This is a genomic window from Sporosarcina sp. QA0331 (assembly GCF_055808055.1).
Genome location: NZ_CM147850.1, coordinates 2900001 through 2957671, shown reverse-complemented (window position 1 = coordinate 2957671; position 57671 = coordinate 2900001). Strand labels below are relative to the sequence as shown.

Annotated in this window: 55 protein-coding genes and 1 riboswitch (2 of these 56 cut by a window edge); of the genes, 32 read left to right on the top strand and 23 right to left on the bottom strand. The window is 43.6% G+C overall.

The genetic code is table 11. The features are described from left to right. Positions 1–56, top strand: the 3' end of a protein-coding gene (locus AC0L13_RS15070; RefSeq protein ID WP_473640968.1) for a response regulator. The gene continues 547 nt to the left of window position 1, outside the view; only the last 56 of its 603 coding nucleotides appear in the window; its start codon lies off the left edge, out of view; it ends in the stop codon at positions 54–56. Between the two features lie 201 nt (positions 57–257). On the opposite strand, the gene AC0L13_RS15065 is transcribed toward AC0L13_RS15070, so the two are convergent. Both AC0L13_RS15065 and AC0L13_RS15060 read right to left on the bottom strand, forming a co-directional pair. Continuing rightward, on the bottom strand, positions 258–4736 hold the full coding sequence (locus tag AC0L13_RS15065) for a S8 family serine peptidase (RefSeq protein WP_473640967.1): 4479 nt from the start codon (positions 4734–4736) through the stop codon (positions 258–260). 520 nt (positions 4737–5256) lie between these two features. Continuing rightward, a complete protein-coding gene (locus AC0L13_RS15060) occupies positions 5257–5460 on the bottom strand; it encodes a hypothetical protein (RefSeq protein WP_473640965.1) in 204 nt (67 codons plus the stop codon). Between the two features lie 422 nt (positions 5461–5882). Between AC0L13_RS15060 and AC0L13_RS15055 the strand changes: the two genes are divergently transcribed. The 3 genes from AC0L13_RS15055 (at position 5883) to AC0L13_RS15045 (ending at position 9102) form a co-directional block, all read left to right on the top strand. After that, on the top strand, positions 5883–6677 hold the full coding sequence (locus tag AC0L13_RS15055) for a 3D domain-containing protein (RefSeq protein WP_473647038.1): 795 nt from the start codon (positions 5883–5885) through the stop codon (positions 6675–6677). 108 nt (positions 6678–6785) lie between these two features. After that, the gene (locus AC0L13_RS15050) at positions 6786–7631 is read left to right on the top strand and encodes an STAS domain-containing protein (protein WP_473647036.1); all 846 of its coding nucleotides are present in this window, start codon (positions 6786–6788) and stop codon (positions 7629–7631) included. 143 nt (positions 7632–7774) lie between these two features. Next, positions 7775–9102, top strand: a protein-coding gene (locus AC0L13_RS15045; RefSeq protein ID WP_473640963.1) for an IS3 family transposase whose coding sequence is annotated in 2 segments (ribosomal slippage) — positions 7775–8153 and positions 8153–9102 — 1329 coding nt in all. Because the reading frame shifts where the segments join, the coding sequence is not laid out codon by codon here. A gap of 77 nt (positions 9103–9179) precedes the next feature. Here AC0L13_RS15045 and AC0L13_RS15040 read toward each other — a convergent pair. From AC0L13_RS15040 to AC0L13_RS15030, 3 genes are all read right to left on the bottom strand, one after another. Next, entirely contained in the window at positions 9180–9923 is a 744-nt protein-coding gene (locus AC0L13_RS15040) for an arylamine N-acetyltransferase family protein (RefSeq protein ID WP_473640961.1), read from the bottom strand. A gap of 126 nt (positions 9924–10049) precedes the next feature. Continuing rightward, a complete protein-coding gene (locus AC0L13_RS15035) occupies positions 10050–11294 on the bottom strand; it encodes a metal-dependent hydrolase family protein (protein ID WP_473640959.1) in 1245 nt (414 codons plus the stop codon). Between the two features lie 16 nt (positions 11295–11310). After that, positions 11311–12480, bottom strand: a complete 1170-nt coding sequence (locus AC0L13_RS15030; protein ID WP_473640957.1) for a hypothetical protein — start codon at positions 12478–12480, stop codon at positions 11311–11313. 301 nt (positions 12481–12781) lie between these two features. Here AC0L13_RS15030 and AC0L13_RS15025 point away from each other — a divergent pair, with 301 nt between their 5' ends. From AC0L13_RS15025 to AC0L13_RS15000, 6 genes are all read left to right on the top strand, one after another. Continuing rightward, entirely contained in the window at positions 12782–13615 is an 834-nt protein-coding gene (locus tag AC0L13_RS15025) for a glycerophosphodiester phosphodiesterase (protein ID WP_473640955.1), read from the top strand. A gap of 202 nt (positions 13616–13817) precedes the next feature. Continuing rightward, complete coding sequence (locus tag AC0L13_RS15020; RefSeq protein ID WP_473640953.1) at positions 13818–14513, top strand: RluA family pseudouridine synthase; 696 nt, start codon at positions 13818–13820, stop codon at positions 14511–14513. Positions 14514–14600: 87 nt separating this feature from the next. Further along, positions 14601–15818, top strand: a complete 1218-nt coding sequence (locus tag AC0L13_RS15015) for a carboxylate--amine ligase (RefSeq protein WP_473640951.1) — start codon at positions 14601–14603, stop codon at positions 15816–15818. Positions 15819–15931: 113 nt separating this feature from the next. Continuing rightward, the gene (locus AC0L13_RS15010) at positions 15932–16084 is read left to right on the top strand and encodes a Fur-regulated basic protein FbpA (RefSeq protein ID WP_473640949.1); all 153 of its coding nucleotides are present in this window, start codon (positions 15932–15934) and stop codon (positions 16082–16084) included. 19 nt (positions 16085–16103) lie between these two features. Further along, entirely contained in the window at positions 16104–17552 is a 1449-nt protein-coding gene (locus AC0L13_RS15005; RefSeq protein ID WP_473640947.1) for an amidase family protein, read from the top strand. A gap of 64 nt (positions 17553–17616) precedes the next feature. Then, positions 17617–18774, top strand: coding sequence for a DEAD/DEAH box helicase (locus tag AC0L13_RS15000; protein WP_473640945.1), 1158 nt, complete (start codon positions 17617–17619; stop codon positions 18772–18774). A 46-nt stretch (positions 18775–18820) separates the two neighbouring features. Here AC0L13_RS15000 and map read toward each other — a convergent pair whose 3' ends face one another. Then, positions 18821–19570 (bottom strand): type I methionyl aminopeptidase, encoded by a 750-nt coding sequence (map, locus tag AC0L13_RS14995; protein ID WP_473640943.1) that lies wholly within the window; start codon positions 19568–19570, stop codon positions 18821–18823. Between the two features lie 80 nt (positions 19571–19650). Next, positions 19651–19992 (bottom strand): magnetosome magnetite crystal formation protein family, encoded by a 342-nt coding sequence (locus AC0L13_RS14990; protein ID WP_473640941.1) that lies wholly within the window; start codon positions 19990–19992, stop codon positions 19651–19653. Between the two features lie 92 nt (positions 19993–20084). Next, a riboswitch (TPP riboswitch) is annotated at positions 20085–20186 on the top strand. Between the two features lie 185 nt (positions 20187–20371). Here AC0L13_RS14990 and thiT point away from each other — a divergent pair. Then, positions 20372–20929 carry an energy-coupled thiamine transporter ThiT gene (thiT, locus tag AC0L13_RS14985; protein WP_473640939.1) on the top strand — a complete coding sequence of 186 codons (558 nt, stop codon included), beginning with the start codon at positions 20372–20374 and terminating at the stop codon, positions 20927–20929. A gap of 443 nt (positions 20930–21372) precedes the next feature. Here the strand turns inward: thiT and AC0L13_RS14980 are convergent, their stop codons facing one another. After that, the gene (locus AC0L13_RS14980) at positions 21373–22098 is read right to left on the bottom strand and encodes a tryptophan-rich sensory protein (RefSeq protein ID WP_473640937.1); all 726 of its coding nucleotides are present in this window, start codon (positions 22096–22098) and stop codon (positions 21373–21375) included. A gap of 161 nt (positions 22099–22259) precedes the next feature. Here AC0L13_RS14980 and AC0L13_RS14975 point away from each other — a divergent pair, with 161 nt between their 5' ends. Further along, positions 22260–24065 carry a M3 family oligoendopeptidase gene (locus AC0L13_RS14975; RefSeq protein ID WP_473640935.1) on the top strand — a complete coding sequence of 602 codons (1806 nt, stop codon included), beginning with the start codon at positions 22260–22262 and terminating at the stop codon, positions 24063–24065. Positions 24066–24072: 7 nt separating this feature from the next. Next, on the top strand, positions 24073–24618 hold the full coding sequence (locus AC0L13_RS14970) for a GNAT family N-acetyltransferase (RefSeq protein WP_473640933.1): 546 nt from the start codon (positions 24073–24075) through the stop codon (positions 24616–24618). A 224-nt stretch (positions 24619–24842) separates the two neighbouring features. On the opposite strand, the gene AC0L13_RS14965 is transcribed toward AC0L13_RS14970, so the two are convergent. The 3 genes from AC0L13_RS14965 to AC0L13_RS14955 form a co-directional block, all read right to left on the bottom strand. Next, on the bottom strand, positions 24843–25418 hold the full coding sequence (locus AC0L13_RS14965; protein WP_473640931.1) for a beta-class carbonic anhydrase: 576 nt from the start codon (positions 25416–25418) through the stop codon (positions 24843–24845). A gap of 142 nt (positions 25419–25560) precedes the next feature. Then, entirely contained in the window at positions 25561–25698 is a 138-nt protein-coding gene (locus AC0L13_RS14960) for a hypothetical protein (protein WP_473640929.1), read from the bottom strand. A gap of 103 nt (positions 25699–25801) precedes the next feature. Beyond that, on the bottom strand, positions 25802–27034 hold the full coding sequence (locus AC0L13_RS14955) for an aminopeptidase (RefSeq protein ID WP_473640926.1): 1233 nt from the start codon (positions 27032–27034) through the stop codon (positions 25802–25804). A 292-nt stretch (positions 27035–27326) separates the two neighbouring features. On the opposite strand from AC0L13_RS14955, the gene motA reads away from it, so the two are divergent. Next, complete coding sequence (motA, locus tag AC0L13_RS14950; RefSeq protein ID WP_473640924.1) at positions 27327–28145, top strand: flagellar motor stator protein MotA; 819 nt, start codon at positions 27327–27329, stop codon at positions 28143–28145. Next, positions 28129–28887, top strand: a complete 759-nt coding sequence (gene motB, locus AC0L13_RS14945; RefSeq protein WP_473640922.1) for a flagellar motor protein MotB — start codon at positions 28129–28131, stop codon at positions 28885–28887. Before motA ends, motB begins: the two co-directional genes overlap by 17 nt. A 64-nt stretch (positions 28888–28951) precedes the next feature. On the opposite strand, the gene AC0L13_RS14940 is transcribed toward motB, so the two are convergent. Next, entirely contained in the window at positions 28952–29173 is a 222-nt protein-coding gene (locus AC0L13_RS14940; protein WP_473640920.1) for a DUF1128 domain-containing protein, read from the bottom strand. A 42-nt stretch (positions 29174–29215) separates the two neighbouring features. Next, positions 29216–30604 (bottom strand): alanine/glycine:cation symporter family protein, encoded by a 1389-nt coding sequence (locus AC0L13_RS14935; protein ID WP_473640918.1) that lies wholly within the window; start codon positions 30602–30604, stop codon positions 29216–29218. A gap of 257 nt (positions 30605–30861) precedes the next feature. On the opposite strand from AC0L13_RS14935, the gene AC0L13_RS14930 reads away from it, so the two are divergent. After that, positions 30862–31239 (top strand): YtxH domain-containing protein, encoded by a 378-nt coding sequence (locus tag AC0L13_RS14930; RefSeq protein ID WP_473640916.1) that lies wholly within the window; start codon positions 30862–30864, stop codon positions 31237–31239. A 23-nt stretch (positions 31240–31262) separates the two neighbouring features. Further along, positions 31263–32249, top strand: coding sequence for a YihY/virulence factor BrkB family protein (locus AC0L13_RS14925; protein ID WP_473640914.1), 987 nt, complete (start codon positions 31263–31265; stop codon positions 32247–32249). Between the two features lie 188 nt (positions 32250–32437). On the opposite strand, the gene AC0L13_RS14920 is transcribed toward AC0L13_RS14925, so the two are convergent. The 4 genes from AC0L13_RS14920 to AC0L13_RS14905 all read right to left on the bottom strand — a co-directional run bounded on the left by AC0L13_RS14920 (position 32438) and on the right by AC0L13_RS14905 (position 37027). Next, on the bottom strand, positions 32438–34342 hold the full coding sequence (locus AC0L13_RS14920) for a heavy metal translocating P-type ATPase (RefSeq protein WP_473640911.1): 1905 nt from the start codon (positions 34340–34342) through the stop codon (positions 32438–32440). A gap of 236 nt (positions 34343–34578) precedes the next feature. Continuing rightward, a complete protein-coding gene (locus tag AC0L13_RS14915; RefSeq protein WP_473640908.1) occupies positions 34579–36114 on the bottom strand; it encodes a fumarate hydratase in 1536 nt (511 codons plus the stop codon). Beyond that, positions 36095–36310 (bottom strand): SE1561 family protein, encoded by a 216-nt coding sequence (locus tag AC0L13_RS14910; protein WP_473640906.1) that lies wholly within the window; start codon positions 36308–36310, stop codon positions 36095–36097. The genes AC0L13_RS14915 and AC0L13_RS14910 overlap by 20 nt, the downstream gene beginning before the upstream one ends. Positions 36311–36640: 330 nt before the next feature. Continuing rightward, the gene (locus AC0L13_RS14905; RefSeq protein ID WP_473640904.1) at positions 36641–37027 is read right to left on the bottom strand and encodes an OsmC family protein; all 387 of its coding nucleotides are present in this window, start codon (positions 37025–37027) and stop codon (positions 36641–36643) included. A gap of 131 nt (positions 37028–37158) precedes the next feature. Between AC0L13_RS14905 and AC0L13_RS14900 the strand changes: the two genes are divergently transcribed. Beyond that, on the top strand, positions 37159–38337 hold the full coding sequence (locus AC0L13_RS14900) for an MFS transporter (RefSeq protein ID WP_473640902.1): 1179 nt from the start codon (positions 37159–37161) through the stop codon (positions 38335–38337). 14 nt (positions 38338–38351) lie between these two features. Here the strand turns inward: AC0L13_RS14900 and AC0L13_RS14895 are convergent, their stop codons facing one another. After that, positions 38352–39155 carry a polysaccharide deacetylase family protein gene (locus AC0L13_RS14895; protein ID WP_473640900.1) on the bottom strand — a complete coding sequence of 268 codons (804 nt, stop codon included), beginning with the start codon at positions 39153–39155 and terminating at the stop codon, positions 38352–38354. 56 nt (positions 39156–39211) lie between these two features. Then, positions 39212–40108 carry a TIGR01777 family oxidoreductase gene (locus tag AC0L13_RS14890; RefSeq protein ID WP_473640898.1) on the bottom strand — a complete coding sequence of 299 codons (897 nt, stop codon included), beginning with the start codon at positions 40106–40108 and terminating at the stop codon, positions 39212–39214. Positions 40109–40588: 480 nt separating this feature from the next. On the opposite strand from AC0L13_RS14890, the gene recX reads away from it, so the two are divergent. Together recX and AC0L13_RS14880 are read left to right on the top strand one after the other, a co-directional pair. Then, positions 40589–41401 carry a recombination regulator RecX gene (recX, locus tag AC0L13_RS14885; protein ID WP_473640896.1) on the top strand — a complete coding sequence of 271 codons (813 nt, stop codon included), beginning with the start codon at positions 40589–40591 and terminating at the stop codon, positions 41399–41401. Further along, the gene (locus AC0L13_RS14880; protein WP_473640894.1) at positions 41391–41720 is read left to right on the top strand and encodes a YfhH family protein; all 330 of its coding nucleotides are present in this window, start codon (positions 41391–41393) and stop codon (positions 41718–41720) included. The genes recX and AC0L13_RS14880 overlap by 11 nt, the downstream gene beginning before the upstream one ends. A 229-nt stretch (positions 41721–41949) precedes the next feature. Here AC0L13_RS14880 and AC0L13_RS14875 read toward each other — a convergent pair whose 3' ends face one another. After that, a complete protein-coding gene (locus tag AC0L13_RS14875) occupies positions 41950–42933 on the bottom strand; it encodes a metal-dependent hydrolase (protein ID WP_473640892.1) in 984 nt (327 codons plus the stop codon). 107 nt (positions 42934–43040) lie between these two features. Between AC0L13_RS14875 and mutY the strand changes: the two genes are divergently transcribed. The 9 genes from mutY (at position 43041) to nikC (ending at position 52698) form a co-directional block, all read left to right on the top strand. Continuing rightward, positions 43041–44102, top strand: a complete 1062-nt coding sequence (gene mutY / locus AC0L13_RS14870; protein WP_473640890.1) for an A/G-specific adenine glycosylase — start codon at positions 43041–43043, stop codon at positions 44100–44102. Positions 44103–44163: 61 nt separating this feature from the next. Further along, entirely contained in the window at positions 44164–44370 is a 207-nt protein-coding gene (locus AC0L13_RS14865) for a gamma-type small acid-soluble spore protein (RefSeq protein ID WP_440502010.1), read from the top strand. A 140-nt stretch (positions 44371–44510) separates the two neighbouring features. Beyond that, positions 44511–45056: a nucleoside tri-diphosphate phosphatase gene (gene ntdP / locus AC0L13_RS14860; protein WP_440502012.1), complete on the top strand. Its 546-nt coding sequence runs from the start codon at positions 44511–44513 to the stop codon at positions 45054–45056. Between the two features lie 59 nt (positions 45057–45115). Continuing rightward, entirely contained in the window at positions 45116–46861 is a 1746-nt protein-coding gene (locus AC0L13_RS14855) for an ABC transporter ATP-binding protein (protein ID WP_473640887.1), read from the top strand. A 216-nt stretch (positions 46862–47077) separates the two neighbouring features. Further along, complete coding sequence (locus tag AC0L13_RS14850; protein WP_473640885.1) at positions 47078–48100, top strand: ABC transporter ATP-binding protein; 1023 nt, start codon at positions 47078–47080, stop codon at positions 48098–48100. Beyond that, positions 48072–49085, top strand: coding sequence for an ABC transporter ATP-binding protein (locus AC0L13_RS14845; RefSeq protein ID WP_473640882.1), 1014 nt, complete (start codon positions 48072–48074; stop codon positions 49083–49085). The genes AC0L13_RS14850 and AC0L13_RS14845 overlap by 29 nt, the downstream gene beginning before the upstream one ends. After that, positions 49082–50665, top strand: a complete 1584-nt coding sequence (locus tag AC0L13_RS14840) for an ABC transporter substrate-binding protein (protein ID WP_473640879.1) — start codon at positions 49082–49084, stop codon at positions 50663–50665. The genes AC0L13_RS14845 and AC0L13_RS14840 overlap by 4 nt, the downstream gene beginning before the upstream one ends. A 114-nt stretch (positions 50666–50779) precedes the next feature. Further along, on the top strand, positions 50780–51784 hold the full coding sequence (locus AC0L13_RS14835) for an ABC transporter permease (protein WP_473640877.1): 1005 nt from the start codon (positions 50780–50782) through the stop codon (positions 51782–51784). 17 nt (positions 51785–51801) lie between these two features. Further along, complete coding sequence (gene nikC / locus AC0L13_RS14830; RefSeq protein WP_440502020.1) at positions 51802–52698, top strand: nickel transporter permease; 897 nt, start codon at positions 51802–51804, stop codon at positions 52696–52698. Between the two features lie 48 nt (positions 52699–52746). On the opposite strand, the gene AC0L13_RS14825 is transcribed toward nikC, so the two are convergent. Both AC0L13_RS14825 and AC0L13_RS14820 read right to left on the bottom strand, forming a co-directional pair. Next, positions 52747–53829 carry an FUSC family protein gene (locus AC0L13_RS14825; RefSeq protein WP_473640873.1) on the bottom strand — a complete coding sequence of 361 codons (1083 nt, stop codon included), beginning with the start codon at positions 53827–53829 and terminating at the stop codon, positions 52747–52749. Between the two features lie 76 nt (positions 53830–53905). After that, positions 53906–55210, bottom strand: coding sequence for a glutamate-1-semialdehyde 2,1-aminomutase (locus AC0L13_RS14820; RefSeq protein WP_473640870.1), 1305 nt, complete (start codon positions 55208–55210; stop codon positions 53906–53908). Positions 55211–55450: 240 nt separating this feature from the next. Between AC0L13_RS14820 and bcp the strand changes: the two genes are divergently transcribed. The 3 genes from bcp (at position 55451) to perR (ending at position 57445) form a co-directional block, all read left to right on the top strand. Continuing rightward, positions 55451–55930 (top strand): thioredoxin-dependent thiol peroxidase, encoded by a 480-nt coding sequence (gene bcp, locus AC0L13_RS14815; protein ID WP_473640868.1) that lies wholly within the window; start codon positions 55451–55453, stop codon positions 55928–55930. Between the two features lie 12 nt (positions 55931–55942). Next, positions 55943–56887: a D-2-hydroxyacid dehydrogenase gene (locus AC0L13_RS14810; protein ID WP_473640866.1), complete on the top strand. Its 945-nt coding sequence runs from the start codon at positions 55943–55945 to the stop codon at positions 56885–56887. A gap of 114 nt (positions 56888–57001) precedes the next feature. Further along, positions 57002–57445: a peroxide-responsive transcriptional repressor PerR gene (gene perR, locus AC0L13_RS14805; protein WP_473640863.1), complete on the top strand. Its 444-nt coding sequence runs from the start codon at positions 57002–57004 to the stop codon at positions 57443–57445. A gap of 40 nt (positions 57446–57485) precedes the next feature. Here perR and AC0L13_RS14800 read toward each other — a convergent pair whose 3' ends face one another. Continuing rightward, positions 57486–57671: the 3' end of a YgzB family protein gene (locus AC0L13_RS14800; protein ID WP_473640861.1), read on the bottom strand. The gene runs 186 nt beyond the window's last position; 186 of the gene's 372 nt are visible here — the last part of the coding sequence; the start codon falls outside the window, past its right edge; it ends in the stop codon at positions 57486–57488.

The window sequence follows — 57671 nt, the reverse complement described above, 5'->3', positions numbered from 1 at the left end:
AAGCAAAAAACAAAGTGGAGGCCATATCGATCTGTCGTGAAAAAGGATGGATTTGAATTTGATGAAATAGGTAAAACGTCATGAAATGGTGATAACTATCAGTATTCGATAGATAACTTTCTTTATTCAATAGATAAGGATAGTTATTCAATAGATAAAATACCATATTCAATAGATAACTTCAGACATTCAATAGATAATAAAAAACGGGCTGTGGCTTTCATCGAGAATCCGATGATGAGCCACGCCCGTTTTACTTATTCGGCCTGTTCAGCCGATTCTTCTGCTTCAATGCTTTCTTGAACTGCTCCTTCATCGTTGCCTTCAGTCTGCTCGACTTCACTCGTTTGACCGATATTGATGAACAGTTTTCCGTCTGCGAGTTTTCTTCTTTCATTTCCAAAATCATCGACGACTTTCACTTCGACGCGTGCTCCGTCAGCTGTTACGCCTAATGGAACAGTCCAGTAACCGACGTAATGGCCAGGTGATACTTCGTGCATCGGCAATTCAGTCGCGTTCGTCAAATCATTGCCTCCGACATTCGTAAGCGGCATGTGGATGAAGTATGTTGCAGTCAATCCAGGCTCGCTGTCGAATTCAAATTTGACGGATTTCCCAGTTACTAAATGGACATCTTCCGTCGGTGTCAAATTCGTAATTTCTGGAGCTGTATATTTTGCGGTGACTGAAACGGTTTGGATCGTTTCGTTACCTGCAGCATCCGTTGCAATGACAGTGATTTCATTTGCACCGTTATCCAAAAGGACTCGTTTCGAGAACGTGCCATCTTCAGTAACAGTCGCTTGTTCACCATTTACAGTTACCGATTTTAAATAGGCATCCATAACTGTACCTTCAACTGTGACCGTTTCACGATTTGTCGTTTCGCCGTTTTTCGGATTCGTAATTGCCAATTCCGGTTGCATCGTATCCAACGCAACTGTTACAGGCGCAGATGTTCCTGTTACGCGTCCGTCTAATGAAGCGACAGCTGTGAATTCATTTTCACCTTCTGTCAAAACTGTTTGGAATGAGAATTTCCCATCGTTGCCGATGACAACAGAATCGACTTCTTCGCCATTGTTATGGAGCGCGATTGTCGTTGTCGGTGGTGCTGAACCTTCGATGACGATGTTTTCTTCATTCGTCACAGTGCCTGTTTCAGGAGAAGTGATGACCGGCTCGAACACTTCATAGCTTACTCGTGCCCGAATCATATAGTTCCCTTCATCAGCAGGTGCTGGCGACCAAGATCCGACCAACTGATAACTTCTTCCTGCGTTCGGTCCGTCCTCATCTGTTGCGAGGCCTGGCGCATACGGATTCGCTTCCGTTTGGATGTACACCATATAGAAGTCGCCGTTCACGACAATATTGTGCTCCGTCAAATCAACGACTGTCCATTCTCCATTCCGTTTCGCTTGGGCATCGATTGGTCCTGCAATCTTTTGCCCTGGCGCTCCGTCAGCACCTGTAGCATCCCAAACTTCTACCGCAAATGCAGTTCCGCCCGGTACTGGCCATTCAGTATCCCAGAATCGGAATACACCTTCCGTGACAATTCCTGTATCATTGCCTTCCGGAAGAGACATTTTTACGCCCCAACCATTGTTGGCATCGTAGAATGCTCTTGCGTTTTCAGCAGTTCCGTCATCATATCCGATTTCACCGCCAGGATATGTGAAGAACGGTTCTAGCGCGAAATCTTGTGACGGTTGGCCGCCGATGTTGATGCTAGCCTCTTGTCCGTGGTAACCGCGAGCGACCACTTTCAGCGTATAATTGCCCTCGTATGCGGTGATTGCGAAATGGCCAGCTGCGTCAGTCGACACAGGGGAGATGTTCGCATCTTCCACTAGGAGCAAGGTTGCGCCTTCAATCGGCTCACCAGTTGATTCGTCTGTTACAGTCCCGCTTATTGTTGCCTGTGGCATTTCTTCCAATGTGAAATTGGCGTTTGTCGTTTCATCTGCATTGATTGTCACAGTTTGCGTTTCGGATTGGTATCCGTACGCTTCTGCTTGTGCAGTGAACGTTCCTGCACCATGAGTCATTGTATACGATCCGTTAGCAGGATTTGTATAAACAGAGCGATCTGTTTCAAGAATATTCACTTGTGCGCCTAATGGAAGTAGGACAGGTGCTGCTTTGCCTTCTTCAACAGGAGGTGCTGGCTCATCTTTCGGCATGACAGGCTTGATCGTTTTAGGATCGACAGGTGTTTCAAGTGCGTCTTTTCCTTTTTCAATTAGATCGCCAGGATCTCTGTCTTTTGGTGGTTTTAAAGCTTGAGGAGCCTTGAGCTCATTTTTTTCCATCAACTTATTTTTTGGTGCAAGTGAGATTGTGCCTGCTTGGGACTCAGTGCTCAAAGCTACGTCATCAATATACCAGCCTTCCCTCACTACGCTTCCATCGGAAAACGCATTGAATCCGATATAAACGCGCTGTCCGCTATACTCGGACAGATCCACTTCTGCGTCGATCCATCCTTCTGAAGCACCTTGAATCATAAGCAATTGCGTCCATTCTTCCATATCAGTGGAGATGAATACATGTCCATAATCCCAAGCTCTTCCTGAAGTAGATTGCTCGAAATTATGCCATTGCTTGAATTGCAAATAAGATGCACCTTCCGGAAGATCAACTGGAGGCATAACAAGAGTCGCATTCATGCTGCTTTCATACATGCCGGCTAAATTCGTGGCATACACATTTTCTCCTGAAGCTGCATTGCCTGGACCGGAAGTCGGTTTGCCCCATTCCCAGCTGTTTTTATTCCCAAACGAAGTCCATCCTACCGGCATTTGTTCGAAATCCTCAAAATAACCGACAGTGATGCCAGGTTTTACGAGTACAGTAAATTCTTCACTCGATACTTCATTGTTGCCGAAATCGTTAATGACCCATTTATAAGTGAATGCATCACCGGAAATGAGATCTCCGGCAACTGTCACACCGTATTCGCCTGATAGGTAATCGCCTGATTTACGTTCGGCTTTCAATGAATTCCATTGTCCATCCGAATTTACATACTGCAACGTCACAGAGGACACGCTAATATTATCCGTTACATTGATGCGTAAATCCAAATCCATCCCTGCGTACGTTTCCGTTGGAGCTGAGTGTTCGAATGCAGGTGGTTCGCTATCGTCGCCCTGCTTCGTAACTTGGCCTTCAAGTTTTCCAAGTCCGCTTGCGATGGAAGAAACCGCTGCGTATGCATCTACAAGTCCATGCCCATACCCATGGTTAGGAGATGTCGGATACGCGCTATCTGTCAATGGAGTTGCTGTGTTCAGTAGAACTTGTTCCATTTCCTCGACAGTTATCGTAGCGTTCACTTGTCGAAGCAAAGCTGCTACGCCAGAAACAGCAGGGCCTGCCATGGACGTGCCATTCCAGCCGCCTTCATAGCCGCTACCCGGAACAGAGGAACGGATATTGACGCCAGGTGCGGAAATATCCGGCTTCACTAGGTCGTAAGGTGAAGGTCCGCGAAGTGAAAAGCTTGCCACTTTATCATTGATGTCTGTAGCACCTGTTGCGAAGGATTCTGGATAGTTCGCTGGTGCAGCGACTGATCCAGGTCCGCCTGGGTTTGTAAGAGTCGTGTTGCCTGCAGAGAACTCAGGGAAGATTTCCGCTGCACGCCAGTTTCTGACGACGTCGCGGTACCATTCGTCAAGGCCTGCGCCTCCGCCCCAAGAGTTATTGACGACATCCGGAGCTAAATCTACACGCGCATTTCCATTTGCATCTGTTGGAGCGAGAATCCACTGAGCTGCGGCCAATAAATCACGGTCTGTTCCACCGTTAGCAGTGAATGCTTTAACAGCAATCCACTTCGCGCCAGGTGCAACCCCGATCTGGTTATTGCCGTTCGGTTCGCTTCCAACCATCGTACCTGTCACATGTGTTCCGTGACCATGATCATCATAAGGAGTTGTACGCCCAGCAGTTGCGTCAAACCAGTTGAAATCATGATTCACTTCCCCTGTGACGGCGTTATACCCGCGATATTTCTCTTTTAATGCTGGGTGATCCCATTGTACGCCAGAATCAATGCTTGCAACGACTGTTCCGGATCCATCGATTCCCATGTCCCAAGCTTGAGGTGCATTGACACGTTCAATGTTCCACTCGACATTTGCTAGCTGAGATTTCGGCGCATCTGCATTCTCGACTACTGTTGTGTTCAATTGACGCGTTTCATTCGGCAGAACCTTTTCGACTTCTGCAAATGTGCCGATCGCTTCCGCAACTTCCTTTGTCGCTGTTACAGCCATGCCGTTAACGATGTAATAGGAAGTGATGTCTTTTGCTTTACCGGCCTTCACTTGTTGTTCAAGATATTGTTTAACATTTTGCTGTGATTCAAGGGATGTCAATCTCAGCTCGGAGACGACAGCTGATCGAGTCATCATGACCGATTGCTTTCCGGAAAGGTTCGCTTGGCTTGCTTGCTGTTTTGCCGCAGCTGCCACTTGCTCCGTATCTGCTTGTTCTTTGAACTTGATCAAAAAGGTGACCATGCTATCGTCTTTAAAGTTTTCAAGCAATCGATTGCTGACTTTTTCTTTAGCGATTTCATTCGAGTCTCGCAATGAGTGATGCAGTTTCTTGTTCAGTCCTGTGCTTGCAGCCATCGCGGGCGTTATCAATGAAAATACCATCAAGAACGTTGCCGCGATGCTGAATAATCTCATTCGCTGACGTTTCCTCAATTCCATTCCTCCTTTTTGGTTTCGACCGTTCCCCTTGTAAAGAGCCGACAAAAAAACACCCTTTGCCCCCTTTCTGTTAAACGTTAAGGTTCTCAATGGTGTCGGAATCTCCGTATCTAGCTGTCTAGCTAACATTATACATTTATTAAATTAAAATTGAATACCAAATCATCTGACTAGTTAATAAATAATAATAAGTAACTAATTTGACCAAAATGAATAGGGAGTTTCATCACAGTTGACTAGTTTTTTATAAATGTCAAATATTTTGTTTAAACGCTATATTTTAAGGGTTTTTAAGTGTTTTGAAGAAGGCGGGAGTCAGAATGGGGAATAGAAGATCAGGACAAAATGATGTAGAAGACCTAAATGTGGATTGAAATGATATATTACATATTTATAAAACATTAAATTGTAGGCATAAATTAATATGAAAATCGGGTTCTACAAATAGGGATTATGTTCGTGAAAATTTTCCCAAGTTCAGGACACAAAAAGAAGCCGGCAATTTCCCGGCTTCTTTCATTTATGACTTAGGATGTTTATGGATTCTTTCCTTCCGTAAATCCTCTTTCATATCATCCAAATTGATCGTATCTACGGTTTGCATATCCTCATGCATGTCAAATAAACTTGTTCGGTCTGATGGAATCCCTTCAGGATGTTCTAAATATCGAAAGTGGTTTGCTTCCCGTTCATTATTAGAAGCCCTCCGATTATCCTCTGTCATGGCAGTTGCCTCCTTATAACTGTTTCCTTATAGGATTGGCAAGCTGCATAGATCTATGCGTACTTCAAAAAGTGCTGCAAAAGCAATCAAGTTCATCGTCTGCGTAACGGAGCATTCGTCTTTTGTTTATTATCAATTATTTTGCGCACGATCGGATATACAACCGGAGCCCATTTAATAGCTGTCTTAATTAGTCTTCCTATTTTCATGTCATTCGCCCCTTACTAACCATTTTCTTTATTTTGCCCTCTCTACCGAGAAAGTAAACAAAAATCTGCTTTTCCTATGACAGTCTCACTATGATAATCAACTTCTTGATTGTCATATTTCGAACTTTTAAAAAAGATATGTTTGAATTTGAAAGATTTTGGACAGGACTGGGGAAATTGTTATTAAGAGAGGAGCAATACTACTTGATTAAGATGAAAATGATTGTGTTGACTGCAATCATGACACTTTCATTCAGTGTCGTGACCGAAGCGGCTATATTTGGCGGGACGGAGCATGAAGAAGAGTTTGGGCTTCCTTCTGAAGAAATTAGACCGAACCTTAGTGATATTCCCTTTATCGACATTTTGGAAAATACGATACCGTTATTTTATCCGCCACTGGACTTGTTGAAAGAAGACCCTATGACATATGAGGTTGAAGAAGGAGATACGTTGTATCGGATTGCCTTGAATCACGGTATGACTTTGCAAGAATTGAAAAGTTTAAACGACATGACCGAGGATCTGATCTACCCGGGTGACGTATTGACGGTTAGTGAAGAAGATAGAGGAAATAATCTCGGTATTGCAGGAACGTTCAAAGTAGCTGCAGCCATTTCGGAAAAGGTGTCAGAAACAATTTCTGAAACTAGTAAGGAAACTGTAGCGAAAGAACCGGCATTCAACGTATCCGTTTCAAGTCCTCCAGAAAGCACGGGAGCAGAAATGACGGTGACAGCAACAGCCTATACAGCTTATTGTACAGGTTGTTCTGGGACGACGGCATATGGAATCGATCTCCGTTCCAATCCAAATCAGAAAGTCATTGCAGTAGACCCATCAATTATCCCGCTTGGAACGAAAGTTTGGGTGGAAGGGTATGGGGAAGCAATAGCAGGAGATGTCGGCAGTGCAATTAAAGGACATAAAATTGACGTATTTATCCCTACCTATGAAAGCGCGATGGAGTGGGGCGTTAAAAAGGTAAAACTTAAAATCATAAAATGAATTCATACGTATTGGGAAGCTTTCACTATTATTTCCCAATACGTATTTATTTTTTATGTTACAATTAAAAACAACAGGTTGTCGGTGGGAGGGATAATAGTGAAAACTATGAATTGCGAGCTGTATGAATTCTTGCTGGAACAAATAGACGCCATCACAGAGGAATGGTTGTTGGATCGTGAAGAGAAGGATGGTTCGATTTACTCGAAAGATGCCAGTGGCGGTTCGGTTCAAATGTTAAGAGAGCAAAACAGGCTAACAAACTTAACGGTTGCGAGCAGCCTCTTATCAGAAGTAGAGATGTTTGAGGAAAATAAGAAAAGTTGGGCATCGATTGTCGCTGAGAGTAGAGTGAATAGCCGAACGCCAATTTACGAAGTTTTGGAAGCGCTTAGTAAGGCGCGTCAAGCGTTTTGGAAGTTTGTTGAGAGTTTTGTCGATAAGGAAAGGGAGAGGATACTCCGTTCCGACATTATGAATTGGGGAATCGCCATCCATAAGGCATTTGATGAAATGATGGTGGAGTTTTCAAAAAGATACGATGAGCTTATGAACAAACGATTATTTGCTCAACAGAGCCTTATTGATGAATTGAATGCACCTATCATTAAACTTGATTCAACGATTGGAATTTTACCGATCATCGGGGATATTGATACGACTCGGGTTCAATCAATTGTGGACTATGTGCCGAATCGGTGCGTTGATCTTGATGTAACTCATCTATTTATCGATTTGTCGGGAGTTTCTTTAATCGATACGATGGTAGCGAATCATATTTATCAGTTAATGTCGGTGCTCGATCTGTTAGGTATCAAGGCGACGTTGACAGGAATCCACCCCGTCATCGCTCAAACCTCGGTCCAGTTGGGCTTGGATTTTTCCCAAATCCATACATACAGTTCACTGCAATTGGCTTTAAAAAAGAATTTCAGTAGTTTGGCAATCAATTAAATCAATATAAAAAAAGAACGATGAAGGGAAGTGAACTGAACCCCAAATGGTAGACACTTTTAAAAAAGTGACCCCATTTGGGGTTTTTTCTGTCTAAAAGCCTAGGTATACTAAAAATAACTATCCTGACAGGAGTGTTTTCAATGAGTAAAATAATCTTCAATGAACACCAACGTAGACTATTAGAAGCAAATCCTAATGTGAACTCAGTTTCGGATCGTTCTATTCAATATAAGCCAGAGTTTAAAATAATAGCTGTCAAAGAGAATCTGAGCGGTAAAGGTCCTTCTCAAATTTTTATTGAAAATGGATTTGACTTAGAAATGATTGGTACGAAGAAAGCTAAAGAATCACTTAGTCGTTGGAGAAGAACCTATAAGCTTCACGGTGAAGAGGGATTTTTTGAGGAGCGCCGTGGAAAAGGAAGTACTGGGCGTCCATCAACTAAAGGAGTATCTCCTGAGAAAAAACTTGAAAAAGCTGAAGCACGAATTAAATATCTTGAAGCTGAGATCGAGTTGTTAAAAAAGCTAGAGGAACTAGAGAGGCAGGCGAGGAAGTAATACTGACATCCGGTGAGAAATATCAGGTGATTAATGAAGTGATTCGTAAGTTTCAATTAAAGAGGTTCACAGCTCACCTGTGCAGAGTGGCAAAAGTACATCGAAGTGGTTACTATGCATGGCTAGAAAAGTCGGAGAGTCATGCCATCCGCGAGGAAAACGACTATCAAGATTACCTGTTACTTAAATGTGTTTATGATGCATTCAAGGGGAAAATCGGCTATCGAGGCTTCTATATGGCGTTAGAGGAGTTACTTGAGACCCCTATGAATCATAAGAAGATCCTTCGTTTAATGCGTAAGTTTAATCTCTTTGCCAAAATACGAAGAAAAAATCCTTATAGAAATATAGCTCAGGCTACTCAAGAACACCGTACGCTGCCAAACCTCTTGAATCGACAATTCACTCAAGATGAACCGGGCAAGATTTTCGTCACAGACATTACTTATCTCCAAATGAAAACTGGACAGACTGCTTATCTTTCCTGTGTAAAGGATGTAGCTAGCCGTGAAATAATCGCTTATGAACTTTCGGTAAGCTTAAGTATGGGAATTGTATATCGAACCTTAAGGAAGCTAGAGGAAGCATTAGACGGAAATGTACATCCAGAAGCGATGATTCATTCTGATCAAGGTTTTCACTACACGCATCCAGAATACCAAGCACGTGTTAAAGCAATGCAACTCACACAATCCATGTCCCGAAGGGGAAATTGTTTGGACAACGCGCCTATAGAATCATTTTTTGGTCATTTTAAGGACGATGTAGACTACAAGGAAGCAGCCAGTCTGTTAGAGTTGAAAATAATGGTAGATGAATATATGGGACATTACAACTGCACGCGCAAACAATGGGATATAAAAAAGATGACTCCGGAACAATACCGAAGTCATCTCTTAGCTGCATAAATCAAAACGTCGTTTTTTTAAACTGTCCATTAAATGGGGTTCAGTTCAAAGAAACCTTCGTCGTTCTTTTTTTATCACTATATGTTGATACCGAATGAATTTGAAAGAACGGTATCTTTTTCATCCTTGGAAAGCGGTGTTGACTTGGCGGCTCCATTTTCCGTAATGGTCAATTCTTGGTCTTTTACTGTCATTCTGCCTTTAGCTGTTGCTTTTGTGACAATGTCGACATGTGTAAATGTCGATTCCAGGGAGACTTGATTGAACACGCAGCCTTCATGGAAGTCAGCAAGTTGTTTCGTATTTGTAGAAAAACGATAGAGCGGACGAGAATCGTCATTCCGGCTACGTATCAGATCAAAAAGCCCCTCGCCAACTTGCTCGACCGAGTAAGTTCCGCTTACGTCAGTTTGCGGACTACCGTTCAATGGAATCGGTAAGATTGTGGAGTCTCCAAATCCAACATCGACAAGGTAAGGTTCATCCAATTGTACAAGGATGGCGGCATGCGTTTCGGGCTTTGCCCACTGTCCATTTGGCCGATATACAGTGGCAGCAATAAGGGAAGCATCGTATCCTAGCTGTTCTAATAACCAATGGAATAGCCCGTTTAATTCATAACAATAGCCGCCGCGATTTCGAAGAACGATTTTATCGTAAATCGATATTAAATTTAAGTAAATCGGAACTCGACGAATGACATCGAGATTTTCAAACGGTATTTCGGTCATATGTAAACGTTGTAGTTCAGACAATTGATGTAAGGAAGGTTTACTGTCGCTCGATGCGTGAAAACGATTGAGGTATTTTTCAATATCCATTCTATCGGCCTCCTATCTAATTAGTTATAGTATAGCATTCATAGTAGATGCTCTAATGAAAATAAGGCCACTGCAAGACAATCGTCTGTCATTGCAGTGGCCGTTGATTTTTTTAGAAGCTTCATTTTATGCTGTTAAATCTTTCTCCACTTTTCCGCCTTTAATGACAACTTGGATGTTGTCATTGTTTGCAAGAGAATGTATATCTTCTATTGGATCGCCTTTTACGATAATGATATCCGCGAGTTTTCCTGCTTCAATCGTTCCGACTCGATCCCCCCAGCCTAAACATTCAGCGGCTGTTTTCGTGGAGGCGACAATCGCATCCATCGGACTCATTCCAGCATCCGCCATCAACCCTAGCTCGCGCAAGTTCGTACCATGTTTCATAACACCCGCGTCAGTTCCCATCGCGATTTTTACGCCAGCCTTATACGCTTTTTGGAAACTTTCAATATGATGTTGGATAACTTCCTTCGATTTCTGAACAGCCGTTTCAGGCATACCTGTTTCTGCGGCTGTTTCTAAAACCGCAACCGGAGCAAGAAGTGTCGGCACGAGATACGTTCCGTTTTCGAGCATTAATTCGATAGCTTCGTCGTCAATGAAAATGCCATGTTCAATCGAATGGACTCCTGCACGGACGGCGTTTTTAATGCCTTCTGCCCCTTGTGCATGGGCCATGACTTTAACGCCTTTCCGGAAACGTCCTTCCTCGACGATAACCTTCAACTCTTCCAACGAGAATTGTGTGAATTCCGGATGATCGGTTGCGCTTAAGACGCCACCTGTCGCATGCACTTTAATGACTTCTGCGCCTGCTCGAAGCATTTCACGTGTCTTTTTCCGGACTTCCTCTACGCCATCGCAAAGTCCATTCGGCATTCCTGGGTATGGAGAAGGCAATAGATCGAGTACATTTCCTGAAACTGTATAACCATCTCCATGTCCACCGGTAATCGTCAATGCATTAATGCTCAGCTGCAAGCGTGGTCCCGGAATAAGTCCTTCTTCAACAGCTTTTTTCACACCTAGATCGGTACCGAGTGCGTCCCTTACCGAAGTGACGCCCGCGTCCAATGTTGCCTTCAAATATTGCGCTGCTCGGTAATACATGAATGAAAAGGGGGTTGCCAATCGTTCTTGGACTGGCGAAAATTCGAACATCATATGGACATGCGTATCGATGAAGCCGGGAAGGATCGATCCGCCAGCCGCGTCTATGACTTGTTCGTCACCAGTCGCTGCATAGCGTTCCTCATCACCGACATACTCAATCCGATCTCCGTCGATAACAATAATTTGGCCTTGTTTTGGTGCTTCTCCGTTTCCGTCAATAAGTGATCCGTTTCGAATGATTGTTTTTGTCATTGTATATTCCTCCAAATTATAATGTTTGTACTAGAATGCCGGCAATAATGACCGAAGCCACTGTTACGGTCGTAAAACCACCGATTAGCATTGGTGCCAATAATTCATCGAAAATCGCTTTTTCTTCCTTTTTGTTTCTTGCAATGCTTCGGCTCACTTCCTCGCAAAGAATATAATCTGCGGGAAAACCGAACAAAGCCGTCAATGCGACAGGCATGCCCTTAAACGGATGCCATTTCAGCAGCTTGGACATGATGAAACCTCCAAGTGCTATACCGAATGTACCGATAATAAGAATAAGGACGACGCTCGGTAAATTGTTAAGTACTTGCGTTGGCGTGACGCCAGCCATTGTCCCAATGACGACAAAGATGATACCGATCATCGTCATCGTGAATGAATTTGCTTTTTCAAGCGTTTTCGGCTCGAAAACCCCAATCTTCAGGCCGATGACGCCGATTGCAAGACACCAAAGCGTATAATGGACCGGTGTTACTGAACCAAGGGCAACCCCAATGGATGCACCGACAAAAACATAGAACAGTTTTAGTGTTGTACTGGATCTTAACGGGCTTTGTTTTTTACTTTTTTCCTCTTCCTTCAAAATATCTGTTTCTGACACCATTGGTATGAAAGTTCCGTTATCCATATCTTTCTGTAATTTCACAGCGTATCTTCTCATAAAGTTCATCGCAAGCGGCATTCCCATAACTCCTTGGAAAGCTACAACCAGCGCGGGAATGATAATAAGGCTTGTAAGGCCGAGTTCAGTCAACTTTTCCGATGTAATGATAAGGGCGATGATGCCACCGCTGATCGGACCGACTCCCGCAACAGCAGTCGGGTAATCAAAAATTAAAGGAATGATCGTCAATATGAGTATCCCGGAAACAATAATGCCTCCAAGGGCGATAAGAACTGCTTTGAATTGACTTTTCAATAATGAAAAGGGAATCATTGTCCCCATATGCAAAATTGCCGGGCCAATTAAAATGGCACCTAACGCAGGGAATTGTGACTTCTCTAAAATGTCCTTCGGGAAGATGCCTGTCCAATTTAGGATAAGGAATCCTACCATCGCTGTGAGAAGCATCGGGATTCTGGCTCTCGAAACGATAGACAGCCATTCGCCCAATGCGATAAGAGCGAAAATTAATGTGGTGGCGATTACAGGATTACTTAACATGATGGCTCCTCCTAGATGTAATACAATTATTCTTCCGACTAAATAATTAATTTCTAGTCTTAAGTGATATCCAATATATCAGCCCGGAAATAGTTTGTAAATAGTATTTTGACGATTATTACTATTACTTTATATTGAAAGCGCATACATTTAATTAATTGTTGTTGCGAAAAAAATGCAATACTTTTAGCTCATTGTGTATATTAAGGTATTCAAGACTATAGATATATGATAATATAATAGAAAGATAATTCGGATATTAGGTTTTGCAATATCCGATGAGAGAATGCGGGGAATTCTAATGAGAAAACATAATCTGTTTTGCGTAGCAATCGTCGGTGCATGTCTATTCCTTCTTTGCGGCTTCAACGATCAAACAAAGAGGGTTCATACACCTAATATGATTAGCATCGCACACCGGGGAGCTTCCAGTTTTGCACCTGAAAATACCCGTTCCGCTTTCCATAAAGCAGTCGAGCTGCGTGCCGATTTTTTAGAATGTGACGTCCACCTTTCGAAGGATGGCGAACTCGTTATTATGCATGATGCGAAAATCGACCGCACGACGAATGGAAGCGGTTACGTTAAAGACTACACTTTGGCGGAGCTGAAAGCATTGGACGCCGGTGGAAGATTCAGCAAAGAGTTTCAAGGCGAGTCAATCATAACGCTCAACGAATTATTAGAAGAATTCTATGACAAAGCCGGATTATTAATTGAACTGAAAAACCCACAAACTTATCCAGGAATTGAAGAAAAGGTCGTGTCGCTGCTTAGTGATTATGACGATATCAGTTCGATCATCGTCCAATCATTCGATGCAGAGTCCATGAGGAAGATACATACACTATTGCCTGATATTGAAGTAGCAGTCCTTATACATCCTTCCGAATCGTTACTTAGCGCAAAGAAGTTAGACGAACTGACATCATTTGCATCTTATATCAATTTCAATGTTTCGTTCTTAAATAAGCGAATGGTGGATAGCGTTCATGAACGTGGTAGCAAAGTCCTTGTCTGGTCGAAGAAAGATAAGCGATTAGTGTCGAAAGCACAGAAGTTCGGCGTTGACGGCATTATATCGGACTTTTCTACTTGGCCGACAGATGAGCCAATCTATTTGGTACAAGAATAAGAGTATGAGCAAAAGCCGAAAAAACTTCGGCTTTTTTATTTTTAGCGAAAATCTATCTTCAATAACCAATCATCCACCAATTTTGTCGGAAAAGCTGGGAGATATATAGTATGATAGACGGAATGGAGGCGAACTGGAATGAAAAATGAACAGTTAAATAGAGAAATTTGTCCATCAATATTATTGAAAGGAACTGTGAAAGTTGATCATACGCATTTTATATGAAGACAATCATTTGCTCGTAGTAGAGAAGCCTGTCAATTTACCAGTGCAGGCTGATGATAGCGGCGATGATGATTTATTAACATTATTGAAAGCAGACTTGAAAAGACGCCATCAAAAACCGGGGAATGTCTATTTAGGTTTAGTGCATAGACTGGATCGACCCGTAGGAGGCGTTCTCGTATTCGCGAAAACGTCAAAGGCAGCATCCCGGCTTTCCGACGTGCTGCGAAAAAGGGAAATGGAGAGGACTTACTTAGCCGTTGTTAGAGGCAGATTGGATAATGGCGGCCTATTGGAGCATCATCTTTGGAAGGATGCGAAGAAAAACAAGGTTCATGCAGTTAAGCCATCTCACCCAGGAGGGAAGAAGGCTGTCCTTCATTATGAAACGATTGAAAGGCAGGACGGTATGAGCTTGCTCGCCATCCGGCTTCATACAGGCAGATCGCATCAGATTCGTGTACAAATGGCGACGTCCGGCGCCCCCCTTTACGGAGATCAAAAGTACGGTCAGCATGTGAACCGGCCGGGAGAGCAAATTGCGTTATGGGCGCATACGTTATCTTTCCCGCACCCTACGACGAAAGAGATCCTCAAGTTCGAATCGACACCGCCATTCGAGCATCCTTGGAATATTTGGAAGCATATTGATTCCGGGGTTCTGACGATGTGAGTTATTTCGAATAGGCCATACTGCTTGATTGACATAGAAATTCATGAACCCTACACTAAGATAGAGAAAAGCATGTTGGAGGAAACTATGACAAACCATCCGTTTATCCCGATCATTGTAGGGACAGATATTAATGCATACAATATGGCAATTTCATTCCACGAGGCATATGGAATCCATCCGGTCCTCGTCGGGAAAGAGCCTTTATCTTTTACAAGTTTGAGTACGATTCCAGGCGCAATTGAGCTGCATCCGAAATTAGGGGAGAAGGAAGAGTTCGTCCGCTTCTTAAAAAAAGTTGCGGATAAGTACAGAACGAAAGGAAAAAGACTGCTTCTTATAGGGACGAATGACTTGTATGTGCGCCTAATCATTGAATGCCGTCAAGCGCTGAAGTCTGATTATGTATTCAATTATATCGATGAAGAGTTAATGAATAACTTGCTTGTAAAGAAGAATTTCTACCAGCTTTGCGAGGAGCATGGGATTGATACACCTTCGACTTATTTCTATTCATGTGAAACAGACGATCGTTTCGACGAAGAAGTCATGTTCCCGGTGATCATTAAACCGAGCAACGGTGTGCAATATTACAAGCATCCATTTGAAGGAATGCAAAAAGTGTATAAAGTCGACTCATATGAAGAAATTCAGAAAGTCATCGATACGATTAAGAAAAGTGGCTATCGCGACGACTTGATCATCCAAGATTTCATTCCTGGCGATGATACATATATGTGGGATTCCGTTTTCTACGTCAACAGTAAAGGAAACTCCGAGCTGATCACGTTTGGCCAAGTTGTATTGCAAGAGCATACCGTTACGGCGATCGGCAATTATACAGCGGTCATTACCCGTTATAATGAAGAGATGATGATGAAACTGAAAGGGTTTCTAGAGGCGCTCAACTATGTCGGCTATGCAAACTTTGATTTGAAATACGATCATCGCGACAAAAAGTTCAAAGTGTTCGAAGTGAATATCCGACAGGGACGTTCAAGTTATTACATCACATCATGCGGACATAACTTGGCAAAGAACTTTGTCGATGACCTCATCTACGGTGTCGAAAAACCATTGACATTATTAGATGAAAAATTCCTTTTTACAGTCGTTCCGAAAGCCGTTTTACGGAAGTTTGTCGACAACGCTAAAATCCGAAAAGAGGTCGACCAGCTGTTACGGGCAGGCAAGTATGCCAACCCGCTGTTCTATAAAAGGGATAAAAGCTTTAAACGAAAACTTTATCTCTTCATGAGACAAATCAATTACTACCGCAAATATAAAAATAATAGATGGTCATGATTATACCCCGATGCGTTTAGCGCTTCGGGGATTTTTTGGTTAATTCTTCATGGTTTACAGTTTTCGTGGAAGAGGAATAGATGATAGGCAACTATCTAGGAGGAACAAACACCATGAGAAAGAAAGAAAATCTCGAACTAGAAAACAAAAGGGATAAAATAATCGAAAACCTTGTTAACAATGGCATCTTTAAAATTAATGGAAAACAATTATATGAACTATCTTTATATGAATTGATGAAACAGTATACAATGAGGATAGAATGATGACTATGGGGGGATTTGCATGAACGGGAAATTGGATGATAGACGGCGTGAGTGGCTAGAAGAAGCGACTATTAGGCAAATACAAGAAAAAATGTCTTCAGCTCAACTCACGTCCGAAGAACTGACCGTCATGTACATGAAGACAATTTCAGAGAAAAATAGGAATATCAATGCGGTTCTCGAACTGAATCCAAAAGCTGTCCAAATCGCTCGTGCACTCGATGAGGAACGTAGCCGCGGAATTGTGCGGTCGTTATTGCATGGCATCCCGGTTCTGTTAAAAGACAATATGGATACGGGAGACGGGATGCATACAAGCTGCGGCTCGATAGCAATGAAAAATCATTACGCTACCGAAGATGCTTTTTTAGTGAAAAAGCTTAGGGAAGCAGGCGCTGTCATTTTAGGCAAGACGAATATGACAGAATGGGCGAATTTCATGTCGGACCGCATGCGGAATGGATGGAGTTCCCGTGGCGGACAAGTGAAAAATCCTTATGGGCACTTTGATGTGGGCGGGTCGAGTTCCGGATCGGCAGCAGCTGTTGCAGCCAATATGGCAGCGGTCTCCATTGGAACAGAAACGAGCGGCTCTATCATCAATCCTTCAGCTCAAAACGGTCTTGTCGGTATTAAGCCGACTGTTGGATCGATTAGCAGAAGTGGCATCATCCCACTTTCATTTACACAAGATACACCAGGGCCTCTCGCCCGGACTGTGGAAGATGCGGCCATCACATTCGGGCTGATGGTTGGCTACGATGAAACCGATCCGGTCACTAAGAAAGCAGAGCGTTTCAATGGAGTAGATTGGCTTTCCATATGTGACGCAACAGCCCTTGAAGGAAAAAGAATTGGCATTGCCCGATCCATTTTTGTCCGGGAAATTTCGACGGAGATAAAGGAAAAGTTCGAAGAAGCACTCCGGCATCTTAAATCATTAGGCGCTGAGATTATCGACAATATCGATTTAGGGACGATGGAAGACGATTTAGGGTACAATGTACTTCTATATGAATTCAAAGCGGCATTGAATGAATATCTCGGAAAGACGCCAGCGACTAATCCAATCAGGACATTATCCGATATCATTCAATTCAATAAAGAACATGCAGAAGAAACGTTGGAGTTCGGTCAAGTGATGTTGGAAAAAGTAGATCGGACGAGCGGAACGTTGACCGAGCCGGAATATATTGAGGCATTGTTACGAAACCGCCATTTAGCTGGAGAATTGGCTCTTGATCGTGCTTTCGACGAACATAAGATTGATATGCTCGTATTCCCTCAGGATCATGGCTGTAGTTTTAGCGCCGCTGCCGGGTACCCGGCCATCACAGTTCCATCATCCTTCACGGAGGAAGGCGAGCCTTTTTGCATAACAATATGCGGCAAGGCGTATTCCGAGCCGGAATTAATCGGCTATGCCTACGCATATGAACAGGCGACGAAAGCAAGAAGAAAGCCTTGAACACTTGAAAGAAAAGCGAATCCGGTTCATTATAAGATAAGGAACAGTGAAAGCGGGGATGAGAATGTCCTTCTTAGAAAAAATGGACGATAGTATTAAAAAGAAGTGGAAATTTGAAAAAGAAACACCGATTCAATCCCAAATGATACCGGAATTATTAATCGGCCGGGACGTAGTGGCGGAATCACCGACTGGAACAGGGAAGACTCTTGCATATGTTTTGCCGATCCTTCAGCAAGTGGAAGGGAAGAAAATGCAGACACAGGCGTTGATCATGGCTCCTTCCCAGGAATTGTCGATGCAAATCGTCAATGTCATCCGTGAATGGGTGGAAGGAACGGATATTACAGTCACCCAGTTGATCGGCGGCGCGAATATGCAGCGACAGATTGAACGATTGAAAAAGAAGCCGACAATCGTTGTCGGAACTCCGGGACGTCTCGTCGAACTTGTGAAAGCGAAGCGTTTAAAAATGCATGACATTCGGTATATCGTTTTGGACGAGGGTGATCAGTTGTTATCAAGGGATTACCGCGTCATTGTGAAAGATTTAATCGAAGCGGCACACCCAGAACGTCAAGTCGCTGTCGTATCTGCAACGATTACGAATGAAATTGAACTTGTCGCTAAGAAGCTATTGGATGATCCTGTCCGGTTGCATGTGTCTGTCGATGATATGCCGTTGTCGGGCAAAGTGGTGCATTCATTCATCAAGACGGATGCACGGGATAAGACAGATCTTCTTCGAGGACTGTCGCATCTGCCGGCTATTAGGGCGCTCGCTTTTATGAATAATGTCGATCAACTTCGAATGAAGGAAATGAAGCTGCAATATAATGAGGCGCCAGTTGCTGTTCTATATTCTTCAATGACGAAGTTTGAAAGGCAGGAAACTTTGGAAAGTTTCCGAAAGGGCGATATCCGGATATTAATTGCGACGGATTTGGCTGCGAGAGGACTGGATATACAAGGACTGACCCACGTCATCCATGTCGATGTCCCTCATACGATCGAGCAGTATTTGCATCGCTCCGGTCGGACAGGACGTGCTGGGGAGGATGGCGAAGTACTTACATTGCTCTCGTATCCTGAAGAACGGACGTACAAGAAGCTGACGAAAGGGTTCAAGCCTATTCAAAAAGTCTGGTATAAAGGAAAGTTGACCGAAGGGAATTCGAAGACAGTAGGCGGACAAAAAGACGATAAGAAAAAGAAGAAATAACAAAAGGGCGTTCTGGAATTACTCTCCAGAACGCCTTTTAACTTTTTTAATCTAGTTGGGTCAAAATGATCGGTTCGTCTTTTGTGACGATGATTGTATGTTCAATTTGAGCGACGAGGGATTTATCCGGTGTTACGAATGTCCATCCGTCTCCAAGCTCAATGATATGCTCTGCATTCTCGGAGATGAAAGGCTCAACCGCCAATACCATTCCTTCCTTCATCAACGTTTTATCCCAAGCATCATAATAGTTAAGTATATGTTGCGGCTCTTCGTGCAAGGATGTTCCAATCCCGTGCCCGGTCAAATTTTTAATAACTTTCAGGCCGTTATCCTTAGCTTCTCGCTCGACTGCCTTCCCGATCTGGTTCAACCTTGAGCCTGCTTTCACTTTTGTCATTGCGCGGTCAAATGCGCTTTTCGCTACGTCGCAAAGCTGTTGCTTTTTCTCGTCATTCGTGCCGACGACGAATGAAATGCCTGTGTCTGCAAAGTACCCGCCGTATGATGCAGAAACATCGATGTTGACGAGATCGCCATCTTGAATGACACGTGATCCAGGGATGCCGTGGGCTACTTCGTGATTGACACTAATACATGTATACCCAGGGAATTCATATTGGTCAATCGGTGCCGAGACAGCTCCGCGCTCAGCAAGAAGGCGTCCTCCGATTTCATCAATCTCTTTCGTCGTAATGCCTGGCACTGTCGCAACTTTAATCGCTTCCCGCACTTCTGCGACGATGCGACCGATTTTTTTCAGTGCCTCGATCTCTTCGTTGTTTTTTACAATCATGATTTACAGGTCCCTTCCTCGAAACGTACTTTTCCAGCTAATTATAACATAATTATTCGATTCTCAAGAAACGTATGCGTTCATTTCAACACTTTTACACCTTGATAGACGTTCCAAATGAGGACAATCAAAAATAGCAGACCATAGATAAGCATGAACAGGAAAGGGGCAAGTCCCCAAAAATCAAATTGCCCTGTTAACATTGTATGCATTCTTGATTCATACGAAACCATCGAAAACGTAAAGAGTATAAAGCCTGCAATGAGTAGTACGACAGGTATAAGATGAGATATGAGCGAACGCTTCGCATGTCCCTTCACCTCATGGTCGTCTGTGACGAAATAGACAATCGCGGGCAATAAAAGCGGTGAAAAAAAGATACTGAAATAACAAAGTGCTGATAGTAGTTTATTATTGGTCATGGGCTTACCTCCCGCAATTCTAATAAGTAGTTTACAATATCATCTTGCTTATAACTACTGTAACATATACAATGAAGACGACAATTGAATTACACGACCACAAGGGGTGCCTGTACTGGCTGAGATTGGACGTTTGTCCTGACCCTTCGAACCTGTAAGTTCATGCTTGCGTAGGGATGTGGATGGAAACTGACATATATCGATGTCTCGGTTCTATCCGGGATGTCGTTTTTTGTTGTGTAGGAAAAATGGCTCTGTTTACTATTCGTTACCTTGATCGGCTTTCTGTTAACTTATTCATACTGCCCTCAAGTCGAAACAGAAAACAACGTTTTCTTCATTCCGTATCCCTCCGCCAAAAAAAGAGGAGGAGTTTCTATTGGATCGTAAAAGGCTTCAGTTATTGTTGGAGGTTGCTATTTTAGGAGCTTTATCATTTGTTTTGGATAATTTAACGTTATTCAAATTGCCTCAAGGCGGTTCTGTCACCTTGTCGATGCTGCCGATCATCTTGATGGCCTATCGCTGGGGAATTGCAGGAGGCTTATTAACAGGATTGATTTCGGGTTTGCTCCAAGCTGTAATAGGGGGATTTATCATTCACCCTGTCCAAGGCGCGTTAGACTATTTTGTCGCATACACAGTTGTTGGATTGGCGGCGTCAACTTATAGTTGGTTACTAAAAGGTAAAATGGAAGGTCGCAAAGGCATGATGGCCGCAGCCATTATTGTTGGAACGGTATTAGGAGGACTTCTTCGATATGCAGCCCACTTCATTGGCGGCATGGTATTTTTCGCTGAATACGCAGGAGATCAGCCAGTTTGGCTTTATTCATTAGTATACAATGGATCTTTTATGATTCCATCCATCATACTGTGCGCTATCGTAGCAACCATTTTATTCACATCTGCACCGCGACTTATTCAAAAAGCATAAAAAAAGCAGGGGCATGTGTTGAACATGCTCCTGCTTTTTTTGATATAGAAGTGGTATTGGAAAATTGATCTAAAGACCGAAAATCGCCAGAACGGCTCCCTTTCCGCGGGCGTCGCCTCGCCTGCTCCCAACGCTTCGCTTATGGTCGCAAAAGCCGTTCTTCGTAACGGCTTTCACAGGAGTGTCGCCTTTTCTGGCGATTTTCTAGAGTCACCCCAATATATTGGCTGTCTACAGAAATATGCATACTGTAGAAATTGTAATAATCATCAAATCATTTATTTTAATGAAAACACCGTTGATTGGAGCGGAAGGCGACTCCTGGTGGATTAGCGGCTCACCGCCCGCCTGAAGCGGAAATCAACATGTTTGTAAAGCATAATAAAAAGGGCTGTCGCAAAAAGTAAGCATTCACTTACTTTCTGAACAACCCTTTTTTATTACTACGCACGTCTTCCTGAAAACAGGAAGATACATGTGACGATGACTGCGGATAAGAAGATTGCTGCTGCGGAGATGAACAGCTCCTCGATCCCGTTTCGGACAGCAATCCCGATAAAAGCCCAAACAAAAACGATATTCATTACATAATCCCTATAATGGTACATAAAATGTAAAGCGAACGCCGTGGAAATCGTTAAAAAAATGACCGCCCATAACGGATCGCTTAATCCCAATCCTGACCAGCCATGGATCATAAGAAAATAACTGACATTCTCAATAGTCGTAATGAAAATCCATCCAGTAAGCAAACTGATTGGAGCTCTTCCAAAAAATCGGTTATCCCGTTTCGGGAAACTACCGTAAAAAATGAGCAACACAATAAGTAGAGCGATTTTCGTAATTACGGTGCCAGTAAACAATTCGAAATGCCAAAGGAAAATCCAAGCAATATGAAGTAGGCTACTTAATACGAAAAGGAAAGTGAAGCGGTTTTGATGCGCGGAGCTCATCTCGTGGAAAGTCTTTTTGAATTTGAAGATCCAGAAAAATAGCATCATATAGATCAACCAACAGATGACAAGTACATAGTCCGCTGGCATGAAAAGCATCGGCAGCCGATTTGTAATCTCCCCTGTTGTATTTCCATTCAAAGAGAAAAAGCTTGCAATTACATTTAATATTATGACTGTACATAGTGACAGGGTCATCAGAAGTATTTTAGACATAGTACATCCTCCCTCTGAACAGTATACATAGGAATGTGGATTAGTGCGAAGGAAAGTATGAAATTTCCGTCACAAATCTAATATTTCGAATCCCGAAGATTCATGGTATAATAAAAACATGTTTTTATTAAAATTTTCTAAATCATTAGGGGGATCATTCATTGACTACTACAAAAACGTATTCACAAGTATGGGATTTAGATGTATTTTTTAAAGGCGGAAGCGATTCAGAGGAGCTTCGCACGCATTTGGATGCGGTGAAAGCACAGATTGGTGAGTTGGAAAACCTTGCCTCCGCTACACAAACACCAGCATCCGTCGAAGATGCAGATAAGATTCTTCACGTAATTGATGAAATCAAAAACACTGCGAAAAATTTAAGAGAAGCTGGCGCTGTCATCGGCTGCTTCCTTGCTGCGAATACGAAAGATAAAAAGGCGCTCATTCTACAAGCAGAAGTAGGTGCTTTAGGTGCGCGATTCCAGACAGCAATGTTAAAAATCAAACAAGTCGTTGCGAAGACGGAAGAATCTGTTTGGAAGGAACTACTTTCGACTGAGCAACTTTCTCAATTCGATTTTATTCTACAAGAATGGCGCGAAGAAGTTCAATTGAAACTATCCGAGGAAGAAGAGAGCCTCATTACGGCATTAAGCGTAGATGGGTACCAAGGTTGGGGACAACTATATGACCAGCTCGTAGGAGACATTACAATCGAAATGACGGTTGATGGGGAAGAAAAGAAGCTTTCCGTCGGCCAGGCTAATAACTTAAGCTCTCATGCAGACGTTAACGTGCGCAAGGAAGCGTTTGAAAAACTTGAAGAAGCGTGGGAATCGAAAGAGGATTTCTTCGCATCGACATTAAACCATCTCGCAGGCTTCCGTTTGGCTGTCTATGAAAAGCGTGGTTGGGATTCTGTTTTGAAGGAACCTCTCATGAGAAACCGTATGAGCCAAGAAACACTTGATGCAATGTGGGGGGCGATCAGCGCTAATAAAGCACCTTTTGCAGAATATTTGAAGCGGAAAGCCGAACTATTAGGAAATGAAAATATGAATTGGTATGATTTAGATGCACCGGTCACGTCATCCACGAAGGAGATGTCTTACCAGGAAGGCGCAGAATTCATTTTGAAACATTTTGGTAAGTTCGGTCCTGAATTGGAGTCGTTTTCAAGAAAAGCATTTGAAGATAGCTGGATTGAAGCGGAAGATCGTGCGAATAAACGTCCAGGAGGTTTCTGTACGGGAATGCCAGTTTCAGAACAATCCCGTATTTTCATGACGTATAGCGGCTCCATGTCAAATGTTGCGACGTTGGCACATGAACTCGGACATGCATTCCATTCATACGCATTGCGCCCTGTTCATTACATGAATCGTCAATATGCAATGGGAGTTGCTGAGACGGCTTCCACATTTGCAGAAATGATCGTTGCAGACGCTTCTGTCAAAGCTGCAGAAACGGAAGAGGAAAAACTTGCATTGCTGGAGGATAAAATTCAGCGCAGTGTGGCATTCTTCATGAATATACATGCACGTTTCCTTTTCGAAACGCGTTTCTATGAGGAAAGAAAAAATGGAGTAGTCCCTGCTGCAAGATTGAATGAATTGATGGCAGAAGCGCAAAAAGAGGCATACGCTGGCGCTCTTGATACTGTACATCCGCATTTCTGGGCTTCGAAACTGCATTTCTATATTACGGGAACGCCATTTTATAACTTCCCATATACTTTCGGATACCTGTTCTCATTGAGCATTTATGCGAAAGCAATTGCAGAAGGCGAATCATTTGAACAGAAATATATGGCACTGTTGCGTGATACAGCTGTCATGTCTGTTGAAAATCTTGCGATGAAGCATCTTGGGGAAGATATTACAAAAGAGGAATTCTGGGCAAAAGGTGTGGCATTATGTGTGAAGGATGTAGAAGAGTTTTTGAAAATAGCTTCCGAAGAAAGGTGAAGACGCATTGATTCTGCTTGAAGGACGAACTTGTTATTTACGTATATTGACAGAAGACGATGCAGCGATATTCACCGAGCTGCTCAAGGTCAATCGAGAGTATTGGACAGTTTTTGAGCCTCGCCATGAATCGAGTTACTATACGGTTTCTGTCCAGCGGGATAAGATAAGGGAATCCATTTATCAGATGAGAGATCGGCGCGAATACAATTTTGGGATTTTTGACGCCGAAACAAGCAGGTTAATCGGTCACATCTCATTATACAGCATAAAACGACTACCGTTCTCAAGCGGTTTCGTCGGTTATTCTATCGACGAACGGGAAACAGGCAGAGGGCTTGCAACAGAAGCGGTGAAAATTGTTACGAAGTTTGCTTTCGAAACAGTCTCATTGCATCGAGTCGAAGCTTTTGTTTCTCCGCGGAATGCCGGTTCAGTGAAAGTGCTGGAGAATGCAGGCTTTGTCCGGGAAGGTTTGCTGAGAAAGCTTTTGTTCATTAACGGTTTTTGGGAAGATCATTATATGTACGCTAGCTTGGCAGATGATTATTGAAAGGGTAAGGCCGCCTGGCGGAAACTAGCAGCTAAAATAAAAAGCCGATTCTTCTAATGAAGAATCGGTTTTTGTCATATTACCCATCCAGCTCGGGCGCTAGCTGCTCGGGGCATAAGTCAGCTACGCTGCACGGCAAAGAGCGCCGTTTCGCGCATCTACCTTATGCCTGTCACAGCTTAGCGAGCGCCCTCCGCTTTTGTCATTTCCCGGGAAATCTACTGTCATTTTTCGTCGATTGCTTCATATCCGTCAATAATGACATCCAATAGCCCGGTGTCAGGATGTGCGACGAGGCCATGGACAGGAACTTTGCGATCCATAAGCGGGTGATTACGCACTTGGTCCACGCTTCTCTTCACACTCTCCGTAACATCACTGAAGCCGCGCAGCCAATCTTTCATATCGACCCCAGAGTATTTTAGTGTTGTAAATAGATTTTTATCTACACCGCGTGCGACCATTTTTTCAATCATCTGATCTGTGTCTATAGAGCTCATTCCACAGTCATGATGGCCGATTATATAAACTTCATCTGCCTTCAATTCGTATAGGGAAATGAGGATGCTCCTCATGACGCTGCCAAATGGATGGGTGACGATCGCTCCAGCGCTCTTAATGATTTTAGCATCGCCGTTTCGCAAGTTCATCGCTTTCGGCAGAAGTTCTATTAGTCTTGTGTCCATGCAAGTCAAAATAACGATTTTCTTATCAGGGAATTTTGTAGTAGCATATTCCTCGTATTTCTTTTCGTTGACGAATTCTTTATTGTAAGTAATGATTTCAGACAATATAGTCATATAGCGACCTCCGTTTTCTAATTAAGATTTCTTTAACTAAAAGATTGCCCTTGATCAGGCATCTTAGGTGTGAACATTGATTTGACTTATAGTAAATAGTCTACAGAAAAAGAAAAGAGCTGCCAAGTGGCAACTCTTTGTTTTATTTTACTTCCGGTTTTGGATCAACTGTTTCTGCATCGGAAGAATTGAGAGCTCTGCTAAGATAGTGCATTGTAAAATAAGCTGAAATACCAAGGACAACTGCGTACCCGATAACTGTAGTATACATCAAGCCCATGACGAGACCCCTCTCTAAAAAATAATTATTATACATTCATTATACTATAATCCTGCAATAATTAAAGAGGAGATTGAAATGTTTTAAGGAATTGTGTCTAAAATCAGAATGCCCAGCTTCCGTTACGGAATACAGGCTCGACAGTTCCATCCTCCAAAATTCCATCTATATCCATCTCTTCAGATCCAATCATGAAGTCGACGTGAGTAATGCTTTGGTTAAGTCCCCGCTTTTCCAAATCTTCAGAAGACATCGTTTTACCGCCTTCAAGACAGAAGGAATACGCGCTTCCGATTGCAAGGTGATTTGATGCGTTTTCATCGAACAGTGTATTGTAGAATAAGAGTCCTGATTCTGAAATTGGCGAAGCGTGTGGAACGAGTGCGACTTCACCTAAATGTTTAGCCCCTTCATCTGTATCTACGAGTCGTTGCAGTACTTCTTCGCCTTGACCGGCTTTCACTTCTGTAATTCGTCCGTTTTCGAAAGTGATAGTGAAGTCATCGATAATATTGCCGCCATAGCTTAAAGGCTTAGTGTTTTTCACATAACCGTTCACCCCATCTTTATGAGGGACAGTGAACACTTCCTCGGTCGGCATATTTGCCATGAACGCGTTCCCGTCAACATTGACACTTCCGCCTCCACACCAAATATGTCCTTTTGGCAATTCAATCGTCAAGTCTGTGCCAGGTGCTCTGTAATGAAGTTTCGCATATGCTTTGTCATTCAAATAATCGGCCTTTTCATTCAAGTTGCGGTCAAGTTTCTTCCACGCACCGACAGCATCTTCCTGATCAGCACGAACCGCCTTGAAAATGGCTTCCCAAAGTGCTGAAACTTGTTCGGATTCATCCAGCTCCGGGAACATTTTTGCAGCCCAAGCTTTTGACGGAGCCGCAACGACAGACCAGCTGAAACGATCGGCCATCATCATTTTCCTATAATTGCTCAACGCTTTTCCGCTAGCCTTCTGAGCATCTGCTATTCGAGAAGGATCGACTCCTTTTAGCAAGTCAGGGCTTTGTGAAACGATGCTTACGAATGCCGCTCCGGCTTCTGCTAACTTTTCGCGCTCCATTACTTTCCACTCAGGGAAATCCGAAAATGATTCGGCAGGCGCTTTTTCATAACGCAATTTTGTAAGTTCATCATCAACCCAATCGACGATGACATGTCTTGCACCGATAGAATAAGCTTTATCTGCAACCTTTCTAACAAGCTCTGCAGTTTCGATGGAAGCGCTTATGTAGAGCGTTTGATCCTTTTGGATATTCGATCCAACCTCTACGATTAAGCTTGCGTAGTTCTCCAACTTCTGTTCAAATGTCGACAACATAAATACCTCCTTAGTCCGTATGTATTAATAGTACTCTAGAGTTAGAAGACAGGCAAAGGGAAAAAGTTATAATTTATAGAAATCAAAAGCTTGGACGTAGCTGTTCCTTGTATATGCAATTATTAGGGATTTAGTATTTATACAGCTGGCGCAACAGATCAAAGCGCAAAATGTGTATGCAAGGTGACATTTCATTGAAGAACTATATTTATTATTTAAGATGACTAAAGAATGTGGGAGATATGTCGAAATAAGAAGAAGTAGACTGTAGGACATGGAGGGTACTAATATGGATTTATCAACCGTTTTTGGACTTATCCTCGGATTCGTTGCGCTTTTTGTCGGAATGGCAATGAAAGGCGTAACACCGGATAATCTGTTAAATATAGCCGCAATCCTCATCATTATCGTCGGAACGATGGCAGCTGTCGTTATCGCATTCCCGATGAAGGAAATCAAGAGGGTACCGAAGCTGTTCGGCATCATTTTCAAAGAACAGAATTTGACTGCCGATTCGGATTTGATCAAGATGTTTTCAGGCTGGGCAGATATTGCAAGACGGGAAGGTTTATTATCATTGGAAGCGAAAGCTGATGAAATATCCGATCCGTTTTTGAAAAATGGGCTTGGCCTTGCGATTGACGGGCAAAACGCCGATTACATCCGTGATGTTCTTACCGAAGAGGTAGAGGCAATGGAAGATAGGCATTCTGCTGGAGCACTCATCTTTTCACAAGCCGGGACTTATGCTCCGACACTTGGTGTGTTGGGGGCGGTTGTCGGTTTGATTGCAGCCCTTAAGAACATGAATGACATTGAAGCACTTGGAACAGCCATTTCTGCAGCATTCATTGCGACGTTATTAGGGATTTTCACGGGTTATGTACTTTGGCATCCGTTTGCCAATAAACTAAAGCAAAAATCGAAAGAAGAAGTTCGTCAAAAGATGATGATGATTGAAGGCGTTTTATCAGTCCTTGAAGGAGAGGCTCCGAGGGTCATCGAACAAAAATTGGCATCTTACTTATCAATGGAAGAACGTCGAAAGCTCGCTGCTAAAAATACTACGAGCGATAGGGAGGCGGGGCAGGTTGTCGAGGAAGCGTAAGAAAAAGCGGGATGATGGTCATGTGGATGAATCCTGGCTATTGCCCTATTCAGACTTACTCACATTGCTTTTGGCTTTGTTTATCGTCTTATTCGCATCGAGCTCATTGGATGAAGCAAAATTCAGTCAGATATCTTCCGTGTTCAATCAGATTTTTGACGGGGGGACAGGGGTAATGGATAACGCTGCTCCAACTCCCGTACCGATACCTAAAGACAGTGCAGGCGAGGAGAATGAAAACTCCTCTTATTTGGAAGACCAGCAATCTCTTGAAGAAATTCAGGATAAACTCGATGAATATATCGCTGTCCAAGAACTTGAAAATCAATTCCAGACAAAGTTGACAGAAGAAGGACTGCTGATCACGATTAGAGACAGCATCTTGTTCGAGTCAGGCAAAGCGACGATCAAACCGGAATATGAAACGTTGGCGAAGGATATCGCCGATCTACTTGTCTTTGAGAAACCACGTCAAATTGTTGTAACTGGACATACAGACAATGTTCCGATTAATAGTGCTGAATTTCCATCCAACTGGGAGCTGAGCATGATGAGAGCAATCAACTTCCTCAAGACGATTGTCAGCGATGATAAAATGGATCCTCAGTTATTCAGTGTGAAAGGTTATGGCGAAAACAAACCGGTCGCTTCCAATGATACAGCAGAAGGAAGAAGCAAGAATAGAAGGGTTGAAGTTCTTATACAGCCTCTCGTATTGAAAGATGGAACGGCAGTTGAATAAAATACATAAAAAAACCGATGCTTCAGGATTATCCTGTCGCATCGGTTTTTTGGTCTAGCACACTTTATTTACGTAATGCACCAAGTTCAGCGGCGATCGCTTGCATTTCATTTGGACTGATCGTATCCCGTTTCATGACCATCTCGTACATGTAAACGAGATCCTCATATTGGGATGTGCTGAAGTTGTCCGCTTTCATTGCATCGACGTTGACCATTCGCAGCTTCTCTTTAATTCTTTCAATCATATACGTTACATTTTCAGGTGTTGGTTGAGATAGATCCATAATGTCGTCCGCCCTTCATTAGCTTCGGACTTAATCATCACATTAATCAATCGTGCTGTCAACCGATGCTGACTTCCCAAGCTTTGCTTCTTCTTTCTCTTCTTCGATCTTCGCTTTGAATCGTTTAGTTTCCATAACGATAATTCCAGACAATCCAAGAAGACCGATCAAGTTCGGAATAGCCATCAATCCGTTTAATACGTCCGCAAGCAACCAAACGATATCTAGAGATACGACAGCTCCTACCATAATGAACAAAACGAAAGCGATACGGTAGCCTAATACTGCTCCATTTTTAGGGAAGAGGTATTGGAAGCATTTCTCTCCATAATAGCCCCATCCTAGAATTGTAGACGTTGCGAAGAATACAATACCGATTGCGACGATGATAGGACCAGCGCTGCCTAGGAATTCTCCGAAAGCTTGGGCAGTCAATGCACCAGCGTCAATAGATTTGTCTTTCCACTGACCCGACATGACGATTGTAATACCGGTAATAGAACAGATAACAAGAGTATCAAATAATACTTGAGTCATGGAAATGAGTGCTTGACGACCAGGCATGTCTGTTTTAGCAGCGGCAGCGGCGATAGGAGCAGAACCGAGACCAGCTTCGTTAGAAAACAGTCCTCGAGCAACACCAAAACGAATAACTGCACCAATTGCACCACCAGCAGCTGCCTGCCCTGTAAATGCATCACTGAATATTAAACCAAATGCCGCTGGAACAAGATCGAAGTTCATAATTACTACGATTGCTCCTGCAATAAAGTAGAAGAGTGCCATGATCGGTACGAAGAATGCAGTTACCCGGCCGATCGATTTGATTCCTCCAAGAATTACGAGTCCGGCAAAAACGAAAAGTGCAACCCCAGTAATCCAATGCGGAACGTTAAAAGTGTTGTTCATGACGTCTGCAACTGCCTTCGATTGTGTACCATTACCGATACCGAAAGCCGCAAGCGCTCCAAAAATAGCGAACAGGACACCGAGCCATTTTTGTTTTAGACCGTGTTCAAGATAGTACATCGGCCCTCCAGCCATTTGTCCTTTTGCATCCTTGACACGGTATTTAACGGCTAGAATAGCTTCCCCATATTTTGTAGCCATTCCGAAGAAACCAGCGAGCCACATCCAGAAAATTGCTCCAGGACCGCCCATATAAACGGCAGTCGCGACACCGACGATGTTACCAACGCCGACAGTTGCAGCCATCGCGGTCATCAAAGCTTGGAACTGTGAAATGTCGCCGTCTGCTTTTTTATTATGCTTGCGAGAAAATACTTGTTTCAATGAATACGGCAATAACCGCACTTGGATAAATCCGAGCCTTACAGTTAGAAAAATACCTGTTCCCACAAGTAGGACAAGAAGTGGCGGTCCCCAAATAAATCCGCTTGCTTTGTCCAAAAAGCCTGTGATTGCATCCATCTAATTACCCCCTTGTTTTGTTTGTGTTTGTAACGAAATTCCCTTTCCTGCTAGATTTTCTCCTAACTATCGACCCCCTCCTTTTTTTCGCTATCTAATACATTAGACTATTGAGAATATTGGTAGTCTTATCGTTAATATTCCGAAACTTCTTCGAATTAGTCAAGACCTTTTTTCAAATTCATGAACATTGTTTGTTTTTTCAATCGAAGGGTATAATGGTGTATGCAGATTAGAATGAAATTGGAGGGTTTTACGTGGGAAACAGCAAATTTGGAAGGTTTATCATGTTGGGGGCAATTTTAGGCGGTGCTATCAGCATGTTCGATAGAAGCACCCGACAACAAGTGATGAAAAAATCGAACGCAATGATTTCACAGGTCGGCTATTATTCAAAAAATCCGGATGTCCTGAAACATAAGCTACAACAACAGAAAGACAAGTACTTATCGATTTATGAACAATTTTCAGGAGATGCGGCATATATTAAGAATCAAGTTGAAGAATTAAAAACATTGACGCCTCAAGTGAAAGAGCTGGTCGTCGATACGAAGGAAGCCTTTGTTGATTCGAAAGAGGAATACAAAGAAATAGTGAAAGAATCGAAAGAGGCTATGGGCGCAAAAAAGATGTAAGTTACGGAAGGAGTGAGTCCAATGTGAATAACAAAGACCGCATTACTCCGAAAAATGATAAAGCAGTAAACGACGAAGAAAAAAGTGGTTTCATGGCGAATTCACCAGTTATGAAATTCCTGGATGATGTGAAAGACGGGGATTTGGAAAAATTCGATGTTACAACGACAAAAGGATTTTGGAAGGAGCTCCTTGTGCGAATCAAGATGGTGGATATCACTGGCTTAGGTTCTCAGTTGGCGTTCTTTTTCCTATTATCTTTATTTCCACTATTAATCTTCTTGATTACGTTGTTACCTTTCTTAAGCATCGATGAATCCCAAGTATACCTTTTCATCAGGGATTACGCGCCTGATAGCGTTTATACACTTATCCATGACACCCTTGAGGAAATATTGAAAAACCGTAATGGAGGACTACTATCGATTGGTGCTTTGGCGACGATTTGGTCTGCGTCTAAAGGGATGAACGCTCTGACGAAGGCATTAAACCGCTCGTATCATGTCGAGGAATCAAGATCTTTCCTCGTTGCGAGAGGGATGTCAGTCGTATTTACAGTCGCTTTGATTGCCGTATTGGTTGTTGCCCTTCTATTGCCGGTATTCGGTCAACAGATTGGAATGCTAGCATTCTCCTATTTTGGAATGGAGGAAGGATTTCTGAAATTATGGGGAAGCTTGCGATGGGTTATACCACCAATTTTGATCTTCCTTGTATTTACCGCACTTTACTGGGTGGTCCCGAATTTAAAAGTACGGCTGAAAAGTGCAGTGCCTGGCGCTTTATTCGCCACAGCAGGATGGATTATTACTTCACTCGCGTTCTCGTTTTACGTCGGTAATTTCGCGAACTATTCAAAGACGTACGGAAGTATTGGGGGAATTATCGTCCTCATGATGTGGCTCTACTTTTCAGCGATCATCTTAATGCTTGGCGGCCAATTGAATGCCGTCATGACGGAACGAAAACAAGCAAAATTAGCAAAAGAAAAGAGCAATGCAGTCGGATGACTTGCATTGCTCTTTCTTCTTTAACCTTTCTTCTTTAACCTTTCTTCTTTAACCTTTCTTCTTTAACCTTTCTTCTTTAACCTTTCTTCTTTAACCTTTCTTCTTTAACCTTTCTTCTTTAACCTTTCTTCTTTAACCTTTCTTCTTTAACCTTTCTTCTTTATCCTTTATCCTTTATCCTTTATCCTTTATTCTACTTTATTCAACATCCGCAAACCGTTCAATATAACTAGAATTGTACTTCCTTCATGGCCTATGACGCCTAATGGAAGATCGACGACTTGCATGAAGTTGGAAATTATTAGAATGGCAATTACAGCTACGGAAAAGAATACATTTTGTTTCACAATCCGTTGCATCTTCTTGGAAACTTTCACTGCATAGGATATTCGGGTCAAATCATTTTGCATAAGGACGACATCGGCTGTTTCAAGGGCAACGTCGGTGCCTTCGCCCATTGCAATGCCTGAAGTAGCTGTAGCTAATGCAGGCGCATCATTGATACCGTCACCGACCATACCAACTTCTCCATATTCCGTAAGTAGCCGTTTTAATTCATTCACTTTCATCTCCGGTAGACATTCTGCCACATACCGATCCAAACCTGCTTCGTTGGCAATCGTCCTCGCTGTATTTTCATTGTCGCCAGTTAACATGATTGACTGGATCCCTAATTGCTTCAGGTCTTTAATTGCTTTGATTGCTTCAGGACGCAGCGTATCTTTCAACGCAATGACAGCGAGAATTCCTTCAGAATCTTTCATGGAAACAACAGTCTTTCCTTCATTTGAAAGTTCTTGGACGATTCCTTCATGAAATTCGTTAATTAATTCTTTCCCGACAAAATTCGGGTTTCCGACGAGAATTTCACCGGATTTTGTAACAGCCCGGATTCCGTAACCTGGAACGTCTTCAATTTCTGGGCTTTCTTGTTGGACGATGCCTTCCAGTTCAGCATAATTTACGATTGCGACAGCGAGTGGATGGTTCGACTGTTTTTCGATGCTAGAAAGCAAGGCAAGGGCCTCTTCGATGTTCGCATTTTCACGGACGATAAAGTCGGTTACGACCGGCCTCCCGGAAGTCAATGTACCGGTCTTGTCAAAAGCGATCGCTTTCAATGAACCGAGATGCTCCAAGTGGATGCCGCCTTTAAACAGAATGCCTCTTTTCGCTCCGTTCGAAACAGCTGCCAGCGTTGCAGGCATGATCGACGCAACAAGGGCGCAAGGGGAGGCGACAACTAATAAGACAATGGCGCGATAAAATGTCGTCGTCCAATCCCAGTCGAATAGGTAATGCGGTAAAAACATCATGACGAGTACTGTGAAAATGACAATTTTCACGTACGTGCCTTCAAATTTTTCGATGAACTGCTGGGAAGGGGACTTTTCACTTTGCGCATTTTGAACGAGAGTAATTATTTTCTGGAACAATGTCTCCGTGCTCGGCTTCGTCATTTCCATTTGAATCGCCCCGCTTATATTGACGGTGCCTGCAAATAGCTCATCATTCTTAGTCTTGGTGACAGGTACCGATTCGCCGTTAATGGCAGACATGTCAACGGAGGTTGTGCCTTTGATGACGATGCCATCGACGGGGATCCGCTCGCCTGGTTTTACAAGGATTCGTGCGCCAACGGAAAGGGAAGCAGTCGGTATGCTAACTGTGGAGCCGTCTTCCTGAATGAGCCATGCATCCTCAGGCTGTAATTCCATTAACGCAGATATTTCTTTATGACTTTTATTTAATGTATACGTTTCGAGTGCACCGCTGATCGCGAAAATGAAAATGAGGATGGCGCCTTCTGCCCAATAGCCGATGACGGCGGAGCCGATTGCTGCAAATACCATTAACATTTCGACATTCAACTGCTTATCTGCGATTGTTTCCTCGATGCCTTCTTTCGCTTTTGCGAAACCGCCGATCAAGAAGGCGATTATATATAGGGAGATTGATAGCGTCGTTGATCCATCTTTTCCGATCAACCAGGCAGCTAAAATTAAAATCCCTGCTACAATTGCAGCAATAAGTTCCAAATGTGCTGTCCAATGTGTAGGACTTTGTGGCGTTTCCTTCGTTTGCGTTGTCATTTGACTACCCCCTAAATGAGAATGAATATCAACTTCATTAAATTGAATTTCTATGAAAAATGCAGGACTAGCAATGAATTCTGGATTTAATTCAATTAACGATAATTGTTATGATGTAATAATGATTATAAATAATAGTATATCAAACTCAAAAGGAAATGCAATACTCACGACTCAATAGGAAGGAAAGTTGACATGAAAAAACCTCGGCACAATATGTGCCGAGGAGTTAGTAATTAGCTGAAAACCTTTTCTTTAAATTGAGACAGTTTTTCAAGCGATGTTTGATCAACATCTGCATGTAAGCTATTTCCGTGTGAGTCCATCGTGACGACAGCGGTAAAGTCCTCTACGCGCAAATGCCACATCGCTTCGGGAATGCCGAATTGGAGAAGATCCACACCTTCAACTGCTTTAATGCAGTCTGCGTAATATTGCGCTGCTCCGCCGATAGCGTTCAAGTACACCCCGCCATGTTCTTGCAGTGCTGCTAATGTTTTCGGTCCCATTCCGCCTTTTCCGATCACAGCGCGGATGCCGAATTTCTTCATGATGTCGCCTTGATACGGCTCTTCACGAATCGACGTCGTCGGACCAGCTGCTACGATTTCATAACCGCCGTCTTCGTTTTTCAGAACGACCGGGCCACAATGATAAATGATGTGACCATCCAAATCGACTGGTGCATCGTTTTCTGAAAGATACTTATGAATTGCATCACGACCTGTATACATACGACCGCTAATTTTCACGACGTCCCCAACTTGAAGATCGCGGATTTGTTCTTCGCTGATTGGGGCTGTTAGTTCAACAACGCGGGAAGACTGTTTCGTTTCCGTTTGTTCTTCTTGATCAAAAGAAAGCTTTTCGCCTTCATTATAATGCCAGTTTGTCACAGCGCCAGTCGTCGGATCTAAATCTACAGCCATCCGGCGGTAAGCCCAGCAGTTGTAAGCTACAGAAACATAGAAGCTCGCAGGGATACGGTGCATGACACCGATTTTACAACCTAATAAAGTCGCTTCTCCACCGAAGCCCATTGTTCCAATTCCAAGTTGATTCGCGGATTCCAGAATATAAGCTTCCATTTCGGCAAGCTGAGCATTTGGGTTTACATCATCCACTGCGCGGAAGAGTTGATCTTTCGCCAGCTCATAGCCAGACGTGCGGTCTCCGCCGATTCCTACTCCGATGAAGCCAGCTGAACAGCCTTGTCCTTGTGCTTGATATACAGAGTGGAGGATACATTTGCGGATACCGTCAAGATCGCGTCCCGCACGACCTAAACCATCCAATTCAGTCGGTAAACTATATTGAATGTTTTTATTCTCACAACCGCCGCCTTTTAGAATCAACTTCACTTCAATATGATCGTTTTCCCATTGTTCGAATTTGATGACTGGTAAGCCATCGCCGAGATTATCCCCGCTGTTTTCACCAGTAATTGAATCAACTGCATTCGGTCTTAGCTTGCCATCTTTTGTCGCTTGGATGAGTGCTTTCTTGATAGCAGCCTTAATTACTAATTGATTGACTCCAATAGGAGTTTTTATTTTGAAAGTTGGTAAACCAGTATCTTGGCAAATAGGTGAAAGCTTATCGTCTGCCATATTAATATTTTTCGCAATCGTATCAAGGCTCATTGCTGCCCGTGTGCCGGCATCTTCTTTCTCTCTTGCTGCCTTTACGGCACGACGGACGTCTTTAGGAAGATTTGTAGACGTTTCACAAATTAGATCATACATGCTTTTCTCAAGTTGTTCTATGTACATTCTTATTTCCCCCTGGAGAATCATTGATCTTTTTTAGTTTGTTCATCTGGTTTTCAAGTTCGTCGACTAAGCTGATAAGCTGATCGATATCGTTCAAATCGGTCGTTTCCGGCTCAATCGATTCAAGCTTCTCCAAAAATTGATGGAGACGATTTTTCAATTCATCGACATTAACGTTACTTTGTCCTTTTTCCAAAAAGTACACCTCTTTTCATCATTGTAATCGTATACGAACTACGCGTTTTTTTCAACGTTGCGAAAGGTTATATAAATAAAATGAAAATTCGGCTTAACAAAATCTTTACAATAGAAAAACATCGTGCTATACTACAAATAATCAATAAGAAAAGGAGGCCGTAGTGTAGAGACGAATCGAATCCTTACGTAAAGGAGGGGATCCGTGAACGTTTGACGGCCCTAGCCGATAAACGCCTACGATTTATATGCAAAATGAAAGTGAAGGTTCTAATCATAAGTAAAGGCCCAGCCGTATTCTGACATCAGATATGGACTGGGCCTTATTCATTCAAGAAATGAATTCGTACGTTTCGACGACTTCAATTGAATCGATTACCGACTGAACCATTGAACAGTTCTTTGCCGTTACATGCATGATTTTCTCCATCTGTTCATCCTTAATCTTCTCACGTTCAATTATGAAATGAAGATGAACCTTTTCCACACGGTTTGCAATCTCCTCATTACGGGCAACTTCTTTCACTTCGATCGTAATGTTTTTCGCCGGCAACCTTTTTCTTTCAAGGATCTTACGTAGAACGCCACCGCTGCATACCGCGATGGATGAAACTAAAAGTTGGTACGGACGGAATCCGTATTCATCATTCGATGAAATTTGCAGTTTGCCAAACGAAGTCTCCGTTTCAAATCCGTTTTCAGTCATTTCGAATTTCATTCTTATCAATCCTCCTTATGCTACTATTATAAAGTGAAACTTCAATAAGTGGAAAATTCTTATCTCCGCCTTAATAGAAGTCGTACTAAACATAATAAATGATTTTCGCATAGTTAAGGAGCGTATTGCTTATGACCACAACATCGAGAGCTGAACAGCGGCGGTTTTGGATTCTGGTTATCATCGTTTCGATTTCAGGCTTTTCTCAAGGCATGTTATTGCCGCTCATCTCAGCCATTTTTGAGAGGGACGGTGTTTCGAGCGCATTGAATGGCTTGAATGCGACAGGCTTATACATAGGTACGCTTCTAGTATCTCCTTTCATGGAAGCACCATTACGGAGATATGGCTATAAACCCATCATTATATTGGGCGGAATTCTCGTCTTTTCATCGTTGCTTATGTTTCCATTGTGGAAACATGTCATCTTTTGGTTCATTCTTCGATTGCTGATCGGAATCGGGGATCATGCCCTTCATTTTTCAACGCAAACATGGATAACGAGTACATCGCCGCAGCAAAGATTAGGAAGGAATATTGCAATTTATGGCTTGTCATTCAGCTTAGGGTTCGCAGTAGGGCCACTGTTTGCGCCGCTTGTCAGTATCCATGAAGGATTGCCATTTATCGTCTCTGGCTTATTATGCATGTCCGCATGGATGCTCGTCTTCAATTTGAAAAATGATTTTCCGGAAGTTATGAAAGGGAATCCTTCGGAAACGGGAAGTTTCATAAAACGATCGAAAAGCACGATCGCCATTGCATGGATTGCCTTTTTAGGTCCGTTCGGTTATGGATTTCTAGAATCTTCTCTAAATGCGATGTACCCGGTATACGCGCTGCGAAATGGGATGGAGCTCACATCCGTCTCGATGATTCTTGCCATTTTTTCAATAGGCGGCATCGTTTCACAGTTGCCGCTCGGTATGCTTTCGGATAAATTCGGCAGGCAAAAAGTTATTCCGATAACGTATGGAGGAGGCGCGCTCTCTTTTTGGGCTGCAAGTATGATGGGGAATTCAGTCCCGTATATCATGCTGACGGTATTTATTGCAGGCCTTTTCATCGGGTCGATCTTTTCACTTGGAATCTCTTATATGTCCGATTTGACTCCGAAGGATTTATTGCCGACAGGAAATTTACTATGCGGCATCTTTTTCAGCATCGGCAGTCTTACTGGTCCGTTTGCGGGCGGACTCTTTCTTGAATTCATCGAAAATGTGAGCTATCTGCTCATTATCTCTATTTTGTTTGTACTGTTGTTTGTCGTCTCCCTTTTCGGCAGTAAAAGAAAAAGCATCCTTCAGTAGGGATGCTTTTTTTGTCACCGTAAAATCGAATTGACATTTTCATATTCGAGAACTAGGTCGTCTAATGATCGGAATTCATATCCCGCTTTCTTGGCATCCCGAATGAAGTCTGGCAACGCCTCCGCATTATCGGGCGATACAGTATGCATGAGTATGAGCGCTCCGGGATGAAGTTGATTCATTAATTCATTGTAAGCATAGTCGCGGCCGCGCGGTTTATTGGCGTGCCAATCAATGAATGCAACGGACCAGAAAATGTGGCGATAGCCTAACTCGTTGCCTTTGCTCAATAAAGCATCATTAAAGATCCCTTCAGGCGGTCTTGCGTAAATCGTCCGCTCGATACCTGTCGTTTTATAAAGAAGCTCATCGAATTTTTTCCATTCCTCTTCCATTCTTTCGTCCGATAGATTTGCCATATTCGGATGGTCGTACGAATGGTTTCCGATGCTATGTCCTTCCTTCACCATTCGCTGAACGAGAGGGTCGGCACTTTTTAAATAGTGGCCGGTAAGAAAGAATGTCGCAGGGACGTCTTCTTTTTTCAATGCATCTAAAATCTTATCCGTATAGCCGTTTTCATAGCCGTTGTCGAAAGTCAAATAGGCGATTTTTTCATCAGGCTTTCCTTTGTAAATCGCACCATGTTTTTCAAGCATCGATTCCAAAGCTGGCCCAGCATTGGGAGGGACACCGTTGGTAGCTTTTTTGAATCCCCAATGGAACTCCTCTGCCTTCGCCGAGAATGGATTGAATAAAATACCGACAACAATAATGAAGGCAGCCATCAATATGCCAGGGCCGTGTTCCTCAACCATAGATTGCACTCTCCTTTTTGAGTAGGATGTGCGCAAATAGAGGAAATATACGTTATTTAAAGAAGTTTATCCAAAGCCAACGATAAGATAGGAAAGTTGAATTCAAAACCATTCGCCAATAGCTTTTCGGGCGTTACATATTGTCCTTCCAAAACGAGTGAGCTCTTTTTGCCAAGCGCCAGCTTCATGAGTGGAGAAGGCACTGGAAACCAATGTGGCTTATGCAAAGTGGCACCAATCATCTTCCCGAATTCATCCATCCGGACAGGGAACGGAGCGGTGACGTTGACAGCACCTTTCACTTGGTCATTTTGCATAATGTGTGCAACGGCTCGTGCTACGTCTTGCACATGGACCCATGAAACCCATTGCCGCCCCGTGCCTACTTTACCTCCGACGAACATTTTATATGGCAAGACCATAAGCTGCAAAGCTCCTTCATCCTTTCCAAGGATTAGCCCGAATCGAGTGAATGTCGTACGTATTCCCAGGTCGGTGAGCGTTGCAGCTTTCTTCTCCCATTCACTCACGGTCTTTCCGAGAAAGTCTGTCGCAACTTCCGAAGAATCTTCTGTATAAATCTCGGTTTCGGATACAGGGTATATGCCAATGGCACTCGCATTAATGAAAACGGATGGTTTATGATCAAGCTTGCCAATGATCCGAATCAACTCATCCGTCGCTTCCATCCTGCTTTCGAAAATCATTTTTTGATGTTTTTCCGTCCAACGTCCATCGTTAATGGAAACGCCAGCTAGATTAATGAACACATCGGCCTTGCCGATCTCTTTCTCAGGATTAGCTCCCTCTTGCAGCCAAAGCGCATATTTCACATTCTCCGTGTCAGCCTTTTGATTCCGTGAAAGAATGATAATTTCGTGATCGTCCTTCAAAAGTAATTTTGTGATATACCGTCCAACAAAACCTGAACCACCCGCAATAACAACTTTCATTTATACCTACCCCCATTTTAATAAACAAAAAAAGTACGATAAGTGCATCGGATTGGAGTGAACGCCGTAACGAAGAACGGCGTTTGCGAGTAAAAGCGAAGCGTTACGAGCACATCTATGCACTGCCGTAACGAAGAACGGCGTTTGCGAGTAAAAGCGAAGCGTTACGAGCACATCTATGAACTGCCGTAACGAAGAACGGCGTTTGCGAGTAAAAGCGAAGCGTTACGAGCACATCTATGCACTGCCGTAACGAAGAACGGCGTTGCGAGTAAAAGCGAAGCGTTACGAGCACATCTATGCACTGCCGTAACGAAGAACGGCGTTTGCGAGTAAAAGCGAAGCGTTACGAGCACATCTATGCACTGCCGTAACGAAGAACGGCGTTGCGAGTACGCCGGCAATGCCGGAAATCCAGTTAGGATGACCTCCTTGACGAGAACATGTATACTGATAGATAGCGAGGGAGGTCGAAAAGATTTGCCTGTTATAACGAAAATAACACAACAAAAACGTGATAGCGAACGTTATAATATATTCCTGGACGAAACATATGCCTTCAGCGTCCATGAATCCGTCCTCGTCAAGTTCGGACTCACAAAAGGAATGCAGCTCGACGAATGGTCGATGGACGAAATCACATACGAAGACCAAATTGAAAAAGCATTCAATCGAGCTCTTCACTACTTATCCTTCAGAATGCGAAGCGAATTTGAAGTGAAAAAGAAACTGCTCGACCTGGAATTCGGAGAAGCAGTCGTCCTAGAAGCAATCGTCAAATTAAGAAGACTAGGATTCCTGAACGACGAGGCATTTTCTGAAGCGTTGCTGCAAACTCAGAAGAACGCATCAAACAAAGGCCCAAAAGCAATCCAACAGGAATTACAGAAAAAAGGGGTCGGGAAGGAGTTGCAGCAGCAAGTGCTCGAAAACTATTCAGAGGAAGAACAATTCGCAGTCGCGAAAAAGCTTGCTGAAAAGGCGGCGAGATCCAACAGCTCAATCGCTCCCGCACAACTCAAGCAAAAAATTCAAAATGCACTTGCCCGAAAAGGGTTTTCCTTTGAACTGATCAGCCGAGTGATGGAGGAAATTGATTTCGGCAGAGATGAAGACGAATGGGATTCGATCATCAGCAGCGTCGGCGAAAAGGCTTGGCGCCGTTATCAGTCGAAGTATTCGGGATATGAATTAAGGAAACGAGTAAAACAAGCAATGTACCAAAAAGGTATTCCATTTGAACGAATAGACAGTTTCATCGAAAAAAAGGAGAACGAAGAAGATGGAGACTAAAAAATATAGTGAAATGAATGAACATGAGTTACGATCTGAAATCGGGAGACTTATGGAAAAGGCGCGCAAGGCGGAGCAGCTAGGAATTATTAATGAGTATGCCGTTTACCAACGCAAGGCGCTTATGGCGAAATCCTATATGATTGACCCGTCGACAATTGTTTCTGGTGAAATTTACAAAATCGAAGGCGATGAAGGAGTCTTTTTCCATGTCGACTATTTGAAAGGCCGCTTTGCATGGGGATACCGCTTAGGCGGAGAACGTGCGGAAGAAGCATTGCCGATCGCGATGCTTCAATCGGTAAAAGCGGGTAAATAAAAAGCAAAGCTTGCCGAAAATCCAGCAAGCTTTTCCATGTCTTTCTACGTCTAGCTCCGGGTGCCAGAGGATCGGGGTCATAAGTCAAATATACTGCGTGGCAAAGAGCGCCACTTCGTATATTCGCCTTATGCCTGAGGCCGGCAGGAAGCCGGTCATGCAGTTGTTGCCGCAGGACGCGGTGCACTTAGACTGCGAACCTCTGCTGAGCAGGCGCCCTCCGCTTTTGTTATGAATTCGGAATGAAATTCAACTTTTTCCGGAGCTTGTCCTCCGAGAAAATCCATCCCGTATACGAATTGATGACTTCCATGTCTTCATTAATATGTGCGACAGCGACGAACGGGTAATAGCTCTTGCTTCGATATCGCAAATCGATGAGGCGTACTTCATACAAATCTCCAACATAGGAAACGGACCATCTATATATCGGGGAAAATGAAACGAAAGCCTGTATGTTCTTATCTTCCATTGCCGCATCGATATATGGAGATTTTGGCATGGGCTCGCGTTCGAATCTGTCGTATATGTTGACGGAACGTCCGTATGCCCGTCCGACATAGTGGCATTCCTTATTGGAAGCAGCAACCCGCCACTGGAAAAAATGCATCGTCGGTGCGATGAATATATCGTCAGCATCCGGAATCGTATTGCGAACAGCATGTTTCACTGCCGCTTTAACAGCAAAACGCAACAGATAATAGAAGAAAACGACGATATACAAAAGTGTGAATGTCAAAACAGGTTCTGTGCCGAATATCCATGCAAGTATGGCGATAATATGCAACGCGAAAATGATCGGGTCAAACGTATTGATGACCCCAAGAGCGACCCATTGATTAGAAAATGGCCGTAACGCTTGCGTTCCATACGCGTTGAATATATCTACGAAGACGTGCAAAAACACCGCTAAAAATGTCCAAGCCCATAGATGAAAGAATGCTGCCTCAGGAAAAATGAACGACAGCAAAACTGAGATGACGAGCGGCCATAGCAGGACTGCAGGCACCGAATGAGTAATCCCGCGATGATTCCGTATATAAACCGCATTATTCCTCAATTTAAGGACAGTATCGACATCAGGTATTAGCGAGCCCGATACGACTCCGATAAATACCGCCGTCATAGTGACAGAATCTGAGGCAACGACTGGATCCGCCAATGTCAAACCGCATACGGCGGCACCCATGACAATATGTGTTCCGGTATCCAAACAAATCACTCCTTTACATCGCCTCTGAAATGGCAAAACAATCTTTATTCATTTAGTATATACCCTATTTTTCATTAACGAAAAGCATATGCAAAACGGAGGACTTCATGCAACTATTTGAACGGAAACTTGAAAGTGAATTCAGGAAAGCATTAATCAGTTGGTATTTGGAAGAGAAAAGGGATCTGCCGTGGAGAAGGACGTCAAATCCTTATTACATATGGGTGTCAGAAGTGATGCTTCAACAGACACGTGTAGAAACAGTCATCCCTTATTATGAACGTTTTATCGGGAAATTTCCGACGCTTGCCGATTTTGCTGAAGCGAAGGAAGAAGATGTATTGAAAATGTGGGAAGGACTCGGATATTATTCACGCGCCCGGAATTTGCAAGCTGGCGTGAAAGAAGTTGTAGCTGAATATGGAAGTAGGATTCCTGAGAACCGGAAAGACATTTCCAAACTGAAAGGTGTCGGTCCGTATACTGCAGGCGCTGTACTCAGTATCGCTTTTGGAGTTCCGGAGCATGCAGTCGACGGGAATGTAATGAGAGTATTATCACGTATTTTATTAATTGAAGAAGATATCGCGATTCCAAAAACGCGAAAACTTTTCGAGGAAGTTGTCATGGCGTTAATTGATAAGGAAGATCCTTCGTCTTTCAATCAAGGCTTAATGGAACTCGGAGCGACAATTTGCACGCCAAGACCGAGATGTCTGTTATGTCCGGTTCGTGATTTCTGCACAGCTTTCCATGAAGGCAGGCAGGAGGAATTGCCCATGAAATCCAAAAAAGTGAAGATGAAGACAGTGCCTTTGCTATCATTTGCTATCCGGAATGCCGAAGGAAAGTGGCTATTGAAGCAAAGACCTTCTAAAGGGCTGTTAGCAAATATGTGGGAATTTCCGATGGTGGAAAATAGTGATCGTCCTTTAGAGGAGATTGTCAAAAACGAATTTGAAATGAAAACCGGATTGTTTACGCCGTTGATTGAATTCAACCATATCTTTTCACATCTGACATGGGAAATGAAAAGCTATATGACGGTGACGGATGATGCTGCGCCTGAAGGCTATAGATTCTTTTCGACGGAAGAAGTCGAATCATTGCCAAAAGCGGTTCCTGTCATAAAGATTTGGGAAGAAGCGAAAAATCGATTGACCATTTAAAAAATCTCTAGAATAAAACGGGGTACTTTGAACATCATATTGGTTACGGAGGTGAAAATCCATGGCCAACAAAAATCGAAACAACTTTAACCAACAAAAACAGCAAGCTTCGTTCACAGACCCAAACAAAGTGAAACAGGAAATCATGTCTGAAGAGTTTGGATCTGAAACAGACGTGAACGAAGTTCGCCAACAAAACCAGCAATCAGAAATGAACAAAACAAACACTTCTGGTGCAGCTGGTGGTTTCGGAAGTCAATCGAAATAATGGATGGACATCACCGGCCGGCAGCTAAAGCTGCCGGTTTTTTTATGCGCTTGCAGAAGGGTAAACGTTTCAAATTTGTTTAACCAATTGGTATAATGTACGAATATTGAGGTTTTCGAAACTTAAAGGTGGTTTTACGGATGACAATACCGAAAGAAGGCGAAACGATACAAGTACATAGTTATAAGCATGATGGCAATATTCACCGAGTTTGGCAGGAAACAACCGTGCTAAAGGGGACGCGCAATATTGTAATTGGGGCGAATGAACGGACGCTTGTAACAGAAGCAGACGGTAGAACGTGGTTGACGAGAGAGCCTTCGATCTGTTACTTCCATGCCGAACATTGGTTTAATATTATTTGTATGCTTCGGGAAGACGGTGTCTACTATTACGTGAATATGAGTTCTCCCTTCGTTTATGACAATCATTCATTGAAATATATTGACTACGATCTCGACGTGAAAGTGTTTCCTGATATGAGTTATTTGATCCTGGATGAGGATGAATACGATGATCATAAAAAGAAAATGAATTATCCTGAAGTGATCGATCAAATATTGAAGCGCAATCTCGATAAGCTCCTTATGTGGATTAAACAGCGCAAAGGTCCATTTGCACCGGATTTCATCGAAGTGTGGACGTCAAGATACCAATTCCATAAACAGGTAAAGAAAAACGATTAATGAGAGCCTGTCTGCGTTTATGCAGTTGGGCTTTTTATTGTTATAGAAGGAGGATGAGAATGGGAGAGAGTATTAAAAGATATTTAAAATTTGTAAAACCGTATAATTGGCAAATCATCTTGACGATTTTAATTGGTGTCGTGAAATTTGCAATTCCTTTGTTCATTCCATATTTAATTAAAATTGTCATTGACGATATTATCGGAGCGGACATGCTAACCGACGCGGAGAAAACAAGGCAGCTTTTCTTATGGCTCGGAGGAACGGTATTGCTGTTTTTCATCATCAGGCCGCCCGTTGAATATTATCGACAATATTTTGCACAATATGTCAGCAATAAAATCTTATATGATATCCGTGAAAATCTGTATGGGCATTTGCAAAGGCTCGGACTTCGCTATTATTCCAATACGAGGGCAGGAGAAGTCATTTCACGTGTCATCAATGATGTCGAACAGACGAAGAATTTTGTCACGATCGGCTTGATGAATGTGTGGCTTGATTTGGCAACGATCATCATCGCAACATGCATCATGCTGACGATGGACGTTCCGTTGACAATCGTCACTTTGCTCGCATTCCCTTTTTATGCTTACAGTGTGAAGCATTTCTTCGGGAAGTTGAGAGATTTAACGAGAAAACGTTCGCAGGCGCTTGCCGATGTACAAAGTTATTTGCATGAACGGGTGACGGGAATAAGCGTCATTAAAAGTTTTGCGCTTGAGGACAAGGAACAGGAGCGGTTTGATGAAACGAACGGCAATTTCCTCGATAAGGCTCTTGATCATACGAGGTGGAATGCGAAAGCATTTGCAGTCGTCAATACAATAACTGATGTCGCTCCTTTGCTCGTAATCGCATATGCAGGCTATCAAGTAATCAACGGCTCGTTATCGGTCGGTGTTATGGTTGCCTTCATCGCGTACATAGATCGTTTGTACAATCCGTTGAGACGATTGGTCAATGCTTCGACATCGCTGACGCAATCATTCGCTTCAATGGACCGTGTATTTGAACTGATGGAAGAGCCTTACGATATTAAAGATAAAACGGGCGCAAAACCATTGCCGCGAATCGAAGGGGAAATCCAGTTCGACCATGTCGGTTTTTCGTATGGGGAAGATGAAGAGTCTGTTTTGAATGACGTGAATTTCACGGTTAAACCAGGTGAGACAGTTGCGCTAGTTGGAATGAGCGGTGGAGGAAAGTCGACGATTGTCAGTTTGATTCCGCGGTTTTATGATGTGACTGCAGGAGCGATCCGCATTGACGGATATGACTTGCGCGATGTTCAATTGAAGTCGTTGCGTGACCAAATCGGGCTCGTCCTCCAAGACAGTATCCTCTTCAGCGATTCCGTCAAGAGCAATATTTTGATGGGGAATCCAGAAGCAACGGATGACGAAGTAATTGCTGCAGCCAAAGCCGCGAACGCCCATGACTTCATCGAATCATTGCCGGAAGGTTACGATACGACAGTCGGAGAGCGTGGAGTTAAATTATCGGGTGGACAGAAACAGCGGATCGCCATTGCACGCGTATTCTTGAAAAATCCGCCGCTCCTTATTTTAGATGAAGCAACTTCCGCTTTGGACCTTGAAAGTGAAGCGCTCATCCAAGAATCACTCGAACGTCTGGCGAGTGACAGGACAACTGTAATAGTGGCCCATAGACTATCGACGATCACACACGCAGACAAGATCTTCGTCATCGATCATGGAGAGTTGAAAGAAGCCGGCAGCCACGAAGAACTGATGGCACAACAAGGCATTTACTACAATCTGTTTCAAGTCCAATCATTATAAAAGTGAAGCTACCGGGAGTTGAACCGGTAGCTTTTTTTATTCTGCCATTCGGCAATCGCGTCCGAAACAAGCCGCCTCGAGCTCAAAGTGAGCTGCCCCGCGCTCAAAGCCCAGTAAAATCCCCTATTAAAATTGCATATTGCCTTTTTCCTAATAGAAAGTATAATGGTTATAATCTAACGTTTCTGAAAACACACAAAATGAAAAGGTGATCTGATGAAGGAAAGGAAGAAAATTCTCGAGGTAAACGACTTGCAGACTACCTTTTTCACAGACTCCGGAAAGATTCCTGCGGTTGATCACATTGATTTTCATCTCCGGGATGGCGAGATTTTAGGGATTGTAGGGGAATCAGGATGCGGAAAAAGTGTAACCTCTTTATCTGTAATGGGGCTCGTACCAAGTCCGCCCGGGAAAATTACCGGTGGAGAAATTGTGTACAGCGGACGCAATTTAATCGACCTATCGGAAAAAGAGATGAGACAAATCCGCGGCAATGACATCGCGATGATTTTTCAGGAGCCGATGACTTCATTGAATCCGCTGTTCACAATTGGCAATCAAATGGTGGAAGCTATTCTGCTCCACGAAAAAGGGTGGTCAAAAAAGAAGGCGGAGGCAAGAGCCGAAGAGATGTTAAAGTTGGTCGGCTTGCCTCGTGCCGATGCTTTGCTAAAGGAGTACCCGCACCAATTGTCGGGTGGCATGCGGCAAAGGGTCATGATTGCGATGGCGCTTGTCTGCAATCCGAGAATATTGATAGCGGACGAGCCGACAACGGCGCTTGATGTTACAATCCAGGCGCAAATATTGAAGTTGATGAAAGATTTGAATGTCCGTTTAGGCACCGCCATATTATTAATAACACATGATCTGGGGGTCGTCGCAGAAACTTGTGAGCGGGTCATCGTCATGTACGCGGGGCAAATTATTGAGGAGGCGCCGACAAAGCTCATTTTTGAAGATCCTCAGCATCCGTATACGAAAGGTCTCATCCAGTCTGTCCCGGATATGCGCTATAAGAAAGATCGACTTCATTCCATCCCGGGGAATGTTCCAAAGCCGGGTTCGATAACGAACGGCTGCAGATTCGCGGCGCGATGCGAGTTTGCGTTCGATCGATGCCGAAAGGAAAATCCAGAGCTCTATGAAACAGCCGACGTCCATCAGACTCGTTGTTTCCTATATGACGAAGGAGGAGTGAAGCCGGATGTCCACAAAGCCTTTATTGAAAGTTAAAAACTTGAAAAAACACTTTCCTATTAAAAAAGGGATGTTCGGCAAGACGGTCGGTTATGTGAAAGCGGTCGATGATGTCTCATTTTATGTAAATGAAGGGGAAACCCTTGGAATTGTCGGCGAAAGCGGATGCGGGAAGTCGACGACAGGGCGTGTGCTCATGCGCTTGCTGGAACCGACAGAAGGAGAAATCGAGTTCGACGGAAAAGATCTTACTTCATTAAGCCAGGAAGAGATGAGAAAAACACGGCGTGATATCCAGATGGTATTCCAGGATCCTTATGCATCGTTGAATCCTCGACATACGATCGGCAAGATTTTGGAGGAGCCACTAATCGTCCATGGCGTGTCTGACCCGAAGGAAAGGAAGAAAAAGGTGCATGAGTTTTTGGATATCGTCGGATTGAATGCATATCATGCGAAGCGCTATCCGCATCAATTCAGCGGAGGACAAAGGCAGCGGATAGGCATAGCACGCGCATTAATGACGAATCCGAAGCTGATCATTGCGGATGAGCCTGTTTCCGCGTTGGACGTGTCGATCCAAGCTCAAGTATTGAATCTAATGCAAGATCTCCAAAAGGAGTTCAATCTTACTTATATTTTCATCGCCCATGATCTCGGTGTCGTCCGGCATATTAGCGATCGGGTCGCTGTCATGTATTTAGGGAAGATGGTAGAGGTTGCGGATAGTGAGCAGCTATATGAAAAACCGCTCCATCCTTATACGCAAGCGTTATTATCGGCTGTGCCTGTGCCGGACCCGGATTTTCAGAAGGAACAGATCATCATAGAAGGAGACATCCCCAATCCGGCGGACCCGCCAACCGGGTGTACATTCCATACACGTTGCCCGTTCAAGATGGATATTTGCACAAAAGTCACTCCGCAACTTACGGAACAAACTACCGGTCATTCTGTCGCCTGCCACCTTCACGTAGGCCAGGTCGACAATGATATAAAACAATTGGAGGGGTCTCTATGAATAAAAAGAGAATGTGGTCAGCTGCGTTGCTACTAATGCTAGTTCTGTCAACTGTGCTCGCAGCCTGTGGGAGCAGTGGAAGCAGTGGGAGCTCGAAAGATACATTAGTCTTCGGTCGCGGCGGCGACTCTACTTCACTCGATCCATCAAGGGTGACGGAAGGCGAAACGTTCAAAGTTACAGTCAATCTATTTGAAACGCTGTTGAATTTCGGTGAGGAAGATACGACTATTCAACCGGGACTCGCGAAAGAGTGGAATACGGATGACGGTTTGACGTACACATTCAAATTGCAGGAAGGCGTTAAATTCCATGACGGTACGGATTTCAATGCGGACGCGGTCGTAAAGAACTTTGAACGCTGGGCGAATGGTGATGCGGATAAGTTCCCGTATTATAACTCCATGTTCGGCGGATTCAAAGGTGATGAAGGCCATGTTATAGACTCGGTCACTGCAGACGGTGATTACACGGTCATCATTAAGCTGAAACGGGAACAAGCTCCGTTCTTGAAAAATATTGCGATGAGCATGTTTGCGATCGCAAGCCCGACTGCATTCGAAAAAGGCGATGATCAGTTTGAAAGAAATCCTGTAGGTACAGGTCCATTCAAGTTTGTGGAATGGAAAGCGAATGAAACGATTACGATTGAAAAATTCGATGAATATTGGCAAGAAGGATTACCGAAATTGGAAAAAGTCATATTCCGTTCCATTCCGGATAACTCCGCACGTTTGAATGCATTAATTGCCGGGGAAATCGATCTTGCTGACGGTATTAATCCTGCAGATGGCGAAAAAATCGAAGGGAATGCTGATCTTCAATTGATTGAACGTCCGTCCATGAACGTCGGTTATCTTGGGTTGACGGTGACGCGCCCTCCTTTTGATAAGAAAGAAGTGCGTCAGGCGATGAACTATGCAATCGATAAGGAAACAATCATTGAGTCATTCTTCGAAGGAAGGGCAAATGTTGCGAAAAACCCGATGCCACCTTCCATTTCAGGATATAACGATGATATCGAAGGATATGATTACAACCCGGAAAAAGCGAAAGAATTATTAGCACAAGCAGGTTATCCGGACGGATTTGAAATGGAACTTTGGGCAATGCCTGTTCCTCGTCCATATATGCCGGATGGCGCAAAAGTAGCTGAAGTAATTCAAAGCAATTTGGCGGATATTGGCGTGAAGGCGAAGATCGTTTCATATGAATGGCCAACATATCTCGATAAGGCGAGCAAAGGGGAAGCGGATGCTTTCATGCTTGGCTGGACTGGAGATAATGGAGACGCCGATAACTTCCTCTATGTTCTTTTAGATGAAGACAATATCGGCAGCAACAACTATACGTATTTTAAAAACGATGAAATGCATGATCTGTTCATTGAAGCTCAAACGGAAGTAGATGAGGATAAGCGTATCGAGCTTTATAAAAAAGCACAGGAGATTATTCATGATGAGGCACCTTGGGTTCCAATCGCTCACTCTACTCCACTTCTTGCGGCAGCTAAGGATTTAACTGGATTCGTTCCGCATCCGACAGGTTCAGATCTGTTATCGAACGTAGAATTCAAATGATAGATTCGCTTTTCACTTTGCATTGATCAGTAAGGGGGAGTCGTCCGATTTCCCCCTTTTCCTAATGATGCGTCGTGTGAATGGATAGGTAATCGGAATCAGTGAGGTGATCGTATGCTCAGTTACGTCGGTAGAAGGTTATTGCAGTTAATACCTGTCCTTCTCGGAATGGTTTTCATTGTATTCATGATGATCCGGGCGATTCCCGGCAACCCGGCCCAAGTCATTTTAGGACAGCAAGCAACTGCGGAAGCGGTCGCCGCGATGAATGCGAAATTAGGGTTGGACCAACCATGGTATATTCAATTCTTCAAGTATTTAGGTGGAATCTTACAAGGGGATCTCGGTGAGTCAATGCGCACGCGGCTTCCGGTCGCCGATGAAATATGGCCGCATTTGGCCGCGACGATGGAACTCGCTTTTTTTGCAATACTAATCGCTATTATCGTAGGTGTTAATGCGGGCATCATTTCGGCATGGTTCCAGAACTCGTGGTTTGACTACATAGCGATGATTTTGGCGCTCGTCGGCGTTTCTATGCCAATTTTTTGGCTTGGTCTGTTAGGACAATGGGCGTTTGCAATCGAATTCAGCTGGCTGCCAACAACCGGCAGAGAACAGGTAAGGGATCCGGTCAACGCTATTACTCATCTATACATTATTGACACAATCATTCAAGGACGATTCGATCAATTATTCCAAGTGCTGCGCCACCTCGTATTGCCAGGAATTGCATTGGCGACAATACCGATGGCGATCATTGCAAGGATGACACGTTCAAGTATGCTGGAAGTGATGCGCTCCGATTACATCAGAACTGCTCGGGCGAAAGGGCAGAAAATGTTTTGGGTCGTTTACAAGCATGCTTTCAAAAATGCGGTTATTCCAGTATTGACGATCATCGGTCTGCAAATGGGTATGTTGCTTGGCGGTGCTATTTTGACCGAGACGATCTTTGCATGGCCGGGCATAGGACGGTATATATACGATGCCATCAACTTCCGTGATTATCCCGTCATCCAGTCAGGAATTCTCATTGTCGCCTTCATCTTCGTCATGATTAATCTGATCGTCGACTTGTTATATGGTCTGATTGATTCGAGGATTAAATATGACTGAGGAAGGGGGAATGGGATATGTCTGAACTTACGCCTAAAATGGATGGAATTGTAGAAGCGGAAATCGACAAGTCGACTGGCCCGTGGCGAGAGGCTTGGCGAAGCTTTAGAAAGAGCAAAGTGGCGGTTGCAGGAATGATCATTATCCTCTTTTTCGTGCTTCTTGCCATTTTTGGACCTTTCATTGCAAAAGAAGGGATCAATGAGCAGATGGCCGCCGACCGGCTTCAGCCGCCTTCAGCCGAATATTGGCTTGGGACAGATGATTTCGGCAGGGATATACTTTCACGCATAATTCACGGGGCGAGAATTTCGCTTTCTGTCGGGTTCTTGTCCGTCATTGCATCGGTCATCGTCGGTAGTTTTTTAGGAATCGTGGCAGGTTATTATGGAAGATGGACAGATACGATCATCTCTAGGATCTTCGATATTATGCTTGCATTTCCATCGATCCTGCTAGCCATCGCTATCGTTTCGGTATTAGGACCGGGGCTTGAAAATGCATTGATTGCCATTGCAATCATTAACGTACCGAATTTCGGCCGATTGATACGGTCCAAAGTGTTAAGCATCAAGGAAGATGAATATATTATGTCTGCAAAGGCAATCGGAATGAAAGATGCACGAATTTTATTCTCCCATATCCTTCCGAATTCAATGGCACCAGTTATCGTGCAAGGGACGCTGGCGATTGCAACTGCCATCCTAGAAGCGGCAGCGCTCGGTTTTCTTGGGCTCGGTGCGCAGGCGCCGCAGCCAGAATGGGGGAAAATGCTCGCCGATTCGAAGTCTTATTTGCAGTCCGCTCCATGGACGATGATATTCCCAGGGCTCTCCATCATGCTGACAGTGTTAGGTTTCAACTTGATGGGAGACGGCTTAAGAGACGCGCTCGATCCGAAAATGAAAAACTGAAAAAACCATCCTTGGCTCATTGTCCAAGGATGGTTTCTCGTTTTATTCTTAATAGATTTCATCTTGCAGTTCATTGCTCACTTCATGTCCGTGCCTACGTTTATTGGAGACGATCAATCGATCGAGATATTCCAATTGTTCTTCGTAGTCCAACAAAGAAGAAAGGACGTGAAGGAGGTGATAGGCGGAAAATTCTTCTTCCTCTTTTGTGATGGCGATTTCCTTCGCGAAAATATCCATCACTTCCTGTCGTTGGATGAATTCTTCGGTCATACTTTCCATCATCCTGTCGGCCTTCAACTTGCCGACAAACTTCAAATGGATTTGCTCGTGATACGTAAGCAAAGCATCGAGCCGTTCCTGAATCATCATCCGAAAATGCTCCGGCAATTTGATTAATTCATTTTCAAATTTATGAAGTCGTGATAGCACTTCATAGCTACTTTGAGAGGTTGCAATCATCTGTCTGTAAATAACAAGCTTACGCGCCTTCGAGCGAGAGGTCTTCTTGAAATAGCTTCGCTCCTCTTTATAAAGCGAATATAGCTGGTCGATGTTTGTGAGCCGTTCTTTCAGTTTCACCAATGACTTTTTTGTAGCGATATGTTCGGAAGCTTGCCTTCCTGCAAGCCGGATCCATCGGATAATGTCATCCTGTGCATTGTGGATCGCTTGGAAAAGCTTTGTTTCATACTTCGGAGGCATGAATAACAAGTTGACAACAAATGCGGAAAGTACCCCGATGACCATTGTGACGAATCGAAGGAGGGCGAAGGACAGGAATGCGTCCCCTTTGATCTCCATAATGGCGATCATCGTCACTAAAGCTAGGGAAATGGATTTCTCAAGCCCTAGCTTCAGCATGATCAAGATGATAATGACCGCTGCGAATCCGACAATGACAATTTGATGCCCGAACAATAGTACAAAGGTGATGGCGGTAATGGCACCGATCAGATTCCCTTGGATTTGTTCAATGATCGTCAAATATGATCGATAAATGGAAGGTTGAATCGCAAAGATAGCTGCGATGCCTGCAAAAACCGGATTCGGCAAGCTGAGCATTTCAGCGAGAAACAATGCGGCAACAATCGCAATACCCGTTTTGAAGATGCGGGCTCCAAGTTTCATATGATTATCCTTTCTACTAAAGGTATTTATGAGGTTAGTGCTTTCATTCGCAAACCCGTTTTACTTAATGGTTTTTTCATTTGTTCATTTGGCGTGACAATTCTTCGAATGAACGGTCAACCGCCTCTAGTGTATGAGTGATGTCCTCCTCTTTATGCGCAATTGTGAGGAACCAAGCTTCATATTTTGAAGGAGCAAGGTTGATGCCGTTCGCGAGCATTAGTTTAAAGAATTTCGCGAAGAGCTCTCCGTCAGTCTGTTCAGCTTGCTCATAGTTTTCCACTGTTACATCAGTGAAGAAAAGGGTAAGCGCACCGCCAAGACGATTGATTGTCATCGTAATGCCGTGTTTTCCCGCCAATTGAAGAATGCCTTCTTCCAGCATTCCACCTAGACGGTCCATTTCTTCATAGACGCCGGGCTGCTGCAATACTTCCAAACAAGCGATGCCGGACAGCATGGAAGCAGGATTTCCTGCCATCGTACCTGCTTGGTATGCAGGACCGAGCGGTGCGACAGTTTCCATAATTTCTTTCTTGCCGCCGTAAGCTCCGATTGGCAAACCGCCGCCGATGATCTTTCCGAAGGCGATCAAATCAGGAGTTGTACCAAGTAATGTTTGAGCGCTGCCATAATGGAAACGGAATGCGGTAATCACTTCATCATAAACAATAAGCGCGCCTTTTTCCTTCGCAAGTTCGTGGACGAGTGGAAGGAATCCTTCATTCGGTTCGACAATGCCGAAGTTCCCAACAATCGGCTCGACCAATACACATGCAAGTTCGTCTCCCCATTTTTCCATTGCTTCCTTATATGCATCAGGATCATTGAATGGGATTGTAATGACTTCTTGGGCGATGGATGCTGGGACACCTGCTGAATCCGGAGTCCCTAATGTTGCCGGACCGGACCCTGCAGCTACGAGTACAAGATCTGAATGCCCATGATAGCAACCCGCAAACTTCATTACTTTTGTTCTTCCGGTGAAAGCACGTGCCACGCGGATTGTCGTCATGACAGCTTCCGTACCTGAGTTGACGAAACGAACTTTATCCATGGAAGGGATCGCTTCTTTCAACATTTTAGCAAATTTGACTTCGTGGCGCGTCGGAGTTCCGTACAGTACACCGGTAGTTGCCGCCTTCGTAATGGCTTCTGCGATATGTGGGTGTGCGTGGCCGGTAATGATTGGACCGTAAGCACCTAAGTAATCGATATATTTATTTCCATCAACGTCCCAGAAATAGGCACCTTCCGCGCGCTCCATTACTGTAGGGGCTCCGCCGCCTACTGCTTTATAGCCGCGGGAAGGGCTGTTTACTCCTCCGACGATATGTTCACAAGCTTCTTGATAGATCTGTTCTGATTTTGTTCTGTCCATTTCAATTCCTCCGTTCAAATCGGTACAACCTCCATTTTATACAAAACTGCGTCGATACGCCAAAGAAATTGAAACTCTATCAGATGTCCGGTACGATTGGGTTACAGTGAAACTTCAATCAGTGGTGGAAATCACCCACTGATTGTTAGTTGAACCAATCGGGCGTTTACTGGCTGTTGAACCCCAAAGGATGACTTTCAGTCAGTTAATGCGGGAAAAGAAAAAGTTGGAGGGATCGCTATGGAAAAGTTGGAAGGAATGCAAGCGCCGCAATTCTCATTGCCGGACGAAAACGGTGAAATTGTTTCACTACGGGATTTTGAAGGGAAGAAATATGTCATCCTCTACTTTTATCCGAAAGACGCTACTCCTGGCTGCACAACGCAGGCATGTGATTTCAGGGACGCGTATCAAAGCTTCAGTGATTTGAACGCCGTCATTTTAGGTGTGAGTCCAGATAACGAAGCATCGCACCAGCGGTTTATCGAAAAACAAGGCCTTCCATTTTCATTGCTAGTCGATGAAAAGCATGAGGCTGCAGAAGCGTACGGCGTTTGGAAATTAAAGAAAATGTTCGGCAAGGAATACATGGGAATCGAACGATCCACATTTTTGATTGACCCTACAGGGACAGTTGTGAAGGAATGGCGGAAAGTGAAAGTAAAAGGACATATCGAAGAAGCGCTTGCTACGTTGGAGCAATTAACGAAGAAGGCGTAAGGGGGAAGTTAGATGAAAGTATTATTCACCTTCAAGATTAAGGACGAACAGATGGAGAAATTAAAAGCTGATTTTCCTGAAATCCAATTTGACTTCAATAACAAAGTTGATACAGCCCCAGTAGAGGATTTTGAAGTTATTGTTACCTATGGTGAAGATATAAGTACAGGGGTCCTTGATAGAGCAACTTCTTTAAAATGGCTAATGGTCGCTTCTGCAGGTGTGGAAAAGATGCCGCTCGCTGAAATTGCCGAAAAAGGCATCATCATTAGTAATGTTCGCGGAATCCATAAAACACCGATGGCAGAAACAGCTCTTGCACATATTCTATCCCTTAAACGAGCGTTGCCGGTATTAGCGGAGCAACAAAGGCGGAAAGAGTGGAATACGAAAGTTCGCCAAACGGAACTGCGAGGATCGACTGCGCTTATTCTTGGGCCGGGGGCGATCGGATCTGAAATAGGTCGATTGCTTCAAGCTTTCGGCGTTCGGACGATCGGCTGTAATCATTCAGGGAATCCAGCACAGTACATGGACGATACGATTCAATTTGATGGGCTGCTCAGCAGACTTCCAGAAGCAGACATTGTGCTATCAGTATTGCCGAGCACAACCAAAACGAAAGGGTTGCTGACGGAAAGCCATTTTAAGGCGATGAAGGAAACTGCAATCTTCATGAATTTCGGCAGAGGTGACCTTGTAAAAGAAGCGATTCTTGTGGAAGCTCTGAAAAACGAGGAAATTGGACACGTAGTCCTCGACGTGTTTGAAACGGAGCCATTACTTGCGGAAAGCGAGCTTTGGTCTTTATCAAATATTACAATTTCCCCGCATGTCTCCAGCCATTCGGGGAAGTATATTGAGAGAGCGCTCGAGTTTTTCACGGAAAATCTGAAGAAATGGCAAAGAGGTGAGAAGGATCTTACCAATTTGATTAATCCTGCAAAAGGGTATTGATCCGGTGCCTGCATCCACCTATGGACAGCTCTTTAGTTGACAAATATGCCTTTTCTCAGTAAACTAATTATAATGATTATAAAGAAGTAATCTTTATGGATTGGAGTGTTGGCGATGTCTGAAGTGTTCTTGAAAGACGCGCTTGTCACATTGAAGGAAAGCGGTGTTCGAATTACACCGCAAAGGCATGCAATTTTAGAGTTTCTCATTTCTTGTGAGAAGCATCCTACAGCTGATGAAATATATAGAGCGCTAGAAGCTGATTTCCCAAATATGAGTGTTGCGACCGTATATAATAATTTGCGGGTTTTCCGGAATGCCGGACTCGTAAAGGAACTTACTTATGGAGATTCGTCGAGCCGGTTCGATTTTGTCACCCATGATCATTATCACATCATCTGTGATAACTGCGGGAAAATTGTCGACTTCCATCATCCCGGACTTGAGGAAGTTGAGCATCTCGCTTCTCATGTTACAGGCTTCGAAGTGAATTCCCATCGTCTTGAAGTATATGGAACATGTCCTGATTGTGCAGCAGGCGCCAATAAAGCAAAATAAGAAAACCGGTTCCGAAGGTGAAAGACGGAACCGGTTTTTCTTATTTCTCTTTAGATGATTCTTTTCTATTCGCTGGGCGGTTGTACGCTTCATCAAATTCCTTGCCTTCCAATGATGGATCCAACGTAAGTGGTTCTCTACAATGTCCGCACATATCGACCCGACCAAGCATTTTAGTCGCTTTGCCGCAACTCGGACAGACAATTTGCACAGCCCTTGTCGACAA

What these genes read in the sequence shown, in the direction of transcription:
- AC0L13_RS15065 (WP_473640967.1), bottom strand. Translation starts at nt 4,736, where the DNA reads ATGGAATTGAGGAAACGTCAGCGAATGAGATTATTCAGCATCGCGGCA.
- AC0L13_RS15060 (WP_473640965.1), bottom strand. Translation starts at nt 5,460, where the DNA reads ATGACAGAGGATAATCGGAGGGCTTCTAATAATGAACGGGAAGCAAAC.
- AC0L13_RS15055 (WP_473647038.1), top strand. Translation starts at nt 5,883, where the DNA reads ATGAAAATGATTGTGTTGACTGCAATCATGACACTTTCATTCAGTGTC.
- AC0L13_RS15050 (WP_473647036.1), top strand. Translation starts at nt 6,786, where the DNA reads ATGAATTGCGAGCTGTATGAATTCTTGCTGGAACAAATAGACGCCATC.
- AC0L13_RS15040 (WP_473640961.1), bottom strand. Translation starts at nt 9,923, where the DNA reads ATGGATATTGAAAAATACCTCAATCGTTTTCACGCATCGAGCGACAGT.
- AC0L13_RS15035 (WP_473640959.1), bottom strand. Translation starts at nt 11,294, where the DNA reads ATGACAAAAACAATCATTCGAAACGGATCACTTATTGACGGAAACGGA.
- AC0L13_RS15030 (WP_473640957.1), bottom strand. Translation starts at nt 12,480, where the DNA reads ATGTTAAGTAATCCTGTAATCGCCACCACATTAATTTTCGCTCTTATC.
- AC0L13_RS15025 (WP_473640955.1), top strand. Translation starts at nt 12,782, where the DNA reads ATGAGAAAACATAATCTGTTTTGCGTAGCAATCGTCGGTGCATGTCTA.
- AC0L13_RS15015 (WP_473640951.1), top strand. Translation starts at nt 14,601, where the DNA reads ATGACAAACCATCCGTTTATCCCGATCATTGTAGGGACAGATATTAAT.
- AC0L13_RS15010 (WP_473640949.1), top strand. Translation starts at nt 15,932, where the DNA reads ATGAGAAAGAAAGAAAATCTCGAACTAGAAAACAAAAGGGATAAAATA.
- AC0L13_RS15005 (WP_473640947.1), top strand. Translation starts at nt 16,104, where the DNA reads ATGAACGGGAAATTGGATGATAGACGGCGTGAGTGGCTAGAAGAAGCG.
- AC0L13_RS15000 (WP_473640945.1), top strand. Translation starts at nt 17,617, where the DNA reads ATGTCCTTCTTAGAAAAAATGGACGATAGTATTAAAAAGAAGTGGAAA.
- map (WP_473640943.1), bottom strand. Translation starts at nt 19,570, where the DNA reads ATGATTGTAAAAAACAACGAAGAGATCGAGGCACTGAAAAAAATCGGT.
- AC0L13_RS14990 (WP_473640941.1), bottom strand. Translation starts at nt 19,992, where the DNA reads ATGACCAATAATAAACTACTATCAGCACTTTGTTATTTCAGTATCTTT.
- AC0L13_RS14980 (WP_473640937.1), bottom strand. Translation starts at nt 22,098, where the DNA reads ATGTCTAAAATACTTCTGATGACCCTGTCACTATGTACAGTCATAATA.
- AC0L13_RS14965 (WP_473640931.1), bottom strand. Translation starts at nt 25,418, where the DNA reads ATGACTATATTGTCTGAAATCATTACTTACAATAAAGAATTCGTCAAC.
- AC0L13_RS14960 (WP_473640929.1), bottom strand. Translation starts at nt 25,698, where the DNA reads ATGGGCTTGATGTATACTACAGTTATCGGGTACGCAGTTGTCCTTGGT.
- motA (WP_473640924.1), top strand. Translation starts at nt 27,327, where the DNA reads ATGGATTTATCAACCGTTTTTGGACTTATCCTCGGATTCGTTGCGCTT.
- AC0L13_RS14940 (WP_473640920.1), bottom strand. Translation starts at nt 29,173, where the DNA reads ATGGATCTATCTCAACCAACACCTGAAAATGTAACGTATATGATTGAA.
- AC0L13_RS14935 (WP_473640918.1), bottom strand. Translation starts at nt 30,604, where the DNA reads ATGGATGCAATCACAGGCTTTTTGGACAAAGCAAGCGGATTTATTTGG.
- AC0L13_RS14920 (WP_473640911.1), bottom strand. Translation starts at nt 34,342, where the DNA reads ATGACAACGCAAACGAAGGAAACGCCACAAAGTCCTACACATTGGACA.
- AC0L13_RS14915 (WP_473640908.1), bottom strand. Translation starts at nt 36,114, where the DNA reads ATGTACATAGAACAACTTGAGAAAAGCATGTATGATCTAATTTGTGAA.
- AC0L13_RS14905 (WP_473640904.1), bottom strand. Translation starts at nt 37,027, where the DNA reads ATGAAATTCGAAATGACTGAAAACGGATTTGAAACGGAGACTTCGTTT.
- AC0L13_RS14900 (WP_473640902.1), top strand. Translation starts at nt 37,159, where the DNA reads ATGACCACAACATCGAGAGCTGAACAGCGGCGGTTTTGGATTCTGGTT.
- AC0L13_RS14895 (WP_473640900.1), bottom strand. Translation starts at nt 39,155, where the DNA reads ATGGTTGAGGAACACGGCCCTGGCATATTGATGGCTGCCTTCATTATT.
- AC0L13_RS14890 (WP_473640898.1), bottom strand. Translation starts at nt 40,108, where the DNA reads ATGAAAGTTGTTATTGCGGGTGGTTCAGGTTTTGTTGGACGGTATATC.
- AC0L13_RS14880 (WP_473640894.1), top strand. Translation starts at nt 41,391, where the DNA reads ATGGAGACTAAAAAATATAGTGAAATGAATGAACATGAGTTACGATCT.
- mutY (WP_473640890.1), top strand. Translation starts at nt 43,041, where the DNA reads ATGCAACTATTTGAACGGAAACTTGAAAGTGAATTCAGGAAAGCATTA.
- AC0L13_RS14865 (WP_440502010.1), top strand. Translation starts at nt 44,164, where the DNA reads ATGGCCAACAAAAATCGAAACAACTTTAACCAACAAAAACAGCAAGCT.
- ntdP (WP_440502012.1), top strand. Translation starts at nt 44,511, where the DNA reads ATGACAATACCGAAAGAAGGCGAAACGATACAAGTACATAGTTATAAG.
- AC0L13_RS14855 (WP_473640887.1), top strand. Translation starts at nt 45,116, where the DNA reads ATGGGAGAGAGTATTAAAAGATATTTAAAATTTGTAAAACCGTATAAT.
- AC0L13_RS14850 (WP_473640885.1), top strand. Translation starts at nt 47,078, where the DNA reads ATGAAGGAAAGGAAGAAAATTCTCGAGGTAAACGACTTGCAGACTACC.
- AC0L13_RS14845 (WP_473640882.1), top strand. Translation starts at nt 48,072, where the DNA reads ATGTCCACAAAGCCTTTATTGAAAGTTAAAAACTTGAAAAAACACTTT.
- AC0L13_RS14840 (WP_473640879.1), top strand. Translation starts at nt 49,082, where the DNA reads ATGAATAAAAAGAGAATGTGGTCAGCTGCGTTGCTACTAATGCTAGTT.
- AC0L13_RS14835 (WP_473640877.1), top strand. Translation starts at nt 50,780, where the DNA reads ATGCTCAGTTACGTCGGTAGAAGGTTATTGCAGTTAATACCTGTCCTT.
- nikC (WP_440502020.1), top strand. Translation starts at nt 51,802, where the DNA reads ATGTCTGAACTTACGCCTAAAATGGATGGAATTGTAGAAGCGGAAATC.
- AC0L13_RS14825 (WP_473640873.1), bottom strand. Translation starts at nt 53,829, where the DNA reads ATGAAACTTGGAGCCCGCATCTTCAAAACGGGTATTGCGATTGTTGCC.
- AC0L13_RS14820 (WP_473640870.1), bottom strand. Translation starts at nt 55,210, where the DNA reads ATGGACAGAACAAAATCAGAACAGATCTATCAAGAAGCTTGTGAACAT.
- bcp (WP_473640868.1), top strand. Translation starts at nt 55,451, where the DNA reads ATGGAAAAGTTGGAAGGAATGCAAGCGCCGCAATTCTCATTGCCGGAC.
- AC0L13_RS14810 (WP_473640866.1), top strand. Translation starts at nt 55,943, where the DNA reads ATGAAAGTATTATTCACCTTCAAGATTAAGGACGAACAGATGGAGAAA.
- perR (WP_473640863.1), top strand. Translation starts at nt 57,002, where the DNA reads ATGTCTGAAGTGTTCTTGAAAGACGCGCTTGTCACATTGAAGGAAAGC.